Consider the following 57,671-nt stretch of genomic DNA (forward strand, 5'->3'; position numbering starts at 1 on the left):
ATCGGCGTAGTCGCGTTTCACTTTTTCGCCGAGTTTACGGCCCATATTCACGCGCGATGCATACACGGACACCTTATCAATGAATGAATCTGGACGCGCAAAATATACATATTCAAAAATACATGGGCAATGCTGCGGGTTGTCTGCGCACTGACGCGAGAACAATTCGCCATCTTCGCTGATATAAATCGCTTCGCCTGGCTCTACATCGCGAACGTATTTAAATCCAGTACCATCAACGGCAACGCTCTCAGACGCAACAATATATTCGTTACCATTAGCCGTTTCACGCATACCCAATACTAACGGGCGGATACCCCAAGGATCGCGGAATGCCACGATACCATGACCAATAATCATGGCAACCACGGCATAGGCACCGCGAATTTGACGGTGCACTCGCGCAACAGTTGCAAATACATCTTCTGGTGTGAGGTGCAAACTCTCCTGCTGATAAAGTTCGTGGGCGAACACGTTCAGCAGAATTTCTGAATCTGAGGTAGTGTTAATGTGGCGACGCGCTTTGGCAAACAGTTGCTCTTGCAACTCGTGTGCATTGGTCAAGTTACCATTGTGAGCCATCGCAATACCAAACGGTGAATTCACATAAAATGGCTGCGCTTCAGCAGAGCTTGAACTGCCTGCCGTTGGGTAACGAACATGACCAATCCCAATACGGCCTTGTAGTCGGTGCATATGGCGCGTGTGAAACACGTCGCGCACTAAACCATTGGCCTTACGTAAACGCAGTGTTCCGTTATCAACGGTCATGATACCGGCGGCATCTTGGCCACGATGCTGTAGCATCGTTAAACCGTCATACAACGCTTGATTGACTGGGTCTTTACCTACAATTCCAACAATGCCACACATGCAACGACAACCTCATTAAACATTTTGGGGTAAGAAACTTGAAGTATTTTCCAAGTATTCAAAAAACCACTGAATGACCACACCGAAATGTGGAATCAGATTTGAAGCTTGCCACCATGGTTCATCAGATAAGCCCGTGAATGAATCCATGAAAAATAGCAATGCGGCGACTATTAATACGCCACGTAATGCTCCAAACAGCGCACCTAACAGCCGGTCGGTACCGGTTAAACCGGTGCTCTCAACTAGGCGGCCAATTAAATAATTCACTAGTGAGCCAACAATCAAGGTCGCTATAAACAGCGCTGCGACGGCTGCGGCGTTACGCAGCATCGTATCTTGAATGCCAGTAAACAACGTCGCGAGGTCGAGATAGAAAAACTTTGCGATAAAAAAGGCAGCCACCCAAATGGCTAATGACAGTGCTTCTTTCACGAAGCCTCGGGTTAAGCTGATTAACGTCGAAAGACCTATTACCACTAAAATCGCGATATCAATCCAGACCATTGTTAGCATTCCCTAGCGGATTAAAATTTCGCGCGAATTGTATCAGAAAGGCGGACATTTTGCGCAAATTTATTAAGGTTCGTAGCGAAAAACTCGACCACGGAGATCGGTTAATTCCCGTAACTTTGGTAAATCAGCTTCAAGCTCTTCTTTCACCAAGCCTGGCCCAACTAATAGTTTATTGCGGGGGCCATCAGCGGTTTGAACCACCTCGCGGTAAGCAGGATAGCCGGCCGCACGTAGCTCTTTCACTAAGCGATCAACTGATGCTTGATTGCGGAATACACCGAGTTGAATAATCCAACCTGGTTGTTGTAGCTCGGCGTTGCTTGGCGCCTCTGGCGTGCGTTGTTGTGCGGTTTTAATTGGCGGGGCATCATCAGCATCAAGCTCAAGTGTTTCGACTTGTTCCAATGACGCGGGTAGCTTTTCTTGTTCAGGTACCTTTTGTGCAGGCACTTCGGCTACTTCGACATCCGGCTGTAGTGGAATCGTTTCAAACGACTCGCGTTGTTGTTGCGGCTTACCGTCAAATAACTCCGGTAAAATAATTACTGCGAGGGCAATAAGAATAACGCTGCCGACAATTCTATTTTGCAACTGCGAGGCCATGAACTACTCCGTTGTTGGAATTTTTCCTACAGTGTAAAACGAGCCGCAGACCAATACCAGAGGTTGTGTTGATTGCATGGCTAAGGACATCGCTAGCGCATCTTCCTGAGCCTTCTGGTATGCGACGGTCACACTCTCAAAACATTCGGTATAATTCGCTTCCGATGGGGCGTTTTCAAGCAATTGCGCAGCGCTTGCGCCACGTGGTTCGGCCAAGCTCGCAAAATACCAACGTGATACCGCTGGCTGCAAAGCAGCGAGTGTTCCTGCAATGTCCTTATCATGCAACATCCCAACAACCGCAAAAATCTCGCGTTGTGGATAGCGATGCGCCAAGGCTTGCACCAGATAGTTTGCTGCATGCGGATTATGAGCAACATCAAGCAACGTATCGACACGATGTTGCTTATCACCGGAAACAAATTGTAGACGCCCAGGCTCTCTTGCATGAGCTAACCCATCTCGAATCGCTTGGTCGGAAACGGGTAATTTGCTTGCCGCTAACGCCGCGATGGCGGTTGCAGCATTAGGCAATGGCAACTGCGGTAACGGTAAGTCTTGCAGAAAATTATGACTATCACGAAACTGCCAAGTATCGGCACCGGTCACACGATAATGAAAATCCTGACCAACCCGATGTAATTGAACATCTTGTTCCAGCGCCGCAGTAGCAACTGCATTTGGAAAATCAGGTTCCCCCACAATCGCCGGGCGATGCGGCCGGAAAATACCCGCCTTTTCACGCGCAATGCCGGTACGGTCGTCACCCAAAAAACCAATATGGTCAATACCGACACTGGTCAACAGCGCCACATCTGCATTAATAATATTTACGGCGTCAAGGCGTCCACCTAGACCAACCTCTAGAATCCAGGCATCTAAATCACGCTGTTTCATCAGCCACAGCGCAGCAAGCGTGCCAAATTCAAAATAAGTTAATGAGATATCGCCGCGAACCTCTTCAATGGCAGCAAATGCCGCCACGTGTTCCTGCTCAGCTAGCTGAAGGGCATTAATGCGTACACGTTCGGCGTAATGGTGTAGATGCGGTGAGATATATACACCGGTATTGTAGCCCGCACAGCGAAGTATGGTTTCAAGATAACGAACCGTTGAACCTTTGCCATTGGTTCCGGCAACGGTAAAAACCTGCGCCGAAGTTGTGGTGAGGTCTAAACGCTCAGCAACAGTTTTCACGCGTTCTAGCCCCATATCAATGGCACTAGGATGCAACTGCTCTAAATAACTCAGCCAGGCATCTAGCCCGGCTGAATTAGAGGGTTTCATTGCGGCTGTCATTGCTTAGTATTCGTCAGCAACAGCCGGCAGATGTTGGAATTTTGCCAATAATGCGGCAATTCGATTACGCATCTGACGACGATCCACAATCATATCCACTGCGCCGTGATCCACTAAGAACTCAGCACGTTGGAAGCCTTCAGGTAATGTCTCACGGACAGTTTGCTCGATAACTCGAGGGCCGGCGAAACCAATCAACGCTTTTGGTTCGGCAATATTGATATCACCAAGCATCGCTAAACTGGCCGATACACCACCCATCGTTGGGTCAGTTAATACCGAAATAAATGGAATGCCTTCTTCGCTCATACGCGCAAGCGCAGCCGATGTTTTCGCCATTTGCATCAATGACAACAAGGCTTCTTGCATACGGGCACCACCTGATGCTGAGAAGCAGACAAGAGGAATGCGTTCACGCAAGCAAACTTCAGCAGCTTTGACAAAGCGCGCGCCAACCACCGATGCCATTGAACCGCCCATAAAGTCGAATTCAAACGCCACAGCAACGACAGGCATGCCTTTTAAGCGGCCCTTTTGAGCAACCAACGCATCTTTTTCGCCGGTAGCCTTTTGCGCAGCAGCAATTCGATCTTTGTATTTCTTCGAATCACGAAACTTAAGAACATCTTTCGGCTCAAGTTCAGCACCGATTTCTTCACCTTTGCCGTCGTCAAGGAAATTAGCGAGGCGCACGCGTGCAGAGACGCGCATATGATGGTCGCACTTCGGACAAACATTCAAGCTGCGTTCTAAATCAGCACTATAGAGAATTGCGTCACAACTGGTGCACTTCGCCCACACCCCTTCCGGAATGTTGCGACGTTTATTGCTCTTCGGTTTTGCGAGAATTCGCTCTATCCAGCTCATAATATTCCGTTGTTAACTTGTTCGGTCATCTGGCGTAATTGCCAATAAATACGCTCTATTAAAGCATATTCTATGAAATCAGTTTAGCAAAAAGTGGTCTTAACAGTCAGGTAGCCACAGCGGACCAGGCGGTAATTGTGGCAGATCAAACTCTTGTGGATAATCCACTTGCACTAAGTACAATCCTTCGGCTTTCGCAGTAGCCGCTGCTAACGTTCGATCGCGCCCGGCCAATAAAGTCCCCAACCAAGCTGTGGTTTGCTCACCTTTACCAACTTCGAGCAAACTGCCAACAATATTTCGAACCATGTGATGCAAAAATGCGTTGGCAGCAATATCAACCACAATAAAATCGCCAAATCGGCGTACGTCGATTCGTGTCACGCAGCGATTCGGTGAGTGCGACTGGCATTGCGCAGCTCGAAATGCGCTAAAGTCATGTTCTCCGATAAGGTGCTGCGCCGCCTCGTGCATCCGTTGGGCATCTAGTGGTTGATGGTAATGGCTTAAACCGCGCCCAAGAATACCTGGGCGCATTTTTTGGTTGGCAATAATGTATCGATAACGGCGACCGGTGGCACTAAAGCGCGCATTAAATGACTCGGGCACTTGGCGCGCCCAGCGAACCGCTACAGAGTCCGGTAAGTTACTATTCACACCCATGGTCCAAGCGGGCATTGCCCGCTCAAACTGGCAATCGAAGTGAACAACTTGCCCGGTGGCATGTACGCCGGCATCGGTACGCCCTGCACAGGTTACTTCAACCGGATGATTGGCTACTTTACTCAACGCGCGCTCAAGCACTTCTTGAACACAGACAACTTCTCGTTGCCGTTGCCACCCAAAATACTGACTGCCGTCGTATTCAATACCCAGCGCAATGCGCGTACTACTCATTAATGTCCCTGTTCTTCAATCTTTTGCAATAACATTGCCGCTTCACGTTTTGCGTCTTCGTCATCGGTTTGTGCAACCTTTTCAAGCTCCGAACGCGCCAGCTCATACTCATCCATTTCTAAGTATGCACGGGCCAGATCAATCATTCCCGAAGGTGTTTCTTCGTTATCATCAACTTGACCTGACTCACGCTCAAAACGAGGACTGTCGTAATCCGATTCTGCTGATTCAGCCTCTTCAAGTAGCGCATCAATTTCTAAAAATGAACCATCGTCAGTGTCGTCTTCTGCTTCTGATTTAGTTTCTGTTTCAGCACTTAAGGCTTCAAGATCGATATCAGCTAAGTCGACATCTTCGAACTGCTCCAGTTCGACTTCTAAATCCGTTACCGGCGTTTCATCGGTCGCTGGCGCATCAACTTCAGTTGCGGCATCATCGATATGAAAGTCTAAGCTCATTTCACCATCGTCAGCTGTTGCGGGCTCAGTTGGCTTCGTTTCAGCCTGCGACTGTTCAGGAGCTACTGGCGTTGCATCGAACTCTAACGATAAATCATCATCTGCAGTAGCTTCCTCTGGTTGCGCCTCTTCAGATAAATCGCTTTCTGCTTCAAGGTCTGCCTCAACCTCTTTATCTGGTTGAATTTCGGTCTCAATCTCGCTCTCTGCTTCAGCTTCAGGCTCATCGAAACTACTCGCTAGCAGTGTATCCAGATCCGCTTCGTCATCAACGGTTTCATCAATCGTCTCAAATTCATCTTCTGCATTATCTAGTGCGGATAGTTCATCTTCTAGCGTTTCCGGAGCCGCTTCTTCCGCTGCTTCCGCAACCACTTCTTCATCTTCGTCTAAACGCTCAAACTCAGGCATATCAGCCGCTTCTTCCGCCAGAGCGGCTTGCTCAGCTTCCTCATAAGCGCTAAGTTTCTCTTCTGCCTCACCCTGTTCTTGCTGTTGCTCTTGCTCAGCGGCTTGCATGGCACCGTTATACGGACCCAGCGTTTCACGATTCAACCGGCGAACATACAGCACGTACCAAATAATGGCGGCAAGTAGCAATGGAATCAGAATTGCCAAGGCCAATTGGAACGGCTGCAATAACCAGTCAATAAATTCCTGATATTCAGATTGCTGCTTACGCTTCACAGGCTTCGGTTCAGCAGCTTTCGGCTCGGCAACTTTCTCTTCAGTAACCGGTTCAGTCACTGTAGTGCTTGAAGCCTCTGCTTCAGTTTGTTGTGACGCAACCGGTTGTTCCACCGGTGTTGCTTCTGGTTCTGGAGTTGCAGCAACGGTCTCGACTGGCGTTTCGCTTGCTACCGAAGGTGTTTCACCAGCTTCAACTCGGGTCGCGACAATTTCTGCAGCAATCTGGTCTTGAAGTTCATCTTCGGCCACTTGTTCGGCATTAACCTTCAACCGCAACTGCTCAAGCTCCGCGGTTACTGAATCAAGACGATCTTGTAACTGACTATTTTCGCTGTTTAAGCGCTCAATCAATGAAATCGATTCAGCCAATTGGGTACGTAATTGAGTAAGCTCTGCTACATCAAACTCAACACTGGTTTCGGTAGCAACACGGTTCGAGGCGTCAGTATTTGCTCGAACGCTCGCAACCACATCAGTAGCTTCATCGACAGCGACTGTCCCGACAGAACTATCTTCGGTGGTCTTTTGAGGCGTTGCAGATTCAGTCGCAACTACAGCTGTTTCGGTTCGGGTTCGCTGAGCAATTTCAGGAACCTTAAGGTAATAGCCATCCATCATCCGATCAGCGCGACCGTTGATGAAAGCTTCAGGGTTTAGCTCAATGAACAAGTCCATCATTTCATAAACTGACAAGTCCGTTTTGTCACCATAGTACATGGCGATAGACCATAAAGTGTCGGAGGAAACGATTGGACCAAATCGATCAGGCTGCCATCTTGAGGTGGCCTGACCTTGCAGCATAGCCGCTGCACTTGTATTCACAAAACTCGCGTCCGCAGTCACGACTGCTGACGAGCCGAATGCCAGTGCTATTCCGGCAGCCAGTGCCAAGCTATTCCGTTTCATTGAGCTGGTTCCCTCTTTTGTAATCGTTGTAATTATCGGTACCGCATTGAAAGATGGATAGTTTTACATATAGTCGCGAATTAAGTGTTCTGCAATCTGAATACTATTTGTCGCGGCGCCTTTGCGTACATTATCGGCTACGACCCACAAGTTTAAGCCCTGTGGATGAGAAATATCGTTACGCACGCGTCCTACAAAAACTTCATCATGTCCGGCAGCGTTACCTATTTGTGTCGGAAAATCATCGTTATTATCAAACAAGACAACACCAGGTGCGTGACGCAGCAGCTCTTTCGCCTGTACCGCATCAATCGGTTGTAATGTTTCAATATGTATCGCCTCTGCATGACCAAAAAACACCGGCACACGCACAGCGGTTGCATTCACCCGAATGCTTTCATCCCCAAAGATTTTTTGTGTTTCCCACACCATCTTCATTTCTTCTTTGGTGTAATCGTTATCTAGAAACACATCAATCTGTGGAATACAGTTGAAGGCGATTTGACGGCTAAACCGCTCGACTTCAACTGGGCGTCCATTTAATAGCGCTGCTGTTTGCTGTGCCAATTCGTCCATCGCTTCTTTACCGGCGCCCGAGGTTGACTGGTACGTTGCAACGTTTATCCGGTCAATACCTACCGCATCGTGAATCGGTTTGAGTGCCACAAGCATTTGAATGGTTGAGCAATTTGGGTTGGCGATAATGTTGCGGTTACGAAAGTCAGCCAGTGCGTGAGCATTTACCTCTGGCACAACCAACGGGATATCGGGCTCATAGCGAAATTCCGAGGTGTTATCGATAACCACGCAACCAGCATCCGCCGCTCGCGGCGCATAAATTCGTGAAATATTTCCGCCAGCCGAGAAAAAGCCAAGCTCAACTTGACTCCAATCAAAGGTTTCAGCGTCTTCTACCGTGATTTCTTCGCCACGGAACGTAACCGTAGAGCCGGCCGAGCGGCTACTTGCTAATGGAAATAGTTGAGCGACTGGGAAATCCCGCGCTTCAAGAATCTCAATCATGTGTTGGCCAACCAATCCGGTTGCACCAAGTACAGCTACGTTAAATGCACGTGACATTACTGCTCCTGCTTTTGTATTTGTGAAAATGTGAGTTGTCGCAGACGTATCTGCCACGCCTCTTGCGCGAGCCAACTCCCACCAACAACGGTACCTTGCGATAACTCTGCGCGGGCCGAATAATTGCGCCGTAGCGCATCAAATGTTGCTGTTTCTGGTGTCGCCTGACGCAATAATTTGTCATCGATGCGTATATCATAAATGTCACGCACCCAAGATGCTAGCATTTGCCATGTTGGTGGTTCATTACTCTGCCAACGATACTTCCGCACAGCTTCAGGCCACGGTTGCATTAACTCGCTTAACGGCGGCAGTTCTGAAGTTAATGCAGCATGCTTTAACCACTGCGCTAGCTCGGAAAATAATCGCCGTGTGCCTCCCACTTTACCAGCGACACTGTGCCCGGCAATATGCGCAGTGGCATAGCGTAACCAAGGTAATAAGTCAGCGGCAACTTGCGGTTCATGTTCCCACACATCCAAAACAACATGTAAGCGCTGACCGCGTTGCATGGCTGCACGCAGTGCCTGCTCTTGAATAACAGCTCCGCGGCTGGCGTTAATCAGAATGCAGTTCTCAGGCAACACTTCAATACTTGCTTGTTTAAACATATGAAAAGTCGGATGCTCACCGGCTTTAGTCATGGGAACATGGCAACTTATAACGTCGCTGGCTAGCACGCGGTGCCAATCAGCATGAACATCGACAGGTGCAGAAATACCTTCACGTTGCAATAATGGCGGATCGTAATAGTGCACATGCAATCCCAACCCACTGAGGCGTTGGCCTGCCGCGCGACCGGTATGACCGGCGCCGATAATAGCAACCTCGCCTCGCGGCAAATTACCTTGTTCTAACGCGATGCAGCTCACTGCACTGGCAACATAGTCACCCACTGCATTCGCATTTACGCCTGGTGTTGATACAAAATCGATGCCGGCAGCTTGGCAGGCTGCTGCATCAACATGCTCGGTACCGATCGTTGCGGTACCAATCCACTTTAACTGTGGCGCTTGTTGCAGCAGATCGGGATCGACTTTGGTTATCGAGCGAATCATCAAAAAATCGGCTTGAGCGAGTTGTTCTGGTGTGGGTTGGCGACCTTGAAACGTCGTCAACGTCAAAGCGACGCCCTGCTGCTGAAGCGCATCCGAAAAACGGTGAGCGAGTTCGGTAACCAACGGCATCGAAGCATCAGCTAAAAGCTGCATCAATCAAACCCTGTCAGATAGCGATGGATGAATTGTTAAAGAGCATACAACAAAAAGGTGCGCATTTGCGCACCTTTTTACCACCGTATGCATGATGAAGATGTTAATTTTATTGATATTTACGCAAAACTAACGTTGCGTTAGTTCCACCGAAACCAAAACTGTTCGACATCACTGTGGTTAATTCAGCTTTTTGCGGTTCACGAACAATGTTCATGCCTTCTGCAGCTGGGTCTAAGTTCTCGATGTTAATCGAAGGCGCAACAAAACCATGTTGCAACATCAACAACGAGTATATCGCTTCATGGACACCTGCAGCACCCAATGCGTGACCAGTCATTGCTTTAGTCGCACTGATGTAAGGTGCTTTATCACCAAACACTTCACGAATCGCTTCCAACTCTTTGGTATCACCAACTGGCGTTGAAGTACCATGCGTGTTGAGATAATCGATTGGCGTGTCGACGGTGTCCATCGCCATCTTCATACAACGCACTGCGCCTTCACCAGAAGGTGCAACCATGTCATAACCGTCTGAAGTAGCACCGTAACCAACAATTTCAGCGTAGATGTGGGCACCACGAGCTAACGCAGTTTCCAACTCTTCAATTACGAGAATACCGCCACCACCAGCTGGCACAAAGCCATCGCGATCGGCATCGTAAGTACGTGATGCTTTACTCGGTGTTTCGTTGTATTTGGTTGAGAGCGCACCCATCGCATCAAATTCCATGCCGAGCGTCCAATGCAACTCTTCACCGCCGCCAGCAAATACGCGATCTTGCTTACCAAACTGAATCAACTCAAGTGCGTGACCAATACAATGTGCAGATGTTGCACAAGCAGAGCTGATTGAGTAGTTCACACCTTTAATTTGAAATGGTGTAGCCAAACATGCTGATGTAGTTGAAGCCATACAACGTGGCACCATATATGGGCCAACACGCTTCACGCCTTTTTCACGCATGATATCTGCCGCAGCAACTTGATGCTCGCCTGACGCACCGCCAGAGCCAACCACCAAACCTGTACGTGGGTTGGATACTTGCTCGTCAGTTAAACCGGCATCTTCAATTGCTTGCGCCATCGCCATGTACGCGTAGGCCGCTGAATCACCCATAAAGCGTAATGCTTTACGATCGATGTGATCAGCTGGGTTCGCCCGTACGGGCCCCCATACCTGACAACGTAATCCCATGTCGGCGAATTCTTGAGAAAATTCGATGCCCGAGCGTCCTTGTTGTAACGACTCCAACACCTCTTGTTTGTTTACGCCGATACTGGACACAATGCCCATACCGGTAATCACTGCTCTTCTCATTCTATTATCCTGTCTTGCTGAGCGCTGCTGTATGGTAGCTCACTTCTTGAAAAAAGTGGTCTGCTTTCCGCCTTTTTACCTAAATATTGTTACACTATGACGCATGTTTCATCGACTGCTGTAGGTTATTTTTGTGAGTCATCAATTCAACAAGCATTTCACCAGCGAACAACCTGCTACTGCCAAGGTTAGCTTTAATCAATTAGGCGTTCCGGTTTCCACTGAATTTGATGATATTTATTTTAACAATGAAAACGGATTAGCCGAAAGCCGTTACGTATTTCTTCAGCATAACGATCTCCCAACACGCTGGCAAACCTCTTTGCATAACACCTTCACTGTTGCCGAAACCGGATTTGGCACGGGTTTAAACTTTTTAGCCTGTTGGCAACTGTTTCAGAACACTGCACCTGCAAACAAGCGTCTACACTATGTTTCCTTTGAAAAGTACCCGCTTCGCCGAGCCGATCTTGAACGTGCATTAAGTGCTTTTCCAGAATTAGCGGGATTAGCTCGAGAGCTACTACAAGCGTATCCATCAGCTCAAACGGGCTGTCATCGCATGCAGTTTGAACATAATCGGGTGGTCGTCGATTTGTGGTTTGGTGATATCCACGAGCAACTTCCCGAGTGGCTTCCGCAGGCACAGAACACCGTTGACGCTTGGTTTCTTGATGGCTTCGCACCCGATAAGAATCCACAAATGTGGCAACCCAATGTTTTTCAGGCCATGGCGAGCAGTTGCCGAAACGCCGGTACTTTTGCAACATTTACAGCCGCTGGAGCGGTGCGCCGCGGCCTTCAGGAAGCTGGCTTTAACGTTATTAAAGCGAAAGGATTTGGGCGCAAACGCGAAATGCTACACGGTAGCATAAGTAAATCATCACCGGTCGCAGCACCAACTAGCAAATCCGTCACAGTCGTTGGCGGGGGGATTGCCTCAGCATGCCTTGCTTGGTCACTGACGCAGCGTGGTTATACAGTGCATCTGATTACCAGTGGTATCGCCAATGGCGCTTCTGGTAATGCGCAAGGCGCTGTGTATCCCCTACTGCACGCAGAACTCAGTCCGTTGAGCCAGTTTTTTGTTTGTGCATTTGACCATGCGCGGCAGTTCTATCAGAGTTCATATCCAGGTTTATGGCATGCAACCGGCGTCATCCAGCTTGCCTTTAACACGATTCGCGAGCAACGGCAGCAGAAAATAGCCAGCGGTGGCTATTATGACAACCATTTGGTTACCGCTATTTCAGCTGAGCAAACACAACAAATTTGGGATGCTTTGCCAGCGCAACCTGCGCTGTATTATCCGAGTTCAGGATGGATACCACCGCAGCGCTTAGTGGAGACCATACTGCAGAGCTGCGGTAAATTACTCAAAATCACTAAAGTAACGACCGTTGAATCGATTCAAAGAAGTGCCGCTGGACATTGGCAAGTCAGCGCAAGTGATGGCAGAAATTTCGATGCTGAAACACTGGTCGTTGCTGCTGGAGCTCACACGACAGAGTTGCTTGCCCCGTGGCGCATCGTCACTCAGAACGTACGCGGGCAAGTGACACAAGTGGAGGCTTCAGAAACCAGCGCAAGCTGCCCTTTGGTGGTGTGTTACAAAGGCTATTTCACTCCTGCCATGAACGACAATGGTGGCTTAACACACTGTGTAGGAGCAACATATAATCGCGAATTTAGTGCGGAGAACTATCAACAAGTTGATGCTGCTGATACTGCAGAAAATCTAGCAACACTGCAGGACAATCTGAATCAAGCGTGGACGCAGCAATTGACTGCGGTAAGCGATCGCGCTGCGTTGCGCATTACCACCCGTGACCATTTACCAGCTTGTGGTTGGCTAACGGATAATTTGGGGATGTTAAGTGGGCTTGGTTCGCGCGGTTTCACCAGCGCACCGTTGTGCGCTGAACTTCTCGTAAGCCAGTGGCTCGGCGAGCCACAGCCATTAGCCAATTCGTTAATTAAGCGACTTGAGCCGCAACGGCTTCAAGCCGAGTCAGCATAGCTTGAATGTGTGCCATGTCCACTGGAGCTAATTCGTGTTTCGCTTGTTCAACCGATGCATGCACTTCCGGGAGCACGGCATCAGCACTGGCGTTGTCATTCAATTCAAGCTGCGCCACGACTAAATCGAAGTGGCCACGTAAATAACCGCTAGCAAAGAGCTCATCGTCGGAACCAGTGGCGACCACGTCATCAAAAACTTGTTCGAGTGATTGGATGTAGTCATGAAATGCTGCCGATGCCATAAAATTACCTCTGTTACGCGATGCTTGTTTTTAGAAGCGCAAGCATACCATAAAGCGGCTATTTTCTGATACACTACAGGCCTCTTTTATTCCTCGAACTCATCAATGATTAGGCGACAAGACATGGCTTTACGCATTGGTTTATTTTACGGCTCAACCACTTGTTTTACCGAAATTGCAGCAGAAAAAATTCAAGCTCAGTTTGCTCCGGGTGAAGTTGAGTTATTCAATATTAAAGATGTACCTCTAAGCGACGCCGAACAGTTTGATGTTATTATTTTTGGCCTTTCCACGTGGGATTTCGGCGAAATCCAAGAAGATTGGGAAAGTCACTGGAGCGATATTGCTGATCTTCAGCTAAACGGCAAAATTGTTGCTCTATTTGGTATGGGCGATCAAGTCGGTTATACCGACTGGTTCCAAGATGCGCTTGGTATGTTACACGATGAGTTAGCGGCAAACCCTGGTACGCAAGGCTGTATTCGTATCGGCTTTTGGCCCAATCAAGGTTATGATTTCGCCGCCTCCAAAGCACTGACCGCTGATGGTGAGTTTTTTGTCGGTTTAGCGCTCGATGAAGACAGCCAATACGAATTTAGCGAAGAACGTATTCAGCAGTGGTGCGCTCAGCTTAAAGAAGAGCTTGCCAGCGTTTAATTTCTTGCTTTCTTGCCGACTCGTCAAAGCGCTGGGCGGCTGAGTGCCCCCATACCGGCCCCGGCCATGCCGGATCTTGTGGGTGGCGCATCACTAAATGCACGTGTAATTGGCTTACGACATTGCCAAGCGCACCCACATTGAGTTTTTGCCCTATCCCAACTTGCTTCAATAGCAAAGAGACTTGCTGTACTTCAAGCGCCAGCTGCTGCTGTTGCGGCGCGGATAAATCCGTAAATTCAACACTATTGTCGACCCGCGGAATTAACATCAACCAATCGTAGCGCTCGTCATCAAAACGCCGCACGTCGCACAAAGGCCAATGTGCAAGTAGAAAGCTGTCGCTTGCCAAGCGCGTGTCTAACGTAAATTTGTCGCCATCAGCCGCGTTCAACGAATTCCCTGCGTTACTTTGCACAGCGAGTTTGTTATAACGGTTTTTTGAGGTTGTATTTTGCATCCAATAATCCATGAACTAGTTATTAAAACGGTGAGCCACAATCATGCTACGCATTGTTTTATTTACGTTTTTAATTTTAACTGCAAGCTTTTCATCTGCGACTTATGCGCAATCCAGCACGCCAGTAACAACATCCGCGGTTGCTCAGTTTACCGCTGAGATGCGTGCTCATGAAGGTTTTTTCACCTTCTATCATGATCAGTCGCAAGGCAAAATTTACTTACAAGTACCGAAACAGCAGCAACAGTTTATTTTTCAAACCAGCTTACCATGGGGGCTTGGTTCAAACGATATCGGCTTAGATCGTGGCCAACTCGGCGCGACACGACTTGCTAGCTTTTATCTTGAAGGCGACAAAATATTACTCCTGCAACACAACACGCAGTTTCGCGCCAACAGCGACAACGAAGCTGAGCGCAAAAGTATCAACGAGGCCTTTGCTGATTCAGTCATTGCCGGCTTCACGGTTGTTGCGCAAGATGCCAATCACGTGCTGATTGACTATACCCCGTTTCTGCTAAGTGACACGCATGGCGTAGTCAAACGCTTACGAGACAGCAAACAAGGTCAATACAAACTCAGCACTGACAAGTCGGTCATTTATCCAGCGCGCAGTAAAGCGTTTGCCGACAATACTGAATTAGAGGCAAAAATTACCTTTAGCGGCGAAGGTACAGGTCAGTATGTCCGCAGTGTTGCGGCTGACCCTGACCATTTAACCATGCATCTACACCACTCATTTATTCGCTTGCCGGATGCACAATATCAGCCCCGCCAATTTCATCCACAAAGTGGCTATTGGTCTGAAACACATCGTGACTATGCGGCGCCGCTTGATGCCCCGACTACCGTGCAATATATTCCACGGCATCGCATGAGCAAAGACCAGCCGATTATCTATTATCTCGATCCGGGCGTTCCTGAGCCGGTGCGTAGCGCTCTATTGGAAGGTGGGCGCTGGTGGGCCGAGGCTTTTGCCGCCATCGATTTACCCAACGGCTTTCAAGTACGCGAGTTACCTGCCGATGCAGATCCAATGGATGTGCGTTACAACGTGATTCAATGGGTACATCGAGCCACTCGCGGTTGGTCCTATGGTTCATCCATTATAGACCCACGAACCGGCGAAATAATCAAAGGTCATGTCACCTTGGGCTCGCTACGCGTGCGTCAAGATATGTTGATAGCACAGGGGCTATTGGCCCCATTTGCTGCGGATACCCCTGAACAGCAGGCTGAGCTAACAGCACAAATCGAAGCCATGGCACTGGCGCGGATTCGTCAATTGTCTGCTCATGAAATTGGCCATACCCTAGGTATTGCACATAATTTTGCCGCCAGCGCAGATGATCGCGCATCGGTGATGGATTATCCACACCCGCTGATTAGTATCGATATTGAAACAGGTGGCTTATCGTTAGCCGATGCCTACACCGAAGGCGTTGGTTTGTGGGACATGCAAGTCATTGCCTATGGTTATGGTAGCGCTGACCCTGAATCGGTATTAGCGCAAAACCGTCGTTTAGGTTTAAGTTTCATTTCTGACCGTGATGCACGCGCCGCCGGTGGTGCTCATCCAGATGCGCATTTGTGGGACAACGGTAGCGATGCAGTCACCGAATTAGAGCGTGTGCTTGCCGTTAGAAAAACGGCATTAGAGCAGTTTGGTTTAGGCAATCTCGCTGATGGCCGGCCACTGAGCGAATTACAGAATTTGCTGGTACCCATGTACTTGTTGCATCGCTATCAAGCCGAAGCGGCAGTGAAAATGATTGCTGGTTTACATTACGACTACGCAGTTAAAGGGGCCGGTGAAATTGATATTCGTCCAGTGAATGCCTCGCAGCAACAGCGTGCGATAAGTGTCCTCAGTCAATCATTGAGTGCTGACACACTTGCGTTACCTGAGCGCATCATCAACCTCTTAGCGCCAGCTGCGTACGGTGAGGGTTACGACCGCGAACGATTTAACGGCTTAACCGGCCTGGTCGCTGACCCAGATACGATGGCTGCGAGCTCAGCACGTTTCGTATTGAATTTGATGCTGAACTCACAACGCCTTGAACGATTGCAGCAACAGCATAGTCGCGACCAATCAATTCCAGCGGTGTCGGTTTTACTCAAACATATTGCTGCTGCTGCAATTGCACCAGCATATGCAGCCAATGCATCAACGCTAGAACAACGCTTAGCATTTGAGGCGCTTGATGCGATTGTTACAACTTATGGTCAAGACAATCTGAGTGCAGCAATCAAAGCACCATTGTTTGCGTTCTTAAAAGCCCAGCAACAAGGCTGGCAAAGCGCTGAAAGTTCTGCACATCGTGATTATGCCTTGTATGCCCTAGAACAATGGTTTGCTGGGAAACCTTGGCCGCTCAAAGCGGCGCCAGATTTACCCCCCGGCTCACCTATTTAATCTCATAAAAAACGCCAGCATAATGCTGGCGTTTTCATTTGTCGTAATAAGTGATTACGCTTAGAACGAATAACCGATGTTAACGAACAGCTGACGACCAAACTGGTCATACTGCGAGTACAACATCGCATTACCCACCGCGTAAGTAGCTGATGGGCTACCCATAGGTGGCTTCTTATCAAATACGTTGGTCATACCTAAAGTCACGTCAACATTGTTGTCGAACTTCTTGTTAACCGATGCGGTATGATAAACGGTGGTTGGTGCTTCACTGATGAAGTAAACCGGTGTACCACGATAAGTCGTTTCGTTTCCGCTAGCAAAACGATCGTAATCGTCTACTTGGCTAACATAACGAGCAACCCAGGTATACGCCCAACTATCACGCTCAAGTGCTACAGTTAATGAACCTGAGTGACGTGGGTTACCTAAACGACCAACGTATTGAATTGGCGCACTATCTTCAAATTGACGATAAGTACGTTCAATTTGAATGGTGTGGTCAAGACGAACACGTAAGAAACCAACATCAGTTTCATCTTGGTAGCTCACAACGGTATCAATACCACGAACCTTTTGGCTCGCCACGTTCACGTAGCCACCATAAACTTCGTCGATACCCCAGTTGCCGCTCTCGCTACCGTCATTACGGGTGAAACGATCGCAGAACGGTTCGTTTTCGAAGTTCTCAGAGGTGTAACATAGGTTGAGGATCTGCACGCCTGACAAATCATCAACTTGGTTGTCGATTTGCACGCTGTAGTAATCAACTGAGGTTGCCCACACACCTTCAGGACTAGTCCAAACGAAGCCAACGCCTTCTGATACTGATGTTTCAGCACGTAAGGTGCCAGCGCCACCGCCGGTATAAGCGGTACCTGAACCGAAATCTTGCGCGTAATCACCTGGGATACCGTCAGCTTGGCAGTTCGCCAATACCGTTGGGTTAATGGTGCCGTCTTGTTCGCGCTGTGCCCAGTTCCAGCAAGGGTCACTACGCTGATCAAAGAACGCTGATTGGTCGCCAAGATACAGCTCAAACAACGCTGGAGAACGGAACGAGGTGCCACGTGATGCACGAACTCGGAAGCTATCAGTGACAGCCCAGTTTACGCCCAGTTTATAAGTCGTGTCGCTACCGTAGGTGTTTACATCAGTCCAACGTGCTGAACCGGTTACGTCTAAGCTATAAATACCTGGTAGATCACGAAGAACTGGTACTTGTACCTCACCGTATGCGGCAACAGTAGTTTGACGACCAGCAGTGATACCTGCGCTGCTCATACCCCATGAGTTTTTCGCTAATGTTGCTTCTCCCGGAGTATCAACGATTTCGTCAGTTTGGTAAGCCATACCAACGGCTGTTGCAACAGTGCCGGCCGGCAAATCGAACAAATCACCGGTGATATATGCATCAACAGTGTCTTGTTTATAGATGGTTTTGCCGTGATCAACACCAAACAAGAAGTCACGTGTACCTTGGTCGAAGTTACCGCGCAAGTATTCCGGATCGAAGAAATCAATCGCATAACACTCGCGTTGTGAAATTGGCGACAATTCACCTTCACATGGGTCACCCCAAATTGCGTTGGCAGCCATTTCTAAAGCATCTTGGTAGATGATTTTCGTAGCATAAGTGCCGCTACTCAAACTACGCTGCCATGATACATCCCAGTTCCAAAAACCAATTGAACCTTCAAGGCCTAATACGCCACGCGTATAATCGATCGTTGTGGTGCTACCTGAATGGTCGGTAACTGCCGTTGGGTCAAGCGCAACATAGCCATCCCAACCTTCAACTAAACCATACCAAGCAGGAATGAACGGTTCCCAGAATTGGCGATAGCTGTTGATTTGAGTTTCACGACGGCTGTACAAGAGTTCCGAATAGAAACGTACGGTATCAGTCAAATCGTAGTCCGCTTGACCGTACAATGACCACGCTTCAGTACGTGGAATCATGGTTTCTAAGTTTTGGAAAGGATGATCGGCATCAGCCCAACCATCACTGGTTTTGTCATAACCGACCGGGAACCAGCCTTCCGGCACGGCGATATCACCTGGATTCTGTGGATCATACGTTGGTAATCCAGCAGCAGCTTTTGAACCGTCATAGTCGTAGTTCTGAATCAATGAGATATAGTCTTCTGCGCCGTAATCCCACATCCACATACCGTATGGCAAATCGTTACAGTGGTAATCGCCAGTACGCGGGTCAATTGGATCAGCACGCTCGCCAGTTTCCTGATCGAAGTACATGCGCTGGCCACAAGCAAAGTGGTCACGGTCGCCACGAGCAAGTTCTTGTTGTAGACGATAGTCGGCAACTAAACGCACCGAACCTTTGCTGTATGCACGGCCGATAGTTCCGTTCAAACGGTAGTTCTCACCGCCTGATTCCATTGGCTGATTAGCGCTAACGTTAAACGATGAATCATCACCTTTTTTGGTAATAATGTTGATAACACCAGCAACTGCATCAGAACCGTATAACGATGATGCACCATCTTTAAGGATTTCAACGCGCTCAACCGCCGATACCGGAATTGAGTTCATGTCGAATGCAGCAACCTGTCCACGGGTACCTGCAGGGCCGGCTCGACGACCGTTAAGCAAGACCAAGGTCCGGTTCGCACCAAGACCACGCATAGAAATAGACTCGTTACCAGCACCGCCTTCTGTCACGCTGCCAACCGACATCGCTGAAGTTAACTGGTTTGAACCTGATGCAACGGTAGATGTACGTAATAATTCACCTAACGTGCTTAACCCCTGCTCGACGGCAATTTCAGTTGAAATCACTTCAAGTGGTGAGTCATTATCTAAACCATCAGAACGAATACGCGAACCAACAACGGTAATGCGCTCAGCGCGCTCTTCCGTCTCGACATTTTCTTCCTCATCGGATACGTCTTGTGCCATTGCGCCAGCTGAAAGTAGCGTTGAGGCTGCGCCAAATACCAGCGCAAGACGTACCGATTTGGCGATACGACTATTTTTCATCATCTCTCCAAAATAGAACTTTAGTTATTTTTGTTGTAAGAGCGTCACTGCTCTTATCGAAGCCTCTGCTCAAACGAGCAAAAGGCGGAGCAACCTACCAAGACAACGGAAAAGAACAATGAAAATTAGTTGTTTTGCGGGATATATCCGATAAAAAAAAGGCGTCGCTCAAAAAAGCGACGCCTCTGTTTGTTTAATGTACAGCTGGAATTAATCAAGCTGCGAGAAGAAACTCTCTGGTAACCAACGTGGACGTTCTACTTGATTCGCAATTTCTTGACCAATCGCGAAGTTAATATTGGTAAATGTCACACCGGCTTCATAGTTGATTGGAAGATCTGGTTGGTCACTTGGGCGGTGATAATGTTCAGCAAAGAACTTACCCCACACTTCGCCGCCATCTTCACCTTCAGTTTTTGAAGTAAAGCCCGTCATCAAGAACACCGCTGGAACGCCTTTCTTCACAAACGGATAATGATCTGAGCGCGTAAAAATGGCTTGCTCTGGCATTGGATCTTCACTCAATTCAATTCCGAATTGTCCGGCAGCTTGAGTAACCGTATCACCCAATGTTGAATGCGTTGAACCGAAGGCAATCACATCGGCAAAATCATACAAAAGCACAGGCATATCAAGGTTCACGTTCGCCACAATTTGACTCAGCGGCACAGTTGGATGGTGCGCAAAGTAGTCCGCGCCCAACAAACCACGCTCTTCAGCAGTGATTGATAAGAACATAATCGAGCGTTTCGGCTGCTTCCCACTTTCTTTAAACATGCGCGCAGTTTCAAGCATCACCGATACACCTGAGGCGTTATCCATCGCACCATTGTTGATGTGATCTTCTTGGCTCAAGTCTTTGGTCATCCCGATGTGGTCAGAATGCGCGGTGTAAAGTACATACTCATTCTTTAACTTGTCATCGCTGCCAGGTAATACTGCAGCTACGTTCGGGCTACTGATTTCCTCGTGGCGTGAAGCACGCTGCAAACGAGCTGTTACACCTAAATCGAAACCTTTTGGTGATTCACCCGCTTCGAGCTGAGCGAAAATTTCTTCCAGTGCAACTGGTGCGTTCACGAATAATTTTTCTGCGGCTTCGTGCTGCACATAAGCTGATGCGGCAATGTTCTTGTACGCTACATTTGGTTCACCGTTCGGATGCAACCAACGAACACTCGGCGCCCGTTGATACATGATGCTGACTTCAAACGGACGCACTTTTTCACGTGCCGGGGTGTGCAAATTGATAATACCTACGGCACCACGTTCAGCTGCAAATTTAGTTTTGCTGCTATTCAAGTGAGCGCCTTCTTCGCTTGGCAGGTCTTCTGGTCGGCCACTGACCATCACAACGATTTTGCCTTCAACATCAAGGCCTTCATAATCATTGATACCAAATGTTTCTGAAACTAAGCCGTAGCCAACAAAAACGAGCGGCGCCTCAACATCATCTTTTTCACTATACGCACTCGGCCCAGTAATAAACTCTTTCGGATAATCAAGGCTGATTTCATCGTCGCCAGTATTCAACGTAAACGATGCGCTGTTTTCTTCTAAGAAACTGCGACGGAATTTAATACGTTGAAAGTAAGTGCCGTCATCACCGGCTGGTTCTAAACCTAAGCGTTTAAATTCAGTGGCAATGTATTTAGCAGCAATTTCGTGACCGCGGCTGCCAGTATCACGACCTTCAAGGTCGTCACTTGCCAAAAATTCAAGGTGGGCTTGCAAGGCAACAGCGTCAGCACTGACTGCTGTCGTTGTTGAAGATTCATCGGCACAAGCCGAGAGACTTAGTGCTACCGCAATAGCACCAATATATGAGAAAAATCGCATGGTTAACGTCCAATTATAGTCATTATAAAAAGGTCTCCGACAGTGTAACCAACCTCTGCCGCTCATACTAGCGCTTGCGACAAGATAAAACTTATTGTAATGTTACATTATAACATTACATAAAGCCTTTTATCGGAGAGTCCACCGTATGGTATCGCAGTTTCGTAAAAGCCCATTGGCATTATTCGTAACAAGTTTTGTCAGTATTTCAGCCAGTACTGCCACAATGGCGCAACAGGTCGAGCAAGAAGCTCACCAACACGAAGATACGGAAGTCATTGTCGTTACCGCAAGCCCGCTGAATAAAACGGCTTTAGAGTCATCGCAACCGATCTCGGTGGTTTCGGGCGATGAGTTGCGTGAACACCACGCCCATACGCTTGGCGAAACTCTCGCGCAAGAGCCCGGAGTCAATGCCACACACTTCGCCGGCGTTGCCAGTAGCCCAATTATTCGAGGCTTGGATGGCCCACGCGTAAAAATCACCCAAAATGGACTTGATAGTGGCGATGTTTCACGTGGCTCCCCTGACCACGCAGTTACCACTGAAACCTCTGTCGCCGAACAGATCGAAATCTTCCGTGGCCCAGCCACCTTGCTCTATGGGTCTGGCGCTATCGGTGGGGTCGTCAACGTCGTCGATAACCGCATTGCACAAGAATTAACCGGCGGCCATAGCGGTTTTTATGGAACCAAGTTTGATAGCGCAAGTAACTTGCGTGAAGCCACCGTCGGCCTTACCGGTGACCACAAAAACACCGTATGGCATTTCGATGCGTTTAAGCGCCGGAGCAATGATTACCAAGTACCTGAGTTCATCAATGATGAAGGTGAAACCGTTGATGAAATCGAAAACAGTTTTATTGATGCGCAAGGTGCTAATGTTGGTATCAGTTACATTTTTGACACAGGCTATTTAGGTGCCTCTTACGGCCGTTTAGAGCAACAATATGGTATTCCGGGCCACGCCCATGGTCATGCTGAAGATGAGCATGACGAAACAGCCACAACCGAAGAGCACAATGAAGCGGGCCCTTATGCTGATATGTGGCAAAACCGTATTCAAATTCACGGTGGATGGTTGAATCCATTCAATAATATTGAACGGGTTGAATTGCGTTATGGCTTTACTGATTATCAACATCAAGAAATTGAAGATGCTGTACCAAGCACTACTTTTACCAATAACCTTCACGAACTGCGCTTAACCGCAAATCACACAGCAATATTAGGCTGGCAAGGCGCATTTGGTTATCACTACTTTGAACAAGCACAAGAAGCATTTGGTGAAGAAGCGTATACACCAAATTCAGATACTACTAAACATGGCCTGTTTTGGTTACTCGAACGCGACTTCGATGGCCTCAACTGGCAATTAGGAACACGTGTTGAAGATGTGCAAGTCAATGATTATTCATTTACTCCGGTGTCCGCCTCGGTTGGTTTTACTTACCCGTTCGCCGACGGTATGCAAATATCCACGAATTTAAGCCATGCGCAGCGCGCACCGTCAGCCAATGAAATACTTTCAAATGGTGCGCACCTCGCGACACAAACCTATGAGATTGGTTTAGCTTACAGCGTGCATGAAGAAGCCGAGCACGTTTATCATGTCGAAGCGGCCGAAGTCATGCCTGAAGTGGAACTTTCAAATAATATTGATGTTGGCTTACATCTTGATTACAGCCAGTTTCATATGGATTGGAACGTATTTTATAATCGCGTAAACGACTTCGTGTACGGCGCATTTACTGGGATTAATAGTGCTGATCTCGAACTCGAACATGAGGGCGAGCATATGGATAGCCATGATAATGCACATGATCACAGTGATGGCCTGCCGGTTATTAGTTATGTGCAGCGTGATGTTGATCTCTATGGCTACGAGCTGAGCGCTTATTATGAGTTTAATCGCCAGTGGCAACTCCACGGTTTCAGTGACTACGTGCGAGCCAAAGTTCGTGATGGCGGTGAGAATCTGCCCCGTATACCAGCTCAGCGCATCGGTACTGAACTCCGATACATCGCCGCTAACTGGGAGACGAAGCTTGGTTATACTTGGTACAACAAGCAAACCTATGTCGCACCAACAGAAGAAATCACCGACAGCTTTGGTTTACTCAACGCGCAGCTTAATTGGTTTCCACGCGCACTCACGGCACACAATATCAGCTTATATTTCAAAGCGGATAACCTCACCGATGAACTCGGTTACGTTCATTCTTCGTTTTTAAAAGAAGATGCACCAATGCGTGGTCGTAATTTCAGCATTGGTCTACGTGGTGAATTCTAGGCGGTGAATTCTAGCGCACTGACCGTGCGCTTTATCGCAGTGCAATAAGTATTGCGCTTAGCTTTGATAAACTAAAAGAGTTTTTTCAATGATCAAGGCTAAGTCGCAATGCGTTGTACTCGTGTACTGCAAAATTTATTCGTGCTTTGCACTTTTTTAAGTGCATCGGTTATCGCAAAACCATTACCGCAAAATGCTGTGCAACAAGCGGAACCGCTCTCAATTGAGCGTATCTTTTCAGCACCAAACCTAACCACCCAAGCCCCACAACAAATAAAGTTTGCGCCTTCTGGTCAACAAGTTAGCTACCTTGCAGGATCAACTGCCAGCCCTAACGTACAAGACCTGTGGCTTTACGACGTACGCGAGAATAAATCTAAAATCATCGTCAAAGCTGCTGATTTACTTGACCCCAAGCAGCAATTGTCAGCAGAAGAAAAAGCTCGTCGCGAGCGTCTGCGCATTAGCTCAAGCGGGATTGTCGATTATCAATGGTCACCAAACGGCGATGCGCTGTTGTTTCCGCTTAACGGCGAGCTTTATTTATTTGATATCGCCAGTCAAAAAGTCTCCCAATTAACTCGCGGCGATATTTTTGCAACGGATCCGCGTTTCTCGCCGCAGGGAAATTTCATAAGTTACGTACATGACTACAATTTGTACATCATTGCGCGGCAATCGGGCAAAACCTATCAACTGACCCACCGACAAACGGCGACGGAGCAATTCGCAACAGCTGAATTCGTCGCTCAAGAAGAAATGAAGCGCATGACCGGTTACTGGTGGAGCCCTGATGAACAGCGTATTGCTTTAACTAGAATTGATTTAGCACCAGTTGCCATACAACAGCGCGTTGATGTTTATGCGGAGCGCACTGAGCTTGTTGAACAACATTATCCGGCAGCGGGCGAATCTAATGTCGACATCGACCTCGGTTGGATCGCGGTCAACGAAATCATTCAGCCGAACGATGACGCGGAAATAGCTCGCAAACCGATTAATATTCATTGGTTAAACCTAGCCAAGCAACATGGTAAAACTGGCTATCTTGCGCGAGTTCAATGGTTGCCAAACAGCAACAGCTTAAGTTACCAATGGCAGAATCGTAGTCAAAATAAACTGACGCTATTTTTGTACGCACTAGCCGATAAAACGGCTAAGCCAATTCTCGAGGAAACCAGCGCGACTTGGATTAACCTCAATGACGACCTCCATTTTTTAAGTGATAGCCGCTATTTTATCTGGGCTTCGGAGCGTAGCGGGTTTAAACACCTATACCTGTACCGAACCGATGGCAGCCTCATTCGTCAGTTAACCAGCGGCGATTGGATGGTTGACGCGTTGGCTCATGTGGACGAGATAACCGGTGTGATTTATTTCACCGGTCGCAAAGAAACACCGTTAGAGCGTCACCTGTATCGCGCCAACCTAAACAATAGCTCGCCGGGACAACCAAGTCAGCTTAGCACTCGCGCAGGTATGCATGATGTTGTGTTTGCCGCCGACGGGCGCAGCTATATCGATTACTTTTCAAGTAGCCGTCAACCACCGCAAGTGAGCTTACATGGCCCTACTGGCGAACGCATTACATGGCTCCATGAAAATCGTCTCAATCAAGATCACCCATTGAGTCCTTATTTAGCTACATGGAGCTATCCCGATTATGGCTATTTGGAAGCTGCAGACGGACAACGTTTGTACTACCAAATCAATAAACCGGCGCAAATTGCGGATAATCAAAATCATCCAGCGATTGTGATGGTTTATGGCGGTCCGCGAGCACAACGCGTGACCAATAGCTGGGGCGATTATTTTACCCAATACCTTGTGCAACAAGGCTACGTGGTATTTAAACTCGATAACCGCGGCAGTGGCAATCGTGGTCGTCAATTTGAGAGCGGTATTTATCGCCAATTAAGCGAGCTAGAGGTTTCTGACCAAAAACTTGGGGCGCAATGGCTGTCGCAGCAACCTTATGTTAATGCGAACCGGGTTGGCGTATTTGGCCACAGCTACGGTGGTTATATGGCCCTGCATTTAATCATGCGCGCACCGGAGTTATTTTCAGCCGCCGTAGCAGGAGCGCCAGTCACCGATTGGGCGTTGTATGATACGCATTACACCGAACGCTATATGGGTACGCCACAAGATAACCCTGAGGGATATCGCCAAGCAAACGTTCTCACATATGCCGACGAGCTGAAGCAGCCATTGCTGATTTATCATGGCATGGCTGACGATAATGTCCTATTTACTCACACAGCCATGCTTACGCACCGATTGCAACAATCGATGATTCCTTTCGAAATGATGGCATATCCGGGTAAAGCCCACGGTATTCGTGGTCGCGAGGCAAGTATTCACCGTTACCAGTTGATTACGGAGTTTTTTAATCGGCACTTACGATAAGTTTCGTGAATACGTTATACTAGGCGCATCTAAACCCACAAGGAGTGAACACTGATGCGCTTTTTATCTCGTCGCCTCGTCATGCCCAACGATCTCAACTTTGCCGGCTCATTATTTGGTGGCCGTATTCTTGAATGGATTGACGAAGAAGCATATATCTTTGCCGCCTGCCAACTTGACGCAAAAAGCTTAGTCACCAAACACATCGGTGCAATTGCCTTTGAAACTTCGGCTTACCAAGGTGATGTGGTTGAGTTTGGTTTGGGTGTGAAGAAAGTGGGTAAGACCTCAGTGACGCTGACCTGTGTGGTGCGAAACAAGCAGACAAAACAAAACATTTGTGTCGCTGATGACATCGTCTTCGTGCATATCGATCCAGAAACACGTACGCCACAGCCGCACGGCAAAACCAAAGCTGAGCTCGACGCTCTGCCAATCGAAACGCCAGCGTAAAATTTTACGCAACAAAAAAGCCGCAGAATCTGCGGCTTTTTCTTTTCATCCGGACATTACACTGACTTGTACAGCGTACGTATCCAACGCTCTTCGTTAATGAAGCTCCAAGACCAATCAGCCCACTGCTCGCTCAGGCCTTTCGCAACCGCATGATCCTCGCTTAAGCCCTGCTCTTTCATGGTCATGACTTCTTCGCGTGTCGCTTCAATCATTTGTACCAAACGCAACCAGTCGCTGCGCTTCGACAGCGCACCATGACCCGGAATAATTTGTGTGTCGCCATCAATCTCGGCAATCACCGCACGCACGTTATCGATATAACCTTGTACGTTACCGCCAGAGTTCAAATCGATAAACGGAAAACGGTCAACGAAAAATAGGTCGCCAGCATGAATCACGTTACTGCTTGGAAACCAAACCACCACATCACCATCGGTGTGGCCATTCGGATAGTGCTTCAAGCTAACTGCGGTACCACCAGTTTTCACTTCTAACGCGTTATCAAAAGTAATCGTCGGCAGACCCGCTTGGTCAAATTTTTCATTCGCTGCTAAACGTGTTTTGACATTTTCGTGTGCAACAACTTTAACGCCTTGTTTCGCAAACGCAGCGTTACCATCGGTGTGGTCGCCATGAAAGTGCGTATTGACCAAGGTACGAATAGGTTGATTTGAAATTTCCGCAATGGCCGCTGAAATCTTCTCAGCCAAGCCTTTATATTGCGCATCAATCATCACCACGCCGTCGTCTCCGACGTACACGCCAATATTGCCGCCCATACCAGTCAACATGTAAACCCTCTCACTTAACTGAGTGGCTTTAATTTCTACGTTCTCCATGTTTGACTGAGCTTGAGCGGTTGTTGCTGTCAACCACAATACTGCGCTTAAAAATCCAAGTTTCAAACCACGCATTGAGAATCTCCCATTCATAAAATGCCTGAGTTACTGATGTAAATAACATCCAGCAAAACAAGTGACAGGGGCTGCAGTTGGCTTACCATGCTGCCAATCACCGCCCTCGACACCGCTACCAGCAATGTCAACATGCACATATGGCAATGGTTGCTGACTGTCGGTACCGTGCTTATCAAGTCCAGAAGCGATTGCTAAAAATGCCATCGGGAACTGATGTCCGCGCTTCGTTGTTGCTGAAGGTCCATTATTACTTGATAACGTGTCATCCGCTTTGGTGCGCGGACGCACAAAATCATAATCTTCACGTCGTGACCATGAAATTTCCGTTGGGTCGCCGTACACTTCGCCTGCTTCCCATAGTTTTTCTGTCACCTCATTTACGCGCGCAGGTCCGTTCGGGATCAATGCGGTATATGGGCCTTTCGCCAGCGCCGCATGACCAGTTAACGTGGCTACACTAAAGATTTGTGGGCGCGGATAATCAGGCGCTTCCTCACGCAAGTGCGATAACAAATCAGCTAAAACCAAACGGCCTTCAGCATCAGTATTACCGATACGCACACGCACGCCGCTGTGAGCCGTGATAATCTCATCTGCGACAAACGCATCAGCGCCAATGCTGTTGCGAACCACACCAAGTTCAGCCACTACATTTAAGGTTTCTGGGCGCATTTCGGCCACAGTTTTGACGAAACCAGCAACACCTGCTGCGCCGCCTTTATCGCGACTCATACCAGCCATGTGACCGCCAGTTTTCACATCTGCACCACCGGTGTCATAGACAATACCTTTACCTGCAAACATCAAGGTTTGCTCCGCCGCTGGAGCCTTGTATTCAAGTCGCACGACACATGGTTGATGACGTTCGACGCCTAATGAAGCCCGTGCAACTGCCATCAGCAAAGGATATTCATGCTGCAACTGTTGCACATCGTCAATCACCGTCACCCGAACGGGAGAATGGGCAAATGCCTGCTGGCAATATTCTGCAAATCGTGGTGGCGCCATTCGTTCTGGTTCTGTGCCTGCGAGATCACGCGCCACCCGCTTACCGGCTTCAACGGCTTGCAACCAAGTTTCATCTAACGCGCCGACCACACCGACTGCCGTTACGGTTTCAATGGTTTCTTCGCCAAGATGCTCACGTGCTTCAAGCGGTTCATATAACGCCTGGCACAAGCCCCAATAAGCAACCGCTTCAGCTTGACCGTACCGCGCTTCGCTTGGCACCCCAAACACAATAAGCAGAGGTTTGGTTACACCCGCTTGCTGAGCAATGCGTGCTGCAGCTCCAGCTGCATCGCTAATATTACGGACATCATCATAATCGCGCGTTAACGGCCCAGTTGGCGCAGTAATCAAACGGCCACCCGCAACATCTGCAGGCACTAATAACGCTTGCTTACCAACGCGCGCATCAAATTGCTGCGCTTGTGCAACGTACTCACTGAAATCATCTGGCACAGTCTGTGCAAAATCACCCAGTAAAATAACTGCATCAAATTCGCGACCAGCCGTATCCGCGTAGCTCTCAAATACTTGTACCGTTGGAAATGCCATAATAACCTCGTTGTTCGTTGTTCGTTATTCGTTACTCGAAGAGTGCGCAGCACGGACGAACAGCGCAGCGCACGAATAACGAGTAACGCTTTGTCCTAGATACGGCGCCACTTGGTGCCGGATGGACCATCTTCTAATTCAATATTCATTGCCTTTAACGCATCACGCGCCGCATCTGCGCGCCCCCAATCTTTGGCCGCACGCGCATCATTGCGTTCCACAATCAATGCTTCAATTTTAGCAACCTCAGCATCATCTCCGCCGCCTTGCAAAAACGCTTCTGGTTCCTGCTCCAGTAATCCAAGCAAATGACCAAACTCGCGCAATTGCGCCGCATACGCGCCAGCCCTTTGTGGCTCCGTTGCTACCGTACGATTCACTTCACGTGCTAATTCAAACAGCACTGATAGTGCCTCTGGCACGTTAAAATCGTCATCCATTGCGGCGTTAAAACGCTCAATTTGAGATGCCGTTAAGGCTGGATCAACAGTCGATTCTGGTGCATCACGTAACGCAGTATATAAACGCTCTAATCCTGACCGCGCCTGCTCTAGATTGTCTTTAGAATAGTTCAATTGCGAACGGTAGTGACTTGAAATTAAAAAGTAGCGCACCGTTTCAGCATCATATTGCGCCAGCACATCGCGAATGGTGAAGAAGTTGCCTAACGATTTCGACATCTTCACTTCATCTACTTGCACCATCCCGCTGTGCATCCAATAATTCACATAATCACTATGATTTGCGCAACAGCTTTGCGCCACTTCGTTTTCATGATGCGGGAATATCAAATCAGAACCACCACCATGAATATCAAAGTTTTCGCCAAGGTGCCGCTTGTTCATCGCTGAACACTCAATGTGCCATCCCGGGCGACCCTCGCCCCACGGCGATGGCCAACTCGGCTCACCCGCTTTCGCTTGTTTCCACAACACAAAATCGAGTGGATCGTGTTTGTTATCTGCAACATCAACACGAGCGCCAGCTTGCAATTGCTCTAGGTTTTGTCGACTTAATTTGCCATACGCATTAAACGTACTGACATCAAACAGCACGTCACCATCGTTGGCAACATAAGCATTACCATTTGCGATAAGTGTTTCAATCATCGCAATAATGTCGCCCATATGCCCGGTTACGGTTGGTTCCACATCAGGACGCACCAAATTGAGCGCATCAAAATCGTCATGCATGGCTTGCGTAAACCGTTGCGTTACTGCATCAATCCCTTCGTTATTTTCCGCTGCACGGCGAATAATCTTGTCATCAACGTCGGTAATGTTACGAACATATTTCACTTGATAACCGCGTGAACGCAAATAGCGCACCACAACGTCAAACGCGACATAGGTACGAGCGTGACCAATGTGACAGTAATCGTAAATAGTTACCCCGCACACATAGAGCTTTACTTCACCTGGCGTAATTGGTTTAAATTCTTCTTTTTGGCGGGTTAACGTATTAAAAACTTTCAACATGCACGGTTGCTCCTGTCTCACTGCATGACCACACTTTTAAAATAGACTGACATAATAACGCAAGGTGCGCCATCGCCACAAACAATGCTAAACTACTGCACCAGTTAAATCTGTAAACAACATTACTTAATATGGAGCTCCCTCAATGCAGGTTACCCTACACACCAATCACGGCGATATCACGTTAAAGCTATTTGCTGAAGAAGCGCCAAAGACGGTTGAAAACTTCCTAAGTTATGTGCGCGAAGGTTTTTATACAAATACTCTGTTCCACCGTGTGATTCGTGGCTTCATGATTCAAGGTGGTGGCTTCAATCTAGAAATGGTGCAAAAGCCAACTCACGAACCTGTAGAAAACGAAGCGAATAATGGTTTGAAAAACAACCGTGGCACCGTTGCGATGGCGCGTACACAAGACCCTCATTCAGCTACCGCGCAGTTCTTTATTAACGTTGCTGACAATGACTTTCTTAACTTTAAAAACGAAAGCATGGGCGGTTGGGGTTATTGCGTGTTCGCAGAAGTTGTCGAAGGGATGGATGTAGTGACTGCGATTGAAGCTGTTCGCACCAGTCATGCTGGTTTTCACCAAGACGTACCTGTTGATGATGTGGTCATTAAGAGCGCAACAATCAGCGAGTAATCTATGACGACTTGGTTCATCTCTGATTTGCATTTAAGCCCAGCTCGGCCGGATATCGCCGGGCTTTTTCAGCGCTTTTTGCAAAGCCAAGCACAACACGCAGACGCCTTATATATTCTTGGTGATTTGTTTGATGCGTGGATTGGCGATGATGATACCAGTGATTTTGTTGCCGCAGTGCAAGCTGCATTGCGGCAATTTACGGATAGCGGTGTTCCGGTGTATTTTATTGCCGGCAATCGCGATTTTCTGATTGGCCAACGCTTTGCGCAAATCACCGGCGTTCAATTACTCGACGAACCCAGCGTGATTGATTTATATGACACCCCTACCCTGATTCTGCACGGTGATACCTTGTGCACCGACGATATCAGTTATCAGCGCTTTCGGAAGATTATCCGCCAACGCTGGCTACAAAAACTTCTGCTCGCCTTACCATTGTCGTTGCGTATGCGTATCGCTAACAAGTTACGTGCCGCAAGCAAAACGCAACAACCGTTATCTGAGCAACAACTTAAGATAATGGATGCCAATGAACACGCTGTGCGCGAACAGTTTATTCAATATGATGTGCAATGCATGATTCACGGTCATACCCATCGCCCTGCAATTCACCAACACCGTTTACCCAATGGCGAGACAGCAGAGCGCATCGTACTTGGCGACTGGTACACGCAAGGGAGCTTTCTGAAAGTGACAGCTAGCGGAAGAGAATTAATTTCCGACAGTTTCAACTGATTCAACAACACCGCTATGAAACCGAAACTCGGTGTCAGGTGCTTTGATCAGTTGTGCTTCAATTTCACCGAAAAACTGCACGCGCTCGCTAATAGAATGCCCAGCGATTTGTTCTGCCAAGGTTAAATAATCCTCAAAGTGGCGCGCTTCAGAACGCAACAAGCTGACATAAAACCGAGACAACCGCGCATCGACATGTGGTGCTAGCGCGGCAAAGCGCTCGCAGGAACGTGCTTCAATATAGGCTCCACAAATCAGTTTATCGATAAGCGTTGCCGGTTCATGAGTCCGCACATGCCGTAACATGCCCCGCGCATACCTACTGGACGAGATGTTTTCATAAGGAATACCAAGCTCATCCATGATTTCCAAAACCTGATAAAAATGATGCAGTTCTTCTTTAATGAGGAGCACCATTTTGTCGATTAACTCTTGGCTATATGGCGATTCCCGCTTGGGTAACATGGCTTTGGTTAAACGCTCGTGATCAGCAAGCTGGCGCCAATCACCTTGCATACGATAAGTAAAGTCCTCATACGGCTTCAACCAAGCGAGTAACGCATCACCACTTGCGGTATCCACCGCATATCGACGAATAAGCAGCATCGCCGACTGCGCCGCCTTCAACTCACAAACGAGATGATCAATTAGCAGCGCTGGTAAATTTTCTGGTTTGCATGCAGCTTCAATCCAAGCCTTCGGCGTGTCACAATGCAAAAATTGACGAATGGGTTGTAGCAACGACTCCACAATAAGCTCTCTTTTACAGCGATTGGTTAAAATTTAATCACACAAAATAAATATGGTTATTCTATCCAAAATGGCTTGACTATGTTGAAAAACCGACCAATATTGAATGCAAGGCGCACAAAAAAGCGTCAACAACAATAATAACAGTAAACACAGACAACAACAGAAGTTGAGGTATGTCATGATTTTAAACCACATTTGGGGTCTCTACGCTCATCCTGTCGATGAATGGAAATCCATTGATCAACGTCACGAAAGCATGAGTTTTGCTTTAAGCCACATTCTTATTATCGCACTGTTACCTTGTGCAGCGGCTTATTACGCATCTGCTCACATTGGTTGGAGCATCGGTGCGCGCGAAGTGACGTTTTTAACCCAAAGTAGTGCAACCATGATGGCTGTCGCTATGTACGCCGGTATTATCGCGGCAACCTTTGCATTGGCTTATCTGATTCATTGGATGGCGAAAACCTTCGGTGCAGCGCCAACCTTCACGCAGTCGGTTGAATTAGCGGCTTACACAGCAACGCCCGTTATCATGTCTGGTGTCGCGGCATTGTACCCAGAATTATGGTTCGTCACTATGGTATTTTTAGCTGGTGTCGCTTATTCGGTGTACTTACTGTATTCAGGCGTTCCTATATTAATGCATATCCCAGAAGAGCGCGGATTCATGTACTCATCTTCGGTTGTCACTGCAGGTTTAATCATGATGGTTGTGCTGATGGTAGCCTCAGCCATTATTTGGACCAATGGTTTCGGCCCAGAATACATGTAACACTTGCACAGCTAACAAACACTAAAAAGCCTAGCAGCCAAGCTGGGCTTTTTATATTGTCTACGATGGTAATTGACCTACTCGGCCAACTCATTGCCTAAATAGCGTTTACGTTTTTGTGCCTTCAAACGCTGTATATCAACCATCACTAAACCATCTACTGCATTGGCAAAATCAGCATCAACGTTGAATCCTAAAAACCTCACGCCGCCTTTATCGCATAAATCCGCATATTGCTTATAAAGCGTTGGTATCGCGGCACCTTGATGCGCCAAAAAGTGCTTCAGATGAACCAAGTCATCCGCGTAATCATCACTGATGTCAGGTAATGGTCGACTATTTGGCATAAATGGCGTCCGTGCTTGCGCTAACTGATCGGGATCGGGAAAATGATCACCAAAAAACTGCACCAATGCATCTTGCGCAACACTGGGCAAACTGGCACTCATGGTTACCGGACCAAACAAATAGCGATACTGAGGATGCTGTTGCAGTAATGCACCAATGCCTTGCCAAAGATAATCTAAACTGCGTTTCCCCCAGTACTTTGGCTGCACAAAGCTGCGTCCAAGCTCCAAACCTTGAGTGACAAAATCCTGCATTCGCTGCGGATGATACGCAAACAACGAATGACTATATAATCCAGCTAATCCACGTTCGGCGACAATCTGTTGTGCGTCACCTAACCGATATGCACCAGCAATCTCCAAATCCTCAGCGTCCCACAGGATGAGCTGGGTGTACCACGTATCATAATTATCCAGATCACGACGGCGCCCGGTGCCTTCTTCAACCGCACGAAAGGCGATTTCTCGCAGCCGACCTATCTCGCGCAGAATTGGCGAATTCCCGTCGTAACGATATAAATAAATGTGCTTGCCGTCTTGTGTGCTACCTAAACGCTCGCAATCCTCCACGGCTTTTTTAAGTGCTTGGCGGGATTCAGCGCGAGCAATCGGGCGCTGGGTTTTCAAGATACCGCTTTTGTTCTGGCCCAAACGATACACATGGCGGCGGAACATCTTGGCGCGTTGCGTTAACGTCAACTGCTCAACATTGAATGATTTCAGCGGCACCAACTCGCCAATTCGAAAATCGATGTGACCACGTTGCTGCCGAAACATTTCTTGAACCAGCAGTAAAGTCGCTAGCGGCTTGTAAAGCATTGATGCACCGTAAAACCAGGCTGAATTGTGCGCTTTCACATGGATTGGCAGAACTGGTGCTTGTGCTCGTAATGCCATTTTTAAAAATCCCGTGTGCCAGTGGTGATCGCGCACACCTTGTGGTCGCAATCGTGACACCTCGCCAGCAGGGAAAACAATCAATGCGCCTTCACCCTCCAAATGCTTATATAAGCGTTTGAGCGGCTCGCTGCGCACCGCATTTCCACGGGTTTTAAACACCGGTACAGGAATGAGTAACTCATGCAAAGGCTCAATTGCCTGCAATAAATCATTCGCAAGAATTTTAACGTCGCTGCGTACGCCGCTGACCAGCTTCAATAAAGCAAGCCCATCCAGCGATCCAATTGGATGATTGGCAACGATAATCAACCGGCCTTCGGTTGGGATATTATCTAATTCACTATCGCGCGCGGTAAAACTGAATTTGAAAAAATCGAGCACATGCTCAATGAACTCGATGCCATGAAGATTCGGATAGGCTTCAGCAAAGCGCTTGATTTCGCGCTCGCATAACAGTCCTCTTAATACCCACAACGCAGATTTGTGCAAAAGTTGGTGGTTATTCAAGGTCGGTAAATTCTTATTGAGTAGTTGCTCGACTTCTATCATCGCCAATCTCTCGTTGCCATATATAGGCATCAGCTTAGGTCGCCTTGATGACAGTTGATTGGCAATTTCATGGCAATTCAATGACAGTCAACCGCACAGTGCTACTGTTTAAATAAGAATTCTGGTAGTCTTGAGCCGATCTCAATTGTTTACGTGCACGTCACCGTCCATCACGACGTGATCGAAAGGAATGTTTATGTCAGAAAACAAAAAGAAGCTCAGTCTCACGAGCCGCATTGTTATCGGTATGTTTGCCGGTATTGCTGTTGGCATTTTACTTAAAGCAATTTTTCCAGATAGCACGCTAGTAGAAGGTTATCTAACTAAAGGCTTATTCTACGTCGTTGGCCAAATTTTCATTTCGTCGCTACAAATGTTAGTTGTGCCATTGGTTTTTGTATCTTTAGTCGTGGGCACATGCTCATTGAGTGACCCGAGTAAACTTGGTCGACTTGGCGGCAAATCAGTCGGGTTATATCTGATTACCACCGCGATTGCGATTACCTTTGCTATTGCCATGGCCGTTTTGGTACAGCCCGGAACCGGCATTGAATTAGCTACCGATGCGACGTATGAACCTACTCAAGCCCCTTCTCTTGCTCAGGTGATTATCGACTTATTCCCGACCAATCCATTCAATGCTTTTGCGAATGGCAACATGCTCCAAATCATCGTATTTGCCCTGTTGTTCGGTATTGCAATGGCATTGGTTGGTAAACCCGGTGAGCGGATTAAAACCTTATTCGATGATTTCAACGAAGTCATCATGAAGCTGGTTATTATTTTGATGAACATTGCACCTTATGGTGTGTTTGCCTTAATGGCGAAACTGTTTTCAGAAACTTCATTTGAAACCATTTTCAGCCTCGGTAAATACTTCTTGCTCGTGCTATTCGTGCTCATCGTTCATGCGTTGGTGACTTATCCGATTATTTTAAAAGGCCTAGCCGGCATGAATCCGATTATTTTCTTGCGCAAAATGCGCGAAGTGCAAATCTTCGGTTTCAGTACCGCAAGCTCGAACGCTACCATGCCGGTTACTTTAGAAACGGTGACTAAGCGCCTTGGTGTCCATAACAGTGTTGGTTCTTTTACCGTCCCATTAGGCGCGACCATCAATATGGACGGCACCGCCATCATGCAAGGCGTCGCAACAGTGTTTATCGCCCAAGTCTACTTGGTTGATCTGTCTATCGCTGATTACTTGATGGTTGTACTTACCGCAACATTGGCCTCTGTTGGCACTGCTGGTGTGCCAGGTGTGGGTATGATTATGTTAGCGATGGTGCTTGGTCAGGTTGGCTTACCTGTTGAAGGTATCGGCTTAATCATTGGCGTGGACCGTTTGCTAGACATGACGCGCACTGCAGTCAACGTAACTGGTGATGCGATGGTGTCGGTGATTGTTGCGAAAAGTGAAGGTGCGTTGGATGAGGATGTATTTAACGACGCCAAAGCCGACTTAAAAGAAAGAAACTTATAACAACAAAGACGATATTAGCTGTTGGATATTAGATATCAGAGCGATGCATTCGTGTTTTTCCTAATATCTAATATCTAATGGCTAATATCGCACTTGCTTTTCAACGGATTTCGCGCCAGATGAATTGCGTCAAGCGCCCGTAATCCACCACCGTATCCGAATCTCCGGCCATCGCCTGCGCCAATACTTGCTCCAAAACCGGCCACAATAAGCGCGCAATATAGGTGTCCGCAGTATCGTCTGCTGTAGCTTCTGGAAGCTTCAAGGAAGCCAAGCGAACACTTAAAATAGGCTGTCCTTGGTCGAATAAATTCAGCACCACATTATCAAGCTGCGCACGTTTAATTTGCCAAATTAAAGGCTGCGAAACGCGCTGTAACTTGGTTTGCTTGATAGCTGCATCATAAAGCGTGTGTATATTTGATTTGCCTTTGTCCCAATACGCAATCGTGAGTTGGGCATCTTTCGCAGTAATTGCATCAACAATTAATGTATTCTTGGTGCTCCCCAACCATTCGCCTTCTACGACGATAGATTCAGCGCGCAGAACCTCATTTAAACCTTTGTCTAATTCTGTCTCTCGAGTACTCAATCGAATGTCTTCAGCGCGCACTTCGCCCAGCAACGTAATCAGTTCTAGGTTTCCATACGAAAAATCAGCTTCGAGATAATTATCGGCACGCTGTTCTAGCAGATCACCTAATCGTTGCGACATAGTTTGATCAGCGAGTGTTGGTGTACTTGCAATCGCCAACATGGTTGCGACTATCATCGTGCCTAGACTAATCTTCACTGCCTTCTACTCCTCAGCGACGTTGATGACGCTCTCGGTTGAGTTGCTTTTGCGTCGCGTTTTTACGCAACATGACATACAGCGCACCGCTACCGCCATGGTGACGCTGCGCACTGTGAAACGCCATAACTGGCTCGAGTTCTCGCAGCCATTTATTCACGTAACTTTTAATCAAAGCTGGATGTGGTTTGGAGTGCTTACCTTGACCATGAATAATCAACGCTGAACGCACACCCGAGCGATGACAGTCTTGAATAAACTCAAATAGTGCTACGCGAGCTTCACGCAAACTGTGATGGTGTAAATTTAAACTGGCTTCTATCGGGTACTGCCCAAGTCGCAGTCTTTTATACACACCATGCTGTACACCATCGCGCTGAAATGCGAGTGTATCCAGCGGCTCAACCAGTTCCACATATTCGGTGGATAAGAAGTTAATATCTTCTTCAAGTTGTTGCTCTGCCGCCTTACGACGCTCTATTTGCGCGAGAGTAGGTGTAAATGCCGTGCGAATATCAGCAACATCTTCGCCAGCAAGTGGTGTCACATCGGTCATTTCACGGCGAAACAGCTCAAAATCATCGCTCATGGCTTCCCTCACATTCAATTTAATTCACACCACAACTTTGTTAAATCGCTTACTCGTAAGATTAATTTTTACTTAAAAAGTTCTTCACTGCGTACAACACCGCTGAAACGTTACGCCCAACACGCTCGCCAATATTTTTCTTCACTACGTAACGCACTAAGAACATATCATGGCTCTCACGACGCTCCAGTAGCCAAGCATCGCTGGTGGTCAGTGAATCAACGAGACCGTAATTTAAAGCTTCTTGTGCGGTCCAGTACTCGCCAGTGGCGACCTTTTCAAAATCAAGCTCAGGTCGATATTTACGAATATGTTCTTTAAATTGTTCATGAATATTTTCGAGATCTTGCTTAAATTTACGTCTGCCGTCTTCAGTGTTTTCACCGAACATCGTTAACGTGCGCTTGTACTCGCCAGCTGTTACTTGCTCAAAATCAACATCGTGTTTCTTTAACCAACGATGGAAGTTCGGTAGCTGCGCCAGCACACCAATCGAACCAATAATGGCAAATGGCGCCGCCTGAATGTGATTCGCAACCGAAGCCATCATATAACCACCACTTGCCGCAACTTTGTCTACGCTGACAATCAACTCCAGATCCGCATCGCGTAAACGCTGTAATTGCGCCGCGCCCAAGCCATATCCGTGCACCACACCACCTGGGCTTTCTAGGCGCACCATGACTTGCTCGCTAGGCTCTGCGACAGCGACAATCGCATTCACTTCACGACGCAGCGAGTCAACCTCATGAGCATCCATACTGCCTTTGAAATCAATCACAAAAATACGTTTGCGTGGTGCGGCGTTTTTATCTTGTTTTTGTTGTTGTTTTAACGCCTTCTGTGCCTTTTTACGGTGTTTTTTGTCCAGCAATTCCAGCTTCAATCGATGCACACCGTCGCGCAAATCATCCGATAACCGATCAACCACCAACTCGCCTTTTCGACCTTTCTGCCGTTGCGCCACTTGGCTGATCACGCCAACAATTAACATCACCGCAAACACAATAATCGCGGCTTTAAAAACAAACACTATTAACTCTTGCGCTACATCCCACATTTTTCATTTCTCCATAAAAAAAGGCCGACGAAGCGGCCTTTTTATTCTCGCGTCGATGTTGCTTATGGTTGCACAACATCTGGGTTTTGAACAGGGATAACGGTGTTATCTGTGCTGAACCAAACCGCTGTTTGCGTTTGCATTTCTTGGGTTGCCGCAGGTGATGCTGATGGATCAACAATTGAACCATGGCTACCTTCGGTAAAGCGAACCGCGCCAGATACAGGTGTACCATCAACAGTCACCAGCATTTCTGAAACCGCTTCTAGGCCAAGCGCAGCAATTAACGGCTCGGTACCGGCCAACGGTTTACCCTGTACGGCGTTCGGAATAACTTGATCTGGTAAGTTTTCCGCGCCATCACCAACCACTTCAATTAAGTGAATTGGTGTTTCGGTTGCAACAACGGTTGCCGCATAGTTAATTGGGTCAGCTGAATCAACGACAGTCTGAGCGGCAAAAGCAAACTGCTCAAACACCGAGTTGATACCCGCTTGCTCAGCTGCACTCAAGCTCGCCCAGAATTGGTCGTATACTTGAATCAACAAACCTTGGAACGCTGGATCAGTCGGCGCAACACCTTGCGCTTCAGCAGTCGCATTCACTGCAGCTGCGAAGTCAGCACTTTGTGCATATAACAACTGGCTCTTAATCACTGGACCAAAACTATTTGATGCCAACAAGAAGTTCGCAATGCTGCCACCCGGCGCCATCAACGAGCTACCGTTCACCGCAAACAATGGCGTTGCAGCTTCAAGAGCACCGGTCATTGGCGTGTTTGCTACAGCACTAAATGCTGTGCCAGCAATGGCACCTAATGAATGACCCGCGAAATAAACGCGGCTCGCATCAATTGGTGCGTTGGTCGCATTTAAGCTTAAACGTAAACCAAGTAAATCAGAAACTGACTGACGCAGGTTATCACGCGTGGTTAGCAAACTACCTAAGTTCATGTAAGCCGTCGCTGGACCCTTACCTGAAGTTGCGTTGATTGCGCCAAAACCACGGTCACCGTGCAATGGATGGTCAATCGCAACAGTGGCTACGCCGTTCAGTGCCATCATACCAGCCATCGATAATACGGTTTCTTTATAAGCAGTAATACCGTGTTGGAAGATCGCGACTGGCCAGCCATCAGCAGGCATCGTAATCGGGTCAAGACCTTGCGCACCACGAACTGCGTTCACAGTCGCCAAATCTGGCACGGTCATCACCGCATTGACTGTTACGTTTCCCTGTACCGCAGGTACTGGGTTGTACTTCGTGACGTGGCGTTCTTCGTCAACACCTGGAAAGTCCATTGCTGCCACAGCTTCTGGTGTGCTTGCTTGTAAACAAGCTTGTACCCAAGCAGGAATAAACGTCGATGCACCACCGCTTAACCAAGTCGGGTCAATCGACGGAGTATTCATCGGATCAATTGCACCAGCTTGAATCGCACCAAGTACCGACACACCACTGTCACACTTCGCCATCCAGCGGCCACTTAATGGTGCTGTTGGGTTTTCTGTGGTTGGCAATGGTGAGAAGTATGGCAAAGTCACTTGACCACCATAAACTTGTGCAGTGCTTGATACTGCATAAGCAGGGTTAGTCGGCTCGTTTGGCAATGCACCCGCTTGCACCAATGCTTGCGCAGCATTGTAGCCAAGTGGCGCAACGCCAAGTGATGGTGACGGTGTACCCAAAGCAGCTGTCGCAGAGAACTGCGCTGCCATCATGGTTTTCACCATGTGGAATGCATCAGCTGTTGATTGCGTGGTAAAGCTTGACGCGTAAATGACAGTCTCTGTATCAACGCCCGCAGCCGCAAGTGCAGCTTCATGGCTGTTGATTAAACCTTGCAAGCTTTGCGCCGCTGGATCTGATGATACTGGTTCAGTACTGACTGGACGTTTCATCAAGCCATAGGTTTGCGATGGCTTAACTGAACGCCCCAATGAATCTTGAATGTTGTCAGTCAAAACAGCTAAATAACCTGTTTTGGCTTTGAATGGTTTCAACGGGATAACGGCAACGCCACTTGGGCCAGTTGCACGTACAATAAAGTCTTGACCGTGCACGAGTTCTGCCGCTACGGCACAGGTTACCGCAGGGCTTGGCGCTGCGGCACAGCCTTCACTGACATCACTGCCACCCATAATCGTTTCGAATACACGAACTGAACCAGCCGCTTCAAGTGACGCTGAGTCGACCGTGACTTGGTCACCATTTTCATCAACTGGTAACGAGAAGCTGAACGTTAAAGTAGAATGCGTTCCCCAGCCATCAAGACCGTTAATAGCAACTTGTGGGTTGCCACCGTCCGTCGGATCAGCCACTGGGATGTTAAGCGTACCGTCAACGGTACCACTTAAAAGAATGTTGCTCGGTACTGGTACCTGACCATTTGATGGGTCAAATACTGCGCGAGTTGCTGCGACTTGATATTCGGCTTTTACCGATTCTGGCGCATCTTCGCCGCTGCCACAGCCAACTAAGCTGAGTGCGCTACCGATGGCAGTTACAAGCAAGAGTTTTTTCATGAGGCTTCCCCAATCCTTGTTCGTGTTGTTATGTATTGAGCACCTGCAGGATGCTGTTATTCGTTTTGCCTATCATCGCCTTTTTAAACTGGTACGACAAGACGTTTTAATTAACAAAATTTTATACACTGTCTGAGCTTAACTTGAAAGTATTTCTCAATAATTTATACCTTGCTACTGAGAATAATAGCAAAAACCAGTACACTTAGCGTATTCATAAGTTCAGTTACTCAAGAGTGTAAGCCGAAAATGACTGCAATGCATAATGATCTAATAAACTACGTTATCAAAGAAGGTTCACTGGCAGGTAAAACCATTTTAGTTACCGGTGCTGGTGATGGTATCGGCCGTGAAGCAGCCAAAACCTTTGCCGCATGCGGCGCAACCGTCATTTTGCTGGGGCGCACCGTGAAAAAACTCGAAGCAGTTTACGATGAAATTGTTGAAGCGGGTCATCCAGAACCAGCCATCGTGCCACTCGATATGAAGGGTGCCACAAAATCGCATTATCAAGGTATGGCCGCGACCATTGTCGAGCAATTCGGTCACTTAGATGGCGTACTACAAAATGCGAGTTTACTCGGCGTACTCTCTCCGTTTGAACATATTGATCACGATTCGTGGAACGACATCATGCAAGTCAACGTAACCGCGCAATTCATGATGACCCAAGCATTAATGCCCGCTTTAAAAAAGGCACCACATGCCAGCATTATCTTTACCTCGTCCGGTGTTGGCCGCCAAGGCCGCGCATTTTGGGGCCCTTATGCCGTCAGCAAATTTGCAACCGAAGGCCTTGCGCAAGTGATGGCTGATGAATATGACGGTACCAACATCCGCGTTAATGTCATCAATCCAGGTGCAACGCGCACCACCATGCGTTCCAAAGCTTATCCAGCAGAAGATCCAAACAAGTTGAAAACACCAGCAGATTTGATGCCGACGTATGTATATTTGATGTCCGACGAGAGTATCGGCATCAACAACCAATCCCTCAACGCTCAGTAGCAGCAAAATCGATATTAGCTATTGGATATTAGATATTAGTGCGATAAATCAGATCTCAGGTCTTTAATAATATCTAATATCCAATAGCTAATATCGCACTTGATCTTTATAGGGTACCCCCCTATATTATATGCATCATCAAATTGAGGATTTCATGATGCAGCACACCGTTACCCCCCATCCAGATAAGTTAAAACAGAATCTAAAGCAACGTCTCGCACGCATTGAGGGGCAAGTGCGTGGACTGCAGCGCATGATTGAAAATGATACTTACTGCGATGACGTTTTAAATCAAATCGCATCAGTACAATCAGCGTTAAACGGCGTCGCAAAAAAATTATTGACGCAACACATGCATACCTGCGTTAAGCATCGCCTACAAACTGGCGACGAAAGTGTGTTAGATGAGCTCGATACAACCATCGAACGCCTTTTAAAACGCTAAGGAGGATTTCATGACTTCGCAAAAATATCAGTTACAACTCTCCGGAATGAGCTGTGCCGGATGCGCAAAAACAATCGAACGCGCGTTACAAGAAGTCAATGGCGTGACTTCCGTTAATGTCAATTTCGCTAACGAGGTTGCCGCAGTCGAGGCCAACAATGTGACGCCGCAGCAACTCGTCGATGCTGTTAAAGGCTCTGGTTACGATGCGAGTGTGATTGATCACTCACAGCCAGAAGCAGACGATCCGCGTGAACGCGCGCAACAAATCCAGTTTTATAAATTTATTGCTGCCGCAATTTTATCAACGCCGTTGCTGTATACCATGTTCGGACACTTCAGTTGGACCAGCGCAGTTTATGTTCCCGATTGGTTGATGAACCCTTGGGTTCAAATGGCCTTAGCGACACCCGTGCAATTTGTTATTGGCTGGCAGTTTTATAAAGGCAGTTATACCGCGCTACGTGGCGGCGCTGCAAATATGGACGTATTGGTTGCGCTGGGTACTTCAGCGGCTTATTTCTATAGCGTCTATTTAGCAATATTTGCCTCAGAACATGTGATTCATGAAGGCTTATACTTTGAGACCAGTGCGGTTTTAATTACGTTAATCTTGCTCGGCAAATGGTTTGAAGCACGTGCTAAAGGACGCTCGTCAGCCGCTATAAAGCAACTATTAAACCTTCAACCCAAACAGGCGTTACGCGAACGCGCTGACGGTGAAACTGAACAAGTAGACGTTGCTGATCTGACTGTGGGCGACGTTATTCATATTAAGCCGGGACAACAAGTTCCCGCTGATAGCGAGGTTATTTCGGGCAACAGTGCTGTTGATGAGTCCATGATAACGGGCGAAAGTGTTCCGGTAGACAAATCAAAGGGCTCACAGCTAACTGGCGGTACCATTAACAAAAACGGCTTTTTAAAAGCCAAAGTTACCAAGTTAGGAAAAGATTCGGCGTTAGCGCAAATCATTCAAGTTGTTGAGCAAGCGCAAAATTCCAAAGCACCTATTCAACGGCTCGCCGACCAAGTATCAGCGATTTTTGTCCCAGTAGTATTAGTTATTGCGCTCATTACTTTTCTGGTATGGGCATTTTGGTATCAACCCGGTGACTATGGCGCAGCCCTCGAATCGACAGTTGCCGTATTGGTGATTGCATGTCCATGTGCGCTGGGTCTAGCTACGCCGACCTCAATCATGGCTGGCTCCGGTCGAGCAGCACAAATGGGCGTCTTATTTAAGCAAAGTGAAGTGCTGGAAGTTGCGCATACTGTAACCGCAATGGTGCTCGACAAAACCGGCACTATCACTGAAGGTAAACCCAAATTAACCGATCTCGAGTTGAACTTAGGTGAGCTGAAACAATTCAGTGAAGCAGAAGTAAAGGCCGCTATTAAAGCACTTGAACAACAATCTGAACATCCGCTCGCACAAGCAATTGTGAATGGCATTGATGAGGACGCAAAAGTCATCGACATGACGGACTTTTCGGCGCATGAGGGGCGCGGCGTGTCAGCATTGCTACACCACGATGGAACTGGCGTTCGTATACTCTTGGGTACTCAACGTCTCATGCAAGAACAAAACGTCGATTGCGGAAACTGGTTAGTTCGCAAAGATGAACTTGAACAACAAGGCAAGACCGCCATGCTGATTGGCTACGATAACCAAGTGATCGGTATTGTTGCGGTGGCCGATACGGTACGCAAGCACGCCAAACAAGCTATTACTACCCTACAGCAGCGTGGTCTTAAGGTCATTATGATCACCGGTGATAATCAACGCACTGCCGAAGCAATAGCGAAACAAGTGGGTATCACAGATATTTTCGCCGAGGTGTTGCCGGAACATAAAGCTGAGCACATTACGAAGCTACGCGAACAAGGCGAAATTGTTGCTATGGTTGGTGACGGCATCAATGATGCTCCAGCACTCGCCACAGCGCACGTCGGTATCGCTATGGGTACAGGAACAGATGTCGCCCTAGAAACCGCAGATATCGCATTAATGCGCACCGACTTGCGCAGTCTCGTCGATGCACTTTTCGTGAGTGAGAAAACCGTACGTAATATTCGACAAAACTTATTTTGGGCGTTTGCGTATAACACACTAGGTATTCCCGTGGCTGCCACAGGCCTCTTAGCACCTTGGTTAGCTGGTGGCGCCATGGCACTAAGTTCAGTATCTGTAGTACTCAATGCGCTACGCCTGCAGCGATTACCGATAAAACATCGAAGTTAGCTTGTGTTTAGGCGCTGAAACAGCCACGATAGAAGCATTCGCTATAGTAAAAATGAGGTTTTATGATTGCGGTTAGTCTTGTTGTTTCAGCGACTTTAAGTGTCACCTCGTTAGAGAGTAAGCCAGATGTGCATTGGATTGGCGTGAGCGCGCCAACCAATAATGTGGTTTGGCTTAGCGGCTCAAATGCGACCATCGCTCGCAGCACCGATGCCGGAGAAACTTGGGAATATTTCAATCCCACCAGCGAAAGTCTTCAGTTCCGTGATATTGAAGCACTCGATGCCAACCATGCTTACGCACTCAGTATTGGCGAAAATGGTGACTCGCGTGTTTATTACACGTCTAACGGCGGACGCAATTGGCAACTTCGCTTTCGTGCTGGCTCAAATCAATTTCTCAACTGTATTGCGATGGCAAATAACGGCGAAGCCTGGGTTTATGGTGACAGCATCGAAGGCCGTTGGGAAATGGTACGCAGTACCGATGGCCGCAACTGGCTTTCTGCAAGTAATGTCGTTGACTCCGCACCACTACCTGATGAAGGTGGCTTAGCAGCCAGCGGCGGCTGTGTCCGCTTTAACAACAATATTTGGGCCATCGGCACCGCCAACGGCAGCACCGCAAGACTCTTATTAAAACGCAGTTTCGGTATTCGCTTTAAAGCTATCGACACACCACTGCCTGCCGGCCCAAGTGCCGGTATTGCCAGTGTTTGGCCGTTGTCTGAAAAAGAAGTGATTATTGCCGGTGGTGACTTATACGAACCGCAAACCCAACCGCGCCTAATGCGCTACCAAGACGGTGAGTTTATCGCGCTACCGGAACCTGAATTTGAAGGTGCTTTGTATAGTTTAACAGTGCGCCCGAATGGCGACATGTTAGTAAGTAATCCCAATGGCGCTGCATATCTTAGCAGCGCCGATATGACTTGGGAGCAACTCAGTGATGCCAACATTTGGAACAGTGCTTGCATCAACCAGCGCTGCTATTTAGTCGGTAAGGACGGCTTTGTCGCACGAATCAGCTTCGATAAGTAAGGCTGTACCTCCCGACAAATGGCTCACATGCGCAAATCCATGACGAGCCAATACCTGCGCGGCAACCGCGCTACGGTGTCCTGAACGACAGACACAAACGATTGGCCGAGTTTTGTAATGTTGGCGATGGCTGTAAATAAACTGAGCCAACCGCGTCAGTGGTACGTTAATGACTTCGGCATCGACCGACAATTGACGAACTTGATGTTCTTGCTGTTCACGGACATCTACGACCAATGTTTCAGGCTGTGCCAACCACTCTTGTTGTTGTTCAAGTGAAACATCAACGAGTTGACATGGCGTACAATCACCAGAGACCTCACAAAGCTTCTCGACCACGCGGAACGCATCATCACGACGAGCAAGCAAGAGCGTTTGCTCATGAACAACCTGAGCTAGCGAAGAAACATCATGCTGCTCACCAATGAAAGCAAAATCAACGTGTGGTGAAACGGCATCACTGGTTAGCGGCGAGCTCAATAAGAATACGGGTTCACGCGTTCCCACGCGGTACAGTCGACGTTCACCCACCCGCAAACAACCAAACACGTCAACTTGGCATTCAACTGGAGCTTCACAACCACCCACCGCATCTAATGGCCAACCGACAGCGTCACGCTGAGCGCTGCAACCACTTGCACACAACAATTGCGCAAGCATTGCTGCTGGGCTGTCTGACTCTTGAGCTTCGGTGGTCAACACGGCTTTGACCCGATAGTTTTGACATGCAACGAGACGCTCGATGCGCTCCGCTAATTCCGGAACCGGATCGATCACCGCCATTTCGCCGGCAGCTTTATCGATGAGTAAGTAACAGCAATGACTATCAAAACGCAGTTGCACCACCCCATCAAGATCGCTATCAATGTCTTCGTTGGTGTCAGAAACTAACAGACAAGACTGTCTTAGCGCCATCGCCGCATCGCGGATGCGCTCGCAAGCTGCATCAATGATGTTCGCTGATGTTGCCGGGCCAAACGACAAACGGATGGCCGAACTTGAACGCCATGTTTCTAAACCCATCGCATCCAGCACAAAGCTGCGTGTGACACCAGAACTACACGCCGAGCCAGAGCTGACACGAATATTTGCCGCATCGAACACATCCATTATGTCGCGTGATGGCACGCCACGAACGGAGAAATTCAGCGTTGTCGGCACCGAGTCATCCAAATCGTGATTTAATACGAGGGTTGGGAACGCAGAACGCAATGCCGTAAGTAATTTGTCGCGATACCCGTCAAGCACAGCTTGGCTTTGGAAAACCTGCTGCTGTTTATCCAGAAGTAGCTCAAATAGCGCATGTAATGCGGCAATTCCAGGAAGATTCTCGGTACCCGAACGTTGCCCTTGTTCCTGACCACCACCGATAATTAACGGGGTAAATGGCGCGCTCTCGCGCACATACATAAACCCAATGCCTTTCGGTCCGTAAAGCTTGTGTCCACTAAATGGGGCATAATCAATCGTGGTTTCACTGAGTGCTAGGTTTTGCTTACCCAGAGCTTGCACACAATCTACCATCCACGGCACGTCGGCATTTTCGCCGCGAATAACGCGTTCGAGTTCAACTAGATCTTGCTTCACACCGGTTTCATTATTAACCGCCATGGTGCAAATCATATGCGCAGCACCAACATGTTCGGCAATAAATTGCAGATCTAATTTACCGCGTCTATCAACTGGAATCGCTTTCAATTCAGCGTTCAGTTGCAGCAGTTTGTTCCAGTGCTCGAGCGCTTGTGGGACAGCCTTATGTTCGGTGGCACCATAAAGCAACCAACGCTTGCCACCTAAATTAGTACTATTGCGCGCGGCAGTTAAAGCCGATAACACAGCAGTTTGTATGCCTTCAGTGGCACCACTGGTGAAAAACAAGCGCCCTTGCGGTGCACCGATCACTTGACGCCCTAGACGACGGGTATTATCGAGAATGTAACGCGCTTGTAGCCCTGTAATATGGCTACTCGAAGGGTTGCCAAACACGTGTTCCATTACGTGTTCCACAGCTTGAGCTATTTGCGGCAACACCGGCGTCGTTGCATTGCAATCGAGGTAAATTTCAGCCGATTTCGGGCGAATTTGTACCGGTGTAACCATCAGTCTAACTCCTTTCTATTAATCGATTCGATTTTCCTGCCACTGCTTTTCTTTCGCAGCTCGAGCTTCTTCAGCCATACGTGCCTTTTTATCATCGCACGGATCTTTGCAGTCACAAGCCTTTTCCATGCCTAACGACGAGATGCCGCCACAACTTCCAGAAATCGACTTACGTTGGGCTATAAACCCCACTGACATGGCCAATACCACCACCAACATGATGACGAATACAGCAATAAAAACGCCCATGTGGACCTCCTGAGCTACTGCTCAAATCGTTTGAATGCAGTACTAGTGTACTCTTTATATTGATCGTTTTCACGGGTGACTAACAACACCGCTAAACCTTTTTGATTGGCAAATTCGAGTGCTTTTTCAGCTCCCATGACAGTTAATGCTGTCGCATATGCGTCGGCATCCATACAGGTTTCACTAATCACGGTAACCGAAACTAAATTGTGCTGAATGGGATAGCCGGTGCGAGGATCAATAATATGCGAATAGCGCACACCATCTTCTTCAAAATAATTGCGATAGTCACCCGAAGTCGCCACCGCATTATTACCTGGTTCAATGATGCGCTGCACGGCACGATCTAAAGTCACAGGTTGTTCGACAGCTATGCGCCACGGTTGCTCGCCCGGTTTGGTGCCCCGCATACGCATTTCGCCACCAATTTCGACCAAGTAATTGCGAATTTCCATCTGCTCTAACAGAATAGCAACCCGATCAACACCGTAACCTTTGGCGATTGTCGATAAATCAACATACAAATCAGGAACAGCTTTGGTGAGCTGATGGTTTTCTACGGTTAAGTATTGATAACCAACTTGATCACGCACCTCTAATAACTGTTGCTCGGTCGGCACTTGCTCAGGTCGACCTAATGGCCCAAACCCCCACAAATTCACAAGTGGTCCGACGGTCACATCGAGTAAGCCATCAGTTTCTTCGCCGATTTCAAGCGCGCGCCGCACAACTGTTTCAAGGGAACGTGAAATGACTACCGGCTCTGTCGTTTTGCGTTGGTTAAACAACGATAACTCGGAGTTTGGATCGTACGTCGACATTTGGCTATTAACCTGCTCCAAAACGGCGTCAACACGTTCTTTAACGCGTTCCGGCGAATGGTTTGGGTTCGCTGTCACGTAACGAATGTGGTAGGTCGTACCCATGGTTTCACCCGACACCGAAATTTGTTGCGGTGCTGGCGTACATGAAACGAAAAAGGCCAGCCCCATCAGGGCTAGCCAGATTCGCAGAGTCGATGACAAATTCATCTTCATCCGATTTATTTCACCTTACAGTTAACCGTTAAGGTTAGCCACCGAAGTCATCCAACAAGATGTTTTCGTCTTCGACGCCCAAGTCTTTCAACATTTTAATGACCGCAGCGTTCATCATCGGTGGTCCACACATGTAGAACTCACAATCTTCAGGCGCTTCATGGTCCTTCAGATAGTTTTCATATAGCACGTTGTGAATAAAGCCGGTGTAACCTTCCCAGTTATCTTCTGGTTGAGGGTCAGACAATGCCACGTGCCATTCGAAGTTGTCGTTTTCACGCGCCAACATGTCGAAATCTTCAACGTAGAACATTTCTTTCTTCGAACGTGCACCGTACCAGAACGTCATCTTACGATCAGACTTCAAACGACGTAATTGGTCGAAGATATGAGAACGCATAGGAGCCATACCTGCACCACCACCAACGAATACCATTTCTGCTTTGGTATCTTTCGCGAAGAACTCACCAAACGGACCAGAAATCGTCACTTTATCACCTGGCTTCAAGCTGAAGATGTACGATGACATTTGACCTGGTGGCAAGCTCATATCACGCGGTGGCGGCGTAGCGATACGCACGTTCAACATGATAATGCCTTTCTCGTCTGGGTAGTTCGCCATTGAGTATGCACGAATAACTTCTTCGTTCACTTTTGACTCAAGGTTAAAGAAGCCAAAGTGCTCCCAATCACCACGGAATTTCTCTTCGATATCGAAGTCTTTAAATTTCACGTGATGTGGCGGACATTCGATCTGAATGTAACCACCAGCGCGGAACGGTACTTCTTCGCCTTCAGGCAACTGCACCACAAATTCTTTAATGAAGGTGGCAACGTTGTTGTTCGATTTAACCGTACAATCCCACTTACGAATACCGAAAACTTCCTCTGGAAGTTCGATTTTCATATTTTGCTTCACGTTTACCTGACATGATAAACGGCAACCTTCGCGAGCTTCTTTACGGTTAATATGATCACGTTCGGTTGGTAGAATTTCACCACCACCCTCTTTGATGACCACACGGCACTGGCCACAAGAACCACCACCACCACACGCTGACGAAACAAAAATACCCGCGTTTGCTAAAGCGCCAAGCAACTTAGTACCTGGTTGCGTGGTGATTTTCTTGTCTTCGTCATCGTTAATTAAAATCTCGACATCACCCTGAGGGACCAATTTTGATTTAGCGACCATAATCACTGCAACCAAAATCAATACAATCAAGGTAAACATGCCTACGCCGAGCGCTATTAGTGTCAAATCTTGCCCTTGCATCGACTTGTACCTCTACTTAATACGTTATCGTTCGTAACCGGATGAAATTAGAGTGAAATGCCTGAGAAAGACATAAACCCTAAACCAATCAGACCCACCGTCATAAAGGTGATGCCCAAGCCACGTAATCCATCTGGCACGTCTGCATACTTCAGCTTCTCGCGAACTGCTGCCAAGGCAACAATCGCCAACGCCCAACCTACGCCGCCGCCAATACCGTAAACCACACTCTCAGAGAAAGTGTAATCACGCTCTACCATGAATGATACGCCACCGAAGATTGCGCAGTTCACAGTAATCAACGGCAGGAAGATACCTAACGCGTTGTATAAAGCAGGCACGTACTTATCCAGCGCCATTTCCAGAATCTGTACCAACGCTGCAATCACGCCGATAAAGGTTAAGAAACGTAAGAAACTTAAATCTGCATCTGGGAAACCAGCCCAATCTAGTGCACCTGGCGCTAGAATGTTGTGGTAAACCAAGTTATTAGCAGGTACTGAAATGCCCAGTACAACAATTACCGCAACGCCCAAACCAAAAGCTGTGGTAACTTTCTTTGATACTGCCAAGAAAGTACACATACCAAGGAAGAACGATAACGCTAAGTTTTCAACGAAAATCGATTTAATAAATAAACTGATATAGGCTTCCATGGTCTGCTCCTTATTCCTTCGGCTCTACTTGTTCTTTGCGGAAGGTACGCAGTACCCAAATGAAGCCACCGATAATGAAGAATGCGCTTGGTGGTAACACCAACAAGCCGATTGGTTGATACCAACCGCCCTCAGAAGCCAGCTGCAAAATTTGATAGCCAAATAAGCTACCTGAACCGAATAGTTCACGAATGAAACCAACGGTTAATAGCACCACTGAATACCCCAAACCATTACCGATACCGTCTAGGAACGACAACATTGGTGGGCTCTTCATCGCGTAGGCTTCAGCACGACCCATAACGATACAGTTGGTAATAATCAAACCAACGAATACCGACAATTCTTTTGCAATACTGTAAGCATAAGCACGCAGAACTTGGTCAACAACAATTACCAAACTCGCGATAATCGTCATTTGTACAATGATACGTACGCTTGACGGAATATGATTACGAATAATTGAAATAAACAAGTTCGAAAATGCGGTTACCAAGGTCAGTGCGATACACATAACCACGGTGTTTTCCATTTTCGACGTGACTGCCAACGCCGAGCAGATACCTAGAATTTGTAAGGCAATCGGGTTATTGGCAAAAATCGGTCCAAATAGAACCTCTTTGACTTCTTTTGCACTCGCCATTAGTTCAGCTCCCCTTTGCGAATTTTATCGAACAGTGGGCCGTATGCCTTATCGCTAAACCAGAACTGCATCGTGTTTTCAACACCGTTACTAGTTAGAGTCGCGCCTGAAAGAGCATCGACGTCATGCGCTTTGTCAGTCACATTCTTGGTGACGTCAATCGCAACACTGCCATTGTCATAAATTTCTTTGCCTTGCCAACTTGCAGTCCAGTTAGGATTCTGGATTTCGCCACCAAGACCTGGAGTTTCAGAGTGCTCGTAAAAGTTAATACCTTTGATGGTATTCATGTCTGGCGCAACCGCCATCAGGCCGTACATGGTTCCCCACAGACCATAACCACGAATGTAAACAACGACCGTTTCTAGCTCACCTTGTTTGTCGTTGATAAAGTAAACTTTAGCAACGTCTTCACGAGAACCAATGCCAGCCAAATCGTTCGATTTTTCTAACTTGGTGCCTAACCCTGCCTTTTTAGCAGAAGCAATCGGGTCATATTCAGTAGGATTTTTACCATCGACTGAATCGACTTCCTCAAGCGTATTTAGGTTGAACAAACGTGTTTCAACACGCTCTTCAAATACTGCAATAACGTCTGTTTCAGGCGTTAATAAGCCAGCCGCATCAAGCACGTTGCGTTGCATATCTAATGCAGCATTTTTCTGCTGCAGCGGTTTCAAACCAACCGCCGAGCCCGCCACAATAATCGCACACACTAAACAGAGCGCGATTACGACAAATAGCGTTTTGCCGAGTGATTCGTTTTTCTTAGCCATTGCGTGCCATTCTCCGTTTAATGTTTGATTGAACAACAAAGTGGTCAAACAGCGGGGCAAATACGTTGGCGAATAGAATCGCTAACATAATACCTTCTGGATACGCAGGGTTTACCACACGGATAAGTACGGTCATTGCACCAATCAAGAAGCCGTAAGCGAACTTACCTTTATTGGTAAACGACGCTGAAACTGGATCGGTCGCCATGAACATCATACCGAAAGCGAAACCACCAACGACCAAGTGCCAGTACCACGGCATAGCAAACATTGGGTTGGTATCGCTACCAAGCATGTTAAATAGGAATGACAATGCCACCATACCAACAAACACACCAGAAACGATGCGCCATGACGCGATGCGGAAGTAGATAAGCGCCAAACCACCAATAAGAATCATCAGGGTCGATACTTCACCCATTGAACCTTGAATGTTGCCTAAGAAAGCATCCCACCATAATGCGGTGTCAGTAATGTAGTCTGTGCTTGACGTTGCTTGACCGAGCAGTGTGGCGCCCGAGAAGCCGTCAACCGCGGTCCATACTTGCTCTCCCGAAATAGAAGCCGGGAACGCGAAGTACAAGAATGCGCGACCAGTCAGTGCCGGGTTTAAGAAGTTACGCCCAGTACCGCCGAATACCTCTTTACCAATCACCACACCGAAGGTGATACCTAGAGCAACTTGCCACAATGGCATGGTTGCTGGCAGCGTCAATGCAAACAATACTGACGTTACGAAGAAGCCTTCATTGATTTCATGCTTACGAATTGAAGCAAATAAGACTTCCCAGAAACCACCGACAATAAAGGTTGTGGCGTAAACTGGAACAAAGAAGCAAGCGCCGTAGAATAATTTACCGGCCCAACCTGCAGTGCTTAAATCACCGCCGAGAGCAGTAAACAAGCCTACTTGCCAAATATCAGCGAGCTCGTAACCGTTTACCAATGCCATAGCCGCTTGGTTACCGATGTTGTACATACCCCAGAACATTGCTGGGAAAGTCATCATCCACACCAAGATCATGATGCGCTTCAAATCAACGCTGTCTTTTACGTGGGTAATGCCTTTGGTTACTTTACCTGGCGTATAGAAAATTGTTGCAGCCGCTTCGTATAAGGCATAGAACTTCTCGTACTTGCCGCCTTTTTCGAAGTTTGGCTCAATATTCTCAAGAAAACTTTTCAAGCCCATGATCAGCCCTCTTTCTCAATTTCGGTCAACATGTTACGCAACACAGGACCGTACTCGTATTTGCCTGGGCAAACATAAGAACACAGCGCTAAATCCTCTTCGTCTAACTCTAAGCAGCCCAATTTCTGAGCTTGTTCAGTGTCGCCAGAGAGCAAGTCACGTAGCAAAATCGTTGGCAAAATATCAAGCGGCATCACGCGCTCATAGTTGCCGATTGGAACCATCGAACGGTCAGAGCCGTTGGTGGTAGTAGTCATCGCAAACAATTTCTTCGGGCTCAAATGGCCAAGATAGGCACGTGTTACCGAGTGTTGGTTAACACCTGGCTTGATCCAACCAAAGAATTCTTTCTGATCACCTTCAGCTAACACGCTGACTTGGTTATGGAAACGACCTAACCATTGGTGCGCATCATCAACTTTGTGGCCATTTAAAACCGAACCAGAAACGATACGGTTGTTGCCTTGCGCCAATTCACCTTTCGTGAGTTCACGCAGGTTCGCGCCCATACGCGTACGTAACAAACGTGGCTTCTTAGCGCTTGGGCCGCCCAATGCAACAATGCGGTCAGTAAACAGTTCACCAGTCGTAAACAATTTACCGAAGGCAATCACGTCTTGGTAACCGATATGCCACACGTGCTTAGCCATTGACACTGGCTGCAAGAAGTGAATATGCGTACCAACCAAACCAGCAGGATGCGGACCTGCAAAGCTCTCGAGTCGTACTTTGGCATCGCCAGTATCAACTTCAGCATCAGCTGCCTTAACCACAAAAACATTGCCTTGGGTCAAGTTGCCAAGAACTTTCAAACCGTCAATAAATGCTTGTTTGTGTTCGTTGATAATAACGGTTGGGTCAGCGGCCAATGGATTGGTATCCATGGCGTTAACGAAAATTGCAGTAGGCTCTGCGTCAAGCTTAGGAGAGCGGCTAAATGGACGTGTCCGCAATGCAACCCATTGACCTGAGTTGTTCAATTGCTCGACGACCTTCGCGCGATCAAGGCTCGCTAATTCGTTACTGTCGTATTTGGCAAAGGTTTCTTGCTCATCGCCGTCAATTTCAATGACAACGCCTTGCAAAACACGCTTTGCGCCACGCAGTACGTCTTTAACAACGCCCGCAGCAGGTGCAGTGAATTTTACCCCTGGGTTTTTCTTGTCTTCGAAAAGTACCTGGCCTTTTTTAACGCGGTCTTCAACCTTGACATGCATGGTTGGACGCATTCCCACATACTCTTCACCCAGTACGGCAACGGTGGTGATGGCTTGGCCATCCTCGATAGTTTGCTGGGGCGCACCCGAAATCGGGATATCCAGCCCTTTCTTGATCGTAATCATACGCGTTTGCACTACTCGTTAGGGAAGATTAATCTCACTCCAGCGCAGGCATGTAAACGGAGGTTTAAATGCCTACACTGACCAAATTCTGTCCATTTTCACCTAGGGCGCGCATTTTAGCACTTTTGCACAGTAAAACAAATGCGAAAAACCAAAATGCGTGGTTCGTTTTTTGTGCGCTACGCTGTTCGTCCGCTTCGCTATTCGCAAGTGCTTTCGAACAGTGCGCAGCACGGACGAACAGTGAGCAAAGCGAACGCACGAATAACGACTAGCGCTTTTGGTTTTTACCACGTGACAACGGGGTTGACGTCGGCGTCGTAATCAACACCATCCATGCCAAAGCCGAACAGTTGCAAGAAATCACTGTGATACCCAGCGTAATCAGCAAGCTGATGGAAATTATCCTGCGTCACTTGATTCCAAAGCGCTTCAATTTTCGCTTGGGTTTTATCGTTGGTTTCCCAGCCGTTCATGAACAGTCGACCGGCTTCATCCAGCACTGGATTTTCAGCGTACAAAGCGTCACGTAATAAACGATGTGTTTGCTCAATACATCCTTCGTGGGTGCCCTCTTCTTTCATCACTTTATAAATCAATGAAATATATAGCGGCATAACAGGAATAGCCGAGCTTGCCTGAGTGACTAACGCTTTAAGTGACGACACATAAGCTTCAAGATTAATGTCAGTGTAACGGGTACGCATGGCGGCCGCGGCACGATCAAGATCTTCTTTTGCTTTGCCGATGGTCGCGTGACCATAAATTGGCCACGTCAGCTTTTTACCGATATAGGTATAAGCTGTCGTTTTCGCATTTGGTGCTAATACGCCAGCATCATGTAGCGCGGCAAGCCATAATTCCCAATCTTCGCCACCCATCACTTTGATGGTTTGTTGAATCTCATCATCATTCGCTGGCTCTAACGTGATTTCTGACACTTCGTCTTTATCAGTATTGTAGGTTTTGGTGGTGTATGCCTGCCCTACTGGCTTCAAGGTTGAACTGTAGACATCGCCTGTCACTGGGTCTTTGCGCTTTGGCGACGCGAGGCTGTAGACAACCAAATCAACCTGCCCGAAATCTGCTTTTATTTTCTCAATGACTTCTTGCTTGATTTCATTTGAGAACGCGTCACCATTGATCGTGTGCGCGTATAGGCCTTCTTGCTTTGCAGCAGTATGAAACGCAGCGGTGTTATACCAGCCGGCAGTTGCTGTTTTCTTTTCCGTTGGTTCTTTTTCGAAACAGACACCTAAGGTTTTCGCGCCAGCGCCAAAGGCGGCATTGATTCGAGTCGCTAAACCGTAACCTGTCGAACACCCAATAACTAACACGCGCTTTGGTACATCAGTTAATGCCGGCTGTTGCTTCACGTAATCAATTTGCTGCTGCACGTGGGCGGCACAGCCTACTGGGTGAGCATTGGTACAAATAAACCCGCGAATTTTTGGATGAATAACCATGTTGTTATGTCCTATTGTTTTGAATTCATATCGATATAAATGGCGGCTAGTGTAACCGAGTGGGACGCCGCAAGTGATCTGAGCTGTTAGCCTTGGTCGAGCTTGCTACCGCCACGACATGCTGGCGACATTGGTACTTCATGCAATTGCTGCCATTCCACTGGGCTGTATACATGCAATGCCAGCGCATGCACCGGTCCGGCGAGCTCATCATTGAGCACCTTATTTACCGCACGGTGACGCTGAAGCAGGCGCAAACCGTCAAATTGTTCTGCGACCATAATGACTTTAAAGTGCGAATCGTCGCTTGGTGTGCCATGCATATGGCTTTCATTGATGACTTCGAGGTGAACTGGCGCGAACTCCTCCACCAGTTTGCTCTCAATTAGTTGTTGTAGCGTTGTCATTTGCACCTCGCTAGTCATTATCAAGTGAACTAAAGCAAATTTTCGAATCTCGCCCTATTTTAGCAAAAGCCTCGATAATATTCGGTTCAGGTTGATTGGGCCGGTAGGCAATTCGATACCATTGCGCTCCGAAGTTGCCTGAGAGCTGATACAACAA

49 protein-coding genes (2 of these 49 running past the window's edge) are annotated in these 57,671 nt (G+C 47.8%); 14 read left to right on the forward strand and 35 right to left on the reverse strand.

The features are described from left to right. The 10 genes from purF to fabB all read right to left on the reverse strand — a co-directional run. On the reverse strand, nt 1–873 hold the 5' portion of the coding sequence (gene purF, locus BM292_RS04855; protein WP_092855854.1) for an amidophosphoribosyltransferase. The gene continues 642 nt to the left of window position 1, outside the view; the window shows 873 of its 1,515 coding nt (coding positions 1–873); its start codon is at nt 871–873; its stop codon lies off the left edge, out of view. A gap of 15 nt (nt 874–888) precedes the next feature. After that, nucleotides 889–1,380: a CvpA family protein gene (locus tag BM292_RS04860; RefSeq protein ID WP_092855856.1), complete on the reverse strand. Its 492-nt coding sequence runs from the start codon at nt 1,378–1,380 to the stop codon at nt 889–891. Nucleotides 1,381–1,452: 72 nt separating this feature from the next. Beyond that, a complete protein-coding gene (locus BM292_RS04865; protein WP_092855863.1) occupies nt 1,453–1,992 on the reverse strand; it encodes an SPOR domain-containing protein in 540 nt (179 codons plus the stop codon). Nucleotides 1,993–1,995: 3 nt separating this feature from the next. Beyond that, entirely contained in the window at nt 1,996–3,279 is a 1,284-nt protein-coding gene (folC, locus tag BM292_RS04870) for a bifunctional tetrahydrofolate synthase/dihydrofolate synthase (RefSeq protein ID WP_245751810.1), read from the reverse strand. A 15-nt stretch (nt 3,280–3,294) separates the two neighbouring features. Further along, nucleotides 3,295–4,158, reverse strand: a complete 864-nt coding sequence (accD, locus tag BM292_RS04875; protein ID WP_092855867.1) for an acetyl-CoA carboxylase, carboxyltransferase subunit beta — start codon at nt 4,156–4,158, stop codon at nt 3,295–3,297. Nucleotides 4,159–4,257: 99 nt separating this feature from the next. After that, the gene (gene truA / locus BM292_RS04880; RefSeq protein ID WP_092855872.1) at nt 4,258–5,055 is read right to left on the reverse strand and encodes a tRNA pseudouridine(38-40) synthase TruA; all 798 of its coding nucleotides are present in this window, start codon (nt 5,053–5,055) and stop codon (nt 4,258–4,260) included. Continuing rightward, nucleotides 5,055–7,109, reverse strand: coding sequence for a FimV/HubP family polar landmark protein (locus BM292_RS04885; protein ID WP_092855873.1), 2,055 nt, complete (start codon nt 7,107–7,109; stop codon nt 5,055–5,057). The genes truA and BM292_RS04885 overlap by 1 nt, the downstream gene beginning before the upstream one ends. Before the next feature lie 63 nt (nt 7,110–7,172). Then, entirely contained in the window at nt 7,173–8,189 is a 1,017-nt protein-coding gene (locus BM292_RS04890; RefSeq protein ID WP_092855874.1) for an aspartate-semialdehyde dehydrogenase, read from the reverse strand. After that, nucleotides 8,189–9,400 carry a 4-phosphoerythronate dehydrogenase gene (locus BM292_RS04895; RefSeq protein WP_092855875.1) on the reverse strand — a complete coding sequence of 404 codons (1,212 nt, stop codon included), beginning with the start codon at nt 9,398–9,400 and terminating at the stop codon, nt 8,189–8,191. The genes BM292_RS04890 and BM292_RS04895 overlap by 1 nt, the downstream gene beginning before the upstream one ends. A gap of 109 nt (nt 9,401–9,509) precedes the next feature. Next, on the reverse strand, nt 9,510–10,721 hold the full coding sequence (gene fabB, locus BM292_RS04900) for a beta-ketoacyl-ACP synthase I (protein ID WP_092855876.1): 1,212 nt from the start codon (nt 10,719–10,721) through the stop codon (nt 9,510–9,512). 133 nt (nt 10,722–10,854) lie between these two features. On the opposite strand from fabB, the gene mnmC reads away from it, so the two are divergent. Continuing rightward, nucleotides 10,855–12,741 (forward strand): bifunctional tRNA (5-methylaminomethyl-2-thiouridine)(34)-methyltransferase MnmC2/FAD-dependent 5-carboxymethylaminomethyl-2-thiouridine(34) oxidoreductase MnmC1, encoded by a 1,887-nt coding sequence (gene mnmC / locus BM292_RS04905; RefSeq protein WP_177203783.1) that lies wholly within the window; start codon nt 10,855–10,857, stop codon nt 12,739–12,741. Here mnmC and BM292_RS04910 read toward each other — a convergent pair. After that, nucleotides 12,698–12,985 (reverse strand): YfcL family protein, encoded by a 288-nt coding sequence (locus BM292_RS04910; protein ID WP_092855878.1) that lies wholly within the window; start codon nt 12,983–12,985, stop codon nt 12,698–12,700. The two genes, mnmC and BM292_RS04910, sit on opposite strands and share 44 nt — an antisense overlap. A 123-nt stretch (nt 12,986–13,108) precedes the next feature. On the opposite strand from BM292_RS04910, the gene fldB reads away from it, so the two are divergent. Continuing rightward, nucleotides 13,109–13,642 carry a flavodoxin FldB gene (gene fldB / locus BM292_RS04915; RefSeq protein WP_092855879.1) on the forward strand — a complete coding sequence of 178 codons (534 nt, stop codon included), beginning with the start codon at nt 13,109–13,111 and terminating at the stop codon, nt 13,640–13,642. Here the strand turns inward: fldB and BM292_RS04920 are convergent. Then, on the reverse strand, nt 13,617–14,102 hold the full coding sequence (locus BM292_RS04920; RefSeq protein WP_092855880.1) for an HIT domain-containing protein: 486 nt from the start codon (nt 14,100–14,102) through the stop codon (nt 13,617–13,619). The genes fldB and BM292_RS04920 overlap by 26 nt on opposite strands. Before the next feature lie 43 nt (nt 14,103–14,145). Between BM292_RS04920 and BM292_RS04925 the strand changes: the two genes are divergently transcribed. Then, entirely contained in the window at nt 14,146–16,521 is a 2,376-nt protein-coding gene (locus tag BM292_RS04925; protein ID WP_092855882.1) for a zinc-dependent metalloprotease, read from the forward strand. A 60-nt stretch (nt 16,522–16,581) separates the two neighbouring features. Here the strand turns inward: BM292_RS04925 and BM292_RS04930 are convergent, their stop codons facing one another. Together BM292_RS04930 and BM292_RS04935 are read right to left on the reverse strand one after the other, a co-directional pair. Next, nucleotides 16,582–19,527: a TonB-dependent receptor plug domain-containing protein gene (locus tag BM292_RS04930; protein WP_177203784.1), complete on the reverse strand. Its 2,946-nt coding sequence runs from the start codon at nt 19,525–19,527 to the stop codon at nt 16,582–16,584. A gap of 207 nt (nt 19,528–19,734) precedes the next feature. Next, nucleotides 19,735–21,363, reverse strand: a complete 1,629-nt coding sequence (locus tag BM292_RS04935) for a M28 family metallopeptidase (protein WP_092855886.1) — start codon at nt 21,361–21,363, stop codon at nt 19,735–19,737. A 148-nt stretch (nt 21,364–21,511) separates the two neighbouring features. Here BM292_RS04935 and BM292_RS04940 point away from each other — a divergent pair, with 148 nt between their 5' ends. The 3 genes from BM292_RS04940 to BM292_RS04950 all read left to right on the forward strand — a co-directional run bounded on the left by BM292_RS04940 (nt 21,512) and on the right by BM292_RS04950 (nt 26,518). Beyond that, nucleotides 21,512–23,656, forward strand: a complete 2,145-nt coding sequence (locus BM292_RS04940; protein ID WP_092855888.1) for a TonB-dependent receptor — start codon at nt 21,512–21,514, stop codon at nt 23,654–23,656. A gap of 108 nt (nt 23,657–23,764) precedes the next feature. Beyond that, on the forward strand, nt 23,765–26,065 hold the full coding sequence (locus BM292_RS04945) for a S9 family peptidase (RefSeq protein WP_092855890.1): 2,301 nt from the start codon (nt 23,765–23,767) through the stop codon (nt 26,063–26,065). Nucleotides 26,066–26,119: 54 nt separating this feature from the next. Then, on the forward strand, nt 26,120–26,518 hold the full coding sequence (locus BM292_RS04950) for an acyl-CoA thioesterase (protein WP_092855892.1): 399 nt from the start codon (nt 26,120–26,122) through the stop codon (nt 26,516–26,518). A gap of 56 nt (nt 26,519–26,574) precedes the next feature. Here the strand turns inward: BM292_RS04950 and BM292_RS04955 are convergent, their stop codons facing one another. The 3 genes from BM292_RS04955 to cysS form a co-directional block, all read right to left on the reverse strand. Continuing rightward, nucleotides 26,575–27,435 carry an MBL fold metallo-hydrolase gene (locus BM292_RS04955; RefSeq protein WP_092855894.1) on the reverse strand — a complete coding sequence of 287 codons (861 nt, stop codon included), beginning with the start codon at nt 27,433–27,435 and terminating at the stop codon, nt 26,575–26,577. Nucleotides 27,436–27,465: 30 nt separating this feature from the next. Then, complete coding sequence (locus tag BM292_RS04960) at nt 27,466–28,998, reverse strand: M17 family metallopeptidase (RefSeq protein ID WP_092855896.1); 1,533 nt, start codon at nt 28,996–28,998, stop codon at nt 27,466–27,468. Between the two features lie 95 nt (nt 28,999–29,093). After that, the gene (gene cysS, locus BM292_RS04965) at nt 29,094–30,476 is read right to left on the reverse strand and encodes a cysteine--tRNA ligase (protein ID WP_092855898.1); all 1,383 of its coding nucleotides are present in this window, start codon (nt 30,474–30,476) and stop codon (nt 29,094–29,096) included. A 145-nt stretch (nt 30,477–30,621) separates the two neighbouring features. On the opposite strand from cysS, the gene BM292_RS04970 reads away from it, so the two are divergent. Both BM292_RS04970 and lpxH read left to right on the forward strand, forming a co-directional pair. After that, on the forward strand, nt 30,622–31,119 hold the full coding sequence (locus BM292_RS04970; RefSeq protein WP_092855900.1) for a peptidylprolyl isomerase: 498 nt from the start codon (nt 30,622–30,624) through the stop codon (nt 31,117–31,119). A 3-nt stretch (nt 31,120–31,122) separates the two neighbouring features. Next, nucleotides 31,123–31,857, forward strand: a complete 735-nt coding sequence (lpxH, locus tag BM292_RS04975) for a UDP-2,3-diacylglucosamine diphosphatase (protein ID WP_092855902.1) — start codon at nt 31,123–31,125, stop codon at nt 31,855–31,857. On the opposite strand, the gene miaE is transcribed toward lpxH, so the two are convergent. Next, entirely contained in the window at nt 31,834–32,607 is a 774-nt protein-coding gene (gene miaE / locus BM292_RS04980; RefSeq protein WP_092855904.1) for a tRNA isopentenyl-2-thiomethyl-A-37 hydroxylase MiaE, read from the reverse strand. The two genes, lpxH and miaE, sit on opposite strands and share 24 nt — an antisense overlap. 181 nt (nt 32,608–32,788) lie before the next feature. Here miaE and BM292_RS04985 point away from each other — a divergent pair, with 181 nt between their 5' ends. Beyond that, the gene (locus BM292_RS04985; protein WP_092855908.1) at nt 32,789–33,385 is read left to right on the forward strand and encodes a Yip1 family protein; all 597 of its coding nucleotides are present in this window, start codon (nt 32,789–32,791) and stop codon (nt 33,383–33,385) included. A 77-nt stretch (nt 33,386–33,462) separates the two neighbouring features. Here the strand turns inward: BM292_RS04985 and olsF are convergent, their stop codons facing one another. Continuing rightward, nucleotides 33,463–35,211, reverse strand: a complete 1,749-nt coding sequence (gene olsF, locus BM292_RS04990) for a bifunctional ornithine lipid synthase OlsF (protein WP_342742008.1) — start codon at nt 35,209–35,211, stop codon at nt 33,463–33,465. Nucleotides 35,212–35,377: 166 nt separating this feature from the next. Between olsF and BM292_RS04995 the strand changes: the two genes are divergently transcribed. Next, nucleotides 35,378–36,664, forward strand: a complete 1,287-nt coding sequence (locus tag BM292_RS04995) for a dicarboxylate/amino acid:cation symporter (protein WP_092855910.1) — start codon at nt 35,378–35,380, stop codon at nt 36,662–36,664. A gap of 100 nt (nt 36,665–36,764) precedes the next feature. On the opposite strand, the gene BM292_RS05000 is transcribed toward BM292_RS04995, so the two are convergent. The 4 genes from BM292_RS05000 to BM292_RS05015 all read right to left on the reverse strand — a co-directional run bounded on the left by BM292_RS05000 (nt 36,765) and on the right by BM292_RS05015 (nt 41,631). Further along, nucleotides 36,765–37,457 carry a hypothetical protein gene (locus BM292_RS05000; protein ID WP_143434071.1) on the reverse strand — a complete coding sequence of 231 codons (693 nt, stop codon included), beginning with the start codon at nt 37,455–37,457 and terminating at the stop codon, nt 36,765–36,767. 13 nt (nt 37,458–37,470) lie between these two features. After that, on the reverse strand, nt 37,471–38,046 hold the full coding sequence (gene smrA, locus BM292_RS05005) for a DNA endonuclease SmrA (protein ID WP_092855920.1): 576 nt from the start codon (nt 38,044–38,046) through the stop codon (nt 37,471–37,473). Between the two features lie 61 nt (nt 38,047–38,107). Continuing rightward, entirely contained in the window at nt 38,108–39,106 is a 999-nt protein-coding gene (sohB, locus tag BM292_RS05010; RefSeq protein WP_092855922.1) for a protease SohB, read from the reverse strand. A gap of 62 nt (nt 39,107–39,168) precedes the next feature. Further along, nucleotides 39,169–41,631 carry a VolA/Pla-1 family phospholipase gene (locus BM292_RS05015; protein WP_092855924.1) on the reverse strand — a complete coding sequence of 821 codons (2,463 nt, stop codon included), beginning with the start codon at nt 41,629–41,631 and terminating at the stop codon, nt 39,169–39,171. Between the two features lie 249 nt (nt 41,632–41,880). On the opposite strand from BM292_RS05015, the gene BM292_RS05020 reads away from it, so the two are divergent. From BM292_RS05020 to BM292_RS05035, 4 genes are all read left to right on the forward strand, one after another. Then, on the forward strand, nt 41,881–42,639 hold the full coding sequence (locus BM292_RS05020; RefSeq protein ID WP_245751812.1) for a YciK family oxidoreductase: 759 nt from the start codon (nt 41,881–41,883) through the stop codon (nt 42,637–42,639). 154 nt (nt 42,640–42,793) lie between these two features. Next, nucleotides 42,794–43,084 (forward strand): metal-sensitive transcriptional regulator, encoded by a 291-nt coding sequence (locus BM292_RS05025; RefSeq protein ID WP_130202683.1) that lies wholly within the window; start codon nt 42,794–42,796, stop codon nt 43,082–43,084. Between the two features lie 10 nt (nt 43,085–43,094). Beyond that, nucleotides 43,095–45,329 carry a heavy metal translocating P-type ATPase gene (locus tag BM292_RS05030; RefSeq protein WP_092855934.1) on the forward strand — a complete coding sequence of 745 codons (2,235 nt, stop codon included), beginning with the start codon at nt 43,095–43,097 and terminating at the stop codon, nt 45,327–45,329. A gap of 62 nt (nt 45,330–45,391) precedes the next feature. After that, nucleotides 45,392–46,369, forward strand: coding sequence for a WD40/YVTN/BNR-like repeat-containing protein (locus BM292_RS05035; RefSeq protein ID WP_092855936.1), 978 nt, complete (start codon nt 45,392–45,394; stop codon nt 46,367–46,369). Here BM292_RS05035 and BM292_RS05040 read toward each other — a convergent pair. The 12 genes from BM292_RS05040 to BM292_RS05100 all read right to left on the reverse strand — a co-directional run. Beyond that, entirely contained in the window at nt 46,322–48,469 is a 2,148-nt protein-coding gene (locus BM292_RS05040; RefSeq protein WP_092855939.1) for an aminotransferase class V-fold PLP-dependent enzyme, read from the reverse strand. The two genes, BM292_RS05035 and BM292_RS05040, sit on opposite strands and share 48 nt — an antisense overlap. Before the next feature lie 18 nt (nt 48,470–48,487). Then, complete coding sequence (gene nqrM / locus BM292_RS05045; RefSeq protein ID WP_092855940.1) at nt 48,488–48,718, reverse strand: (Na+)-NQR maturation NqrM; 231 nt, start codon at nt 48,716–48,718, stop codon at nt 48,488–48,490. Between the two features lie 14 nt (nt 48,719–48,732). Beyond that, nucleotides 48,733–49,755 carry an FAD:protein FMN transferase gene (locus BM292_RS05050; protein ID WP_092855941.1) on the reverse strand — a complete coding sequence of 341 codons (1,023 nt, stop codon included), beginning with the start codon at nt 49,753–49,755 and terminating at the stop codon, nt 48,733–48,735. Between the two features lie 34 nt (nt 49,756–49,789). Beyond that, on the reverse strand, nt 49,790–51,031 hold the full coding sequence (gene nqrF, locus BM292_RS05055) for an NADH:ubiquinone reductase (Na(+)-transporting) subunit F (protein ID WP_425439079.1): 1,242 nt from the start codon (nt 51,029–51,031) through the stop codon (nt 49,790–49,792). Nucleotides 51,032–51,078: 47 nt separating this feature from the next. Next, a complete protein-coding gene (gene nqrE, locus BM292_RS05060) occupies nt 51,079–51,687 on the reverse strand; it encodes an NADH:ubiquinone reductase (Na(+)-transporting) subunit E (RefSeq protein ID WP_092855942.1) in 609 nt (202 codons plus the stop codon). Between the two features lie 10 nt (nt 51,688–51,697). After that, the gene (locus BM292_RS05065; RefSeq protein WP_092855943.1) at nt 51,698–52,330 is read right to left on the reverse strand and encodes an NADH:ubiquinone reductase (Na(+)-transporting) subunit D; all 633 of its coding nucleotides are present in this window, start codon (nt 52,328–52,330) and stop codon (nt 51,698–51,700) included. After that, nucleotides 52,330–53,106, reverse strand: coding sequence for a Na(+)-translocating NADH-quinone reductase subunit C (locus BM292_RS05070; RefSeq protein ID WP_092855949.1), 777 nt, complete (start codon nt 53,104–53,106; stop codon nt 52,330–52,332). The genes BM292_RS05065 and BM292_RS05070 overlap by 1 nt, the downstream gene beginning before the upstream one ends. Further along, nucleotides 53,099–54,298, reverse strand: coding sequence for an NADH:ubiquinone reductase (Na(+)-transporting) subunit B (locus BM292_RS05075; RefSeq protein ID WP_092855951.1), 1,200 nt, complete (start codon nt 54,296–54,298; stop codon nt 53,099–53,101). Before BM292_RS05075 ends, BM292_RS05070 begins: the two co-directional genes overlap by 8 nt. A 2-nt stretch (nt 54,299–54,300) precedes the next feature. Next, entirely contained in the window at nt 54,301–55,641 is a 1,341-nt protein-coding gene (locus BM292_RS05080; protein ID WP_092856917.1) for a Na(+)-translocating NADH-quinone reductase subunit A, read from the reverse strand. A 287-nt stretch (nt 55,642–55,928) separates the two neighbouring features. Next, nucleotides 55,929–57,107 carry an enoyl-ACP reductase FabV gene (fabV, locus tag BM292_RS05090; RefSeq protein ID WP_092855955.1) on the reverse strand — a complete coding sequence of 393 codons (1,179 nt, stop codon included), beginning with the start codon at nt 57,105–57,107 and terminating at the stop codon, nt 55,929–55,931. Between the two features lie 86 nt (nt 57,108–57,193). Continuing rightward, a complete protein-coding gene (locus BM292_RS05095) occupies nt 57,194–57,514 on the reverse strand; it encodes a BolA family protein (RefSeq protein ID WP_092855964.1) in 321 nt (106 codons plus the stop codon). A 10-nt stretch (nt 57,515–57,524) separates the two neighbouring features. Continuing rightward, nucleotides 57,525–57,671, reverse strand: the final stretch of a protein-coding gene (locus BM292_RS05100) for a hypothetical protein (protein ID WP_092855966.1). 330 nt of this gene lie beyond the right edge of the window; the window shows 147 of its 477 coding nt (coding positions 331–477); the start codon falls outside the window, past its right edge; it ends in the stop codon at nt 57,525–57,527.

This window comes from Pseudidiomarina tainanensis, from assembly GCF_900115255.1.
Lineage (GTDB): Bacteria > Pseudomonadota > Gammaproteobacteria > Enterobacterales > Alteromonadaceae > Pseudidiomarina > Pseudidiomarina tainanensis.

Bases quoted from the DNA above. Each gene is read 5' to 3' on its own strand.
- BM292_RS04885 (WP_092855873.1), bottom strand. From the start codon at position 7,109: ATGAAACGGAATAGCTTGGCACTGGCTGCCGGAATAGCACTGGCATTC.
- BM292_RS04895 (WP_092855875.1), bottom strand. From the start codon at position 9,400: ATGCAGCTTTTAGCTGATGCTTCGATGCCGTTGGTTACCGAACTCGCT.
- BM292_RS05030 (WP_092855934.1), top strand. From the start codon at position 43,095: ATGACTTCGCAAAAATATCAGTTACAACTCTCCGGAATGAGCTGTGCC.
- sohB (WP_092855922.1), bottom strand. From the start codon at position 39,106: ATGTGGGATGTAGCGCAAGAGTTAATAGTGTTTGTTTTTAAAGCCGCG.
- BM292_RS05065 (WP_092855943.1), bottom strand. From the start codon at position 52,330: ATGGCGAGTGCAAAAGAAGTCAAAGAGGTTCTATTTGGACCGATTTTT.
- BM292_RS04910 (WP_092855878.1), bottom strand. From the start codon at position 12,985: ATGGCATCGGCAGCATTTCATGACTACATCCAATCACTCGAACAAGTT.
- BM292_RS04960 (WP_092855896.1), bottom strand. From the start codon at position 28,998: ATGGCATTTCCAACGGTACAAGTATTTGAGAGCTACGCGGATACGGCT.
- BM292_RS05070 (WP_092855949.1), bottom strand. From the start codon at position 53,106: ATGGCTAAGAAAAACGAATCACTCGGCAAAACGCTATTTGTCGTAATC.
- BM292_RS05035 (WP_092855936.1), top strand. From the start codon at position 45,392: ATGATTGCGGTTAGTCTTGTTGTTTCAGCGACTTTAAGTGTCACCTCG.
- smrA (WP_092855920.1), bottom strand. From the start codon at position 38,046: ATGAGCGATGATTTTGAGCTGTTTCGCCGTGAAATGACCGATGTGACA.
- nqrE (WP_092855942.1), bottom strand. From the start codon at position 51,687: ATGGAAGCCTATATCAGTTTATTTATTAAATCGATTTTCGTTGAAAAC.
- accD (WP_092855867.1), bottom strand. From the start codon at position 4,158: ATGAGCTGGATAGAGCGAATTCTCGCAAAACCGAAGAGCAATAAACGT.
- BM292_RS04950 (WP_092855892.1), top strand. From the start codon at position 26,120: ATGCGCTTTTTATCTCGTCGCCTCGTCATGCCCAACGATCTCAACTTT.
- BM292_RS04945 (WP_092855890.1), top strand. From the start codon at position 23,765: ATGCGTTGTACTCGTGTACTGCAAAATTTATTCGTGCTTTGCACTTTT.
- BM292_RS04925 (WP_092855882.1), top strand. From the start codon at position 14,146: ATGCTACGCATTGTTTTATTTACGTTTTTAATTTTAACTGCAAGCTTT.
- BM292_RS04890 (WP_092855874.1), bottom strand. From the start codon at position 8,189: ATGTCACGTGCATTTAACGTAGCTGTACTTGGTGCAACCGGATTGGTT.
- BM292_RS05020 (WP_245751812.1), top strand. From the start codon at position 41,881: ATGACTGCAATGCATAATGATCTAATAAACTACGTTATCAAAGAAGGT.
- fabV (WP_092855955.1), bottom strand. From the start codon at position 57,107: ATGGTTATTCATCCAAAAATTCGCGGGTTTATTTGTACCAATGCTCAC.
- BM292_RS04930 (WP_177203784.1), bottom strand. From the start codon at position 19,527: ATGATGAAAAATAGTCGTATCGCCAAATCGGTACGTCTTGCGCTGGTA.
- BM292_RS05080 (WP_092856917.1), bottom strand. From the start codon at position 55,641: ATGATTACGATCAAGAAAGGGCTGGATATCCCGATTTCGGGTGCGCCC.
- BM292_RS05050 (WP_092855941.1), bottom strand. From the start codon at position 49,755: ATGAAGATGAATTTGTCATCGACTCTGCGAATCTGGCTAGCCCTGATG.
- BM292_RS04985 (WP_092855908.1), top strand. From the start codon at position 32,789: ATGATTTTAAACCACATTTGGGGTCTCTACGCTCATCCTGTCGATGAA.
- BM292_RS05075 (WP_092855951.1), bottom strand. From the start codon at position 54,298: ATGGGCTTGAAAAGTTTTCTTGAGAATATTGAGCCAAACTTCGAAAAA.
- BM292_RS05015 (WP_092855924.1), bottom strand. From the start codon at position 41,631: ATGAAAAAACTCTTGCTTGTAACTGCCATCGGTAGCGCACTCAGCTTA.
- truA (WP_092855872.1), bottom strand. From the start codon at position 5,055: ATGAGTAGTACGCGCATTGCGCTGGGTATTGAATACGACGGCAGTCAG.
- BM292_RS04970 (WP_092855900.1), top strand. From the start codon at position 30,622: ATGCAGGTTACCCTACACACCAATCACGGCGATATCACGTTAAAGCTA.
- nqrM (WP_092855940.1), bottom strand. From the start codon at position 48,718: ATGGGCGTTTTTATTGCTGTATTCGTCATCATGTTGGTGGTGGTATTG.
- fldB (WP_092855879.1), top strand. From the start codon at position 13,109: ATGGCTTTACGCATTGGTTTATTTTACGGCTCAACCACTTGTTTTACC.
- BM292_RS04935 (WP_092855886.1), bottom strand. From the start codon at position 21,363: ATGCGATTTTTCTCATATATTGGTGCTATTGCGGTAGCACTAAGTCTC.
- BM292_RS05025 (WP_130202683.1), top strand. From the start codon at position 42,794: ATGATGCAGCACACCGTTACCCCCCATCCAGATAAGTTAAAACAGAAT.
- folC (WP_245751810.1), bottom strand. From the start codon at position 3,279: ATGAAACCCTCTAATTCAGCCGGGCTAGATGCCTGGCTGAGTTATTTA.
- fabB (WP_092855876.1), bottom strand. From the start codon at position 10,721: ATGAGAAGAGCAGTGATTACCGGTATGGGCATTGTGTCCAGTATCGGC.
- BM292_RS04920 (WP_092855880.1), bottom strand. From the start codon at position 14,102: ATGCAAAATACAACCTCAAAAAACCGTTATAACAAACTCGCTGTGCAA.
- cysS (WP_092855898.1), bottom strand. From the start codon at position 30,476: ATGTTGAAAGTTTTTAATACGTTAACCCGCCAAAAAGAAGAATTTAAA.
- BM292_RS05040 (WP_092855939.1), bottom strand. From the start codon at position 48,469: ATGGTTACACCGGTACAAATTCGCCCGAAATCGGCTGAAATTTACCTC.
- BM292_RS04995 (WP_092855910.1), top strand. From the start codon at position 35,378: ATGTCAGAAAACAAAAAGAAGCTCAGTCTCACGAGCCGCATTGTTATC.
- nqrF (WP_425439079.1), bottom strand. From the start codon at position 51,031: ATGCAAGGGCAAGATTTGACACTAATAGCGCTCGGCGTAGGCATGTTT.
- BM292_RS04940 (WP_092855888.1), top strand. From the start codon at position 21,512: ATGGTATCGCAGTTTCGTAAAAGCCCATTGGCATTATTCGTAACAAGT.
- BM292_RS04860 (WP_092855856.1), bottom strand. From the start codon at position 1,380: ATGGTCTGGATTGATATCGCGATTTTAGTGGTAATAGGTCTTTCGACG.
- BM292_RS04865 (WP_092855863.1), bottom strand. From the start codon at position 1,992: ATGGCCTCGCAGTTGCAAAATAGAATTGTCGGCAGCGTTATTCTTATT.
- lpxH (WP_092855902.1), top strand. From the start codon at position 31,123: ATGACGACTTGGTTCATCTCTGATTTGCATTTAAGCCCAGCTCGGCCG.
- BM292_RS04955 (WP_092855894.1), bottom strand. From the start codon at position 27,435: ATGCGTGGTTTGAAACTTGGATTTTTAAGCGCAGTATTGTGGTTGACA.
- BM292_RS05095 (WP_092855964.1), bottom strand. From the start codon at position 57,514: ATGACAACGCTACAACAACTAATTGAGAGCAAACTGGTGGAGGAGTTC.
- olsF (WP_342742008.1), bottom strand. From the start codon at position 35,211: ATGCCTATATATGGCAACGAGAGATTGGCGATGATAGAAGTCGAGCAA.